General features: G+C 41.0%; 63 protein-coding genes and 3 pseudogenes (1 of these 66 only partly in view). 55 read left to right on the top strand and 11 right to left on the bottom strand.

The window, feature by feature from the left end:
* The 30 genes from ACWODM_RS08385 to ACWODM_RS08240 form a co-directional block, all read left to right on the top strand.
* On the top strand, positions 1–66 hold the end of the coding sequence (locus ACWODM_RS08385) for a phage portal protein (RefSeq protein ID WP_455320926.1). 1,299 nt of this gene lie to the left of the window's left edge; 66 of the gene's 1,365 nt are visible here — the last part of the coding sequence; its start codon lies off the left edge, out of view; it ends in the stop codon at positions 64–66.
* Positions 67–68: 2 nt separating this feature from the next.
* Entirely contained in the window at positions 69–2,069 is a 2,001-nt protein-coding gene (locus ACWODM_RS08380; protein WP_455320925.1) for a minor capsid protein, read from the top strand.
* Between the two features lie 12 nt (positions 2,070–2,081).
* Complete coding sequence (locus ACWODM_RS08375) at positions 2,082–2,360, top strand: hypothetical protein (protein ID WP_455320924.1); 279 nt, start codon at positions 2,082–2,084, stop codon at positions 2,358–2,360.
* 61 nt (positions 2,361–2,421) lie between these two features.
* Positions 2,422–2,601 carry a hypothetical protein gene (locus ACWODM_RS08370; RefSeq protein WP_455320923.1) on the top strand — a complete coding sequence of 60 codons (180 nt, stop codon included), beginning with the start codon at positions 2,422–2,424 and terminating at the stop codon, positions 2,599–2,601.
* Positions 2,602–2,702: 101 nt separating this feature from the next.
* On the top strand, positions 2,703–3,314 hold the full coding sequence (locus tag ACWODM_RS08365; RefSeq protein ID WP_455320922.1) for a phage scaffolding protein: 612 nt from the start codon (positions 2,703–2,705) through the stop codon (positions 3,312–3,314).
* A gap of 1 nt (position 3,315) precedes the next feature.
* On the top strand, positions 3,316–4,161 hold the full coding sequence (locus ACWODM_RS08360; RefSeq protein WP_455320921.1) for a N4-gp56 family major capsid protein: 846 nt from the start codon (positions 3,316–3,318) through the stop codon (positions 4,159–4,161).
* Positions 4,162–4,313: 152 nt separating this feature from the next.
* On the top strand, positions 4,314–4,706 hold the full coding sequence (locus ACWODM_RS08355; protein ID WP_455320920.1) for a hypothetical protein: 393 nt from the start codon (positions 4,314–4,316) through the stop codon (positions 4,704–4,706).
* Positions 4,703–5,053: a hypothetical protein gene (locus ACWODM_RS08350; RefSeq protein ID WP_455320919.1), complete on the top strand. Its 351-nt coding sequence runs from the start codon at positions 4,703–4,705 to the stop codon at positions 5,051–5,053. The genes ACWODM_RS08355 and ACWODM_RS08350 overlap by 4 nt, the downstream gene beginning before the upstream one ends.
* Entirely contained in the window at positions 5,053–5,571 is a 519-nt protein-coding gene (locus ACWODM_RS08345; protein WP_455320918.1) for an HK97 gp10 family phage protein, read from the top strand. Before ACWODM_RS08350 ends, ACWODM_RS08345 begins: the two co-directional genes overlap by 1 nt.
* A gap of 1 nt (position 5,572) precedes the next feature.
* Positions 5,573–5,995 (top strand): phage tail terminator family protein, encoded by a 423-nt coding sequence (locus tag ACWODM_RS08340; protein ID WP_455320917.1) that lies wholly within the window; start codon positions 5,573–5,575, stop codon positions 5,993–5,995.
* Positions 5,985–6,179 (top strand): hypothetical protein, encoded by a 195-nt coding sequence (locus ACWODM_RS08335; RefSeq protein WP_455320916.1) that lies wholly within the window; start codon positions 5,985–5,987, stop codon positions 6,177–6,179. Before ACWODM_RS08340 ends, ACWODM_RS08335 begins: the two co-directional genes overlap by 11 nt.
* The gene (locus ACWODM_RS08330) at positions 6,179–7,486 is read left to right on the top strand and encodes a phage tail sheath family protein (protein WP_455320915.1); all 1,308 of its coding nucleotides are present in this window, start codon (positions 6,179–6,181) and stop codon (positions 7,484–7,486) included. The genes ACWODM_RS08335 and ACWODM_RS08330 overlap by 1 nt, the downstream gene beginning before the upstream one ends.
* Positions 7,487–7,498: 12 nt before the next feature.
* The gene (locus tag ACWODM_RS08325; protein WP_455320914.1) at positions 7,499–7,960 is read left to right on the top strand and encodes a phage tail tube protein; all 462 of its coding nucleotides are present in this window, start codon (positions 7,499–7,501) and stop codon (positions 7,958–7,960) included.
* A 13-nt stretch (positions 7,961–7,973) separates the two neighbouring features.
* Positions 7,974–8,378, top strand: a complete 405-nt coding sequence (locus tag ACWODM_RS08320) for a phage tail assembly chaperone (protein ID WP_455320913.1) — start codon at positions 7,974–7,976, stop codon at positions 8,376–8,378.
* Positions 8,379–8,925: 547 nt separating this feature from the next.
* Positions 8,926–11,910 carry a tape measure protein gene (locus ACWODM_RS08315; protein ID WP_455320912.1) on the top strand — a complete coding sequence of 995 codons (2,985 nt, stop codon included), beginning with the start codon at positions 8,926–8,928 and terminating at the stop codon, positions 11,908–11,910.
* A 10-nt stretch (positions 11,911–11,920) separates the two neighbouring features.
* Positions 11,921–12,598, top strand: coding sequence for a hypothetical protein (locus ACWODM_RS08310; RefSeq protein ID WP_455320911.1), 678 nt, complete (start codon positions 11,921–11,923; stop codon positions 12,596–12,598).
* Positions 12,595–13,572, top strand: a complete 978-nt coding sequence (locus ACWODM_RS08305) for an XkdQ/YqbQ family protein (protein ID WP_455320910.1) — start codon at positions 12,595–12,597, stop codon at positions 13,570–13,572. The genes ACWODM_RS08310 and ACWODM_RS08305 overlap by 4 nt, the downstream gene beginning before the upstream one ends.
* Positions 13,572–13,874 carry a DUF2577 domain-containing protein gene (locus ACWODM_RS08300; protein WP_455320909.1) on the top strand — a complete coding sequence of 101 codons (303 nt, stop codon included), beginning with the start codon at positions 13,572–13,574 and terminating at the stop codon, positions 13,872–13,874. Before ACWODM_RS08305 ends, ACWODM_RS08300 begins: the two co-directional genes overlap by 1 nt.
* Before the next feature lie 3 nt (positions 13,875–13,877).
* On the top strand, positions 13,878–14,249 hold the full coding sequence (locus ACWODM_RS08295; RefSeq protein WP_455320908.1) for a DUF2634 domain-containing protein: 372 nt from the start codon (positions 13,878–13,880) through the stop codon (positions 14,247–14,249).
* On the top strand, positions 14,246–15,379 hold the full coding sequence (locus tag ACWODM_RS08290) for a baseplate J/gp47 family protein (protein WP_455320907.1): 1,134 nt from the start codon (positions 14,246–14,248) through the stop codon (positions 15,377–15,379). The genes ACWODM_RS08295 and ACWODM_RS08290 overlap by 4 nt, the downstream gene beginning before the upstream one ends.
* On the top strand, positions 15,376–16,143 hold the full coding sequence (locus tag ACWODM_RS08285) for a putative phage tail protein (RefSeq protein ID WP_455320906.1): 768 nt from the start codon (positions 15,376–15,378) through the stop codon (positions 16,141–16,143). The genes ACWODM_RS08290 and ACWODM_RS08285 overlap by 4 nt, the downstream gene beginning before the upstream one ends.
* 13 nt (positions 16,144–16,156) lie before the next feature.
* Entirely contained in the window at positions 16,157–17,926 is a 1,770-nt protein-coding gene (locus ACWODM_RS08280) for a phage tail-collar fiber domain-containing protein (RefSeq protein ID WP_455320905.1), read from the top strand.
* A 334-nt stretch (positions 17,927–18,260) separates the two neighbouring features.
* Entirely contained in the window at positions 18,261–19,283 is a 1,023-nt protein-coding gene (locus ACWODM_RS08275; RefSeq protein ID WP_455320904.1) for an RNA-directed DNA polymerase, read from the top strand.
* Positions 19,280–19,549: a hypothetical protein gene (locus ACWODM_RS08270; RefSeq protein WP_455320903.1), complete on the top strand. Its 270-nt coding sequence runs from the start codon at positions 19,280–19,282 to the stop codon at positions 19,547–19,549. The genes ACWODM_RS08275 and ACWODM_RS08270 overlap by 4 nt, the downstream gene beginning before the upstream one ends.
* A gap of 2 nt (positions 19,550–19,551) precedes the next feature.
* On the top strand, positions 19,552–19,665 hold the full coding sequence (locus ACWODM_RS08265) for a CD1375 family protein (RefSeq protein WP_455320902.1): 114 nt from the start codon (positions 19,552–19,554) through the stop codon (positions 19,663–19,665).
* A 159-nt stretch (positions 19,666–19,824) separates the two neighbouring features.
* Complete coding sequence (locus ACWODM_RS08260; protein WP_455320901.1) at positions 19,825–20,301, top strand: hypothetical protein; 477 nt, start codon at positions 19,825–19,827, stop codon at positions 20,299–20,301.
* Between the two features lie 4 nt (positions 20,302–20,305).
* Positions 20,306–20,515, top strand: coding sequence for a phage holin (locus tag ACWODM_RS08255; RefSeq protein ID WP_455320900.1), 210 nt, complete (start codon positions 20,306–20,308; stop codon positions 20,513–20,515).
* A 6-nt stretch (positions 20,516–20,521) separates the two neighbouring features.
* A complete protein-coding gene (locus ACWODM_RS08250) occupies positions 20,522–21,526 on the top strand; it encodes an N-acetylmuramoyl-L-alanine amidase (RefSeq protein WP_455320899.1) in 1,005 nt (334 codons plus the stop codon).
* Between the two features lie 475 nt (positions 21,527–22,001).
* Positions 22,002–22,583: a hypothetical protein gene (locus ACWODM_RS08245; protein WP_455320898.1), complete on the top strand. Its 582-nt coding sequence runs from the start codon at positions 22,002–22,004 to the stop codon at positions 22,581–22,583.
* A gap of 267 nt (positions 22,584–22,850) precedes the next feature.
* On the top strand, positions 22,851–24,344 hold the full coding sequence (locus ACWODM_RS08240; RefSeq protein ID WP_455320897.1) for an Lsa family ABC-F type ribosomal protection protein: 1,494 nt from the start codon (positions 22,851–22,853) through the stop codon (positions 24,342–24,344).
* Between the two features lie 32 nt (positions 24,345–24,376).
* On the opposite strand, the gene ACWODM_RS08235 is transcribed toward ACWODM_RS08240, so the two are convergent.
* From ACWODM_RS08235 to ACWODM_RS08225, 3 genes are read right to left on the bottom strand one after another with little or no spacing between them, the layout of a single operon-like run.
* Entirely contained in the window at positions 24,377–24,538 is a 162-nt protein-coding gene (locus tag ACWODM_RS08235; RefSeq protein WP_455320896.1) for a hypothetical protein, read from the bottom strand.
* Positions 24,539–24,555: 17 nt separating this feature from the next.
* Complete coding sequence (locus ACWODM_RS08230) at positions 24,556–24,918, bottom strand: hypothetical protein (RefSeq protein ID WP_455320895.1); 363 nt, start codon at positions 24,916–24,918, stop codon at positions 24,556–24,558.
* An 18-nt stretch (positions 24,919–24,936) separates the two neighbouring features.
* Complete coding sequence (locus ACWODM_RS08225) at positions 24,937–25,959, bottom strand: lactonase family protein (protein WP_455320894.1); 1,023 nt, start codon at positions 25,957–25,959, stop codon at positions 24,937–24,939.
* Between the two features lie 220 nt (positions 25,960–26,179).
* Here ACWODM_RS08225 and ACWODM_RS08220 point away from each other — a divergent pair, with 220 nt between their 5' ends.
* Positions 26,180–26,533, top strand: a complete 354-nt coding sequence (locus ACWODM_RS08220; protein ID WP_455320893.1) for a PTS glucitol/sorbitol transporter subunit IIA — start codon at positions 26,180–26,182, stop codon at positions 26,531–26,533.
* Positions 26,534–26,542: 9 nt separating this feature from the next.
* Entirely contained in the window at positions 26,543–27,751 is a 1,209-nt protein-coding gene (locus ACWODM_RS08215; protein ID WP_455320892.1) for an AI-2E family transporter, read from the top strand.
* 94 nt (positions 27,752–27,845) lie between these two features.
* On the opposite strand, the gene ACWODM_RS08210 is transcribed toward ACWODM_RS08215, so the two are convergent.
* Positions 27,846–28,466, bottom strand: a complete 621-nt coding sequence (locus tag ACWODM_RS08210) for an NAD(P)H-dependent oxidoreductase (RefSeq protein WP_455320891.1) — start codon at positions 28,464–28,466, stop codon at positions 27,846–27,848.
* A 178-nt stretch (positions 28,467–28,644) separates the two neighbouring features.
* Positions 28,645–28,938 (bottom strand): rhodanese-like domain-containing protein, encoded by a 294-nt coding sequence (locus ACWODM_RS08205; protein ID WP_455320890.1) that lies wholly within the window; start codon positions 28,936–28,938, stop codon positions 28,645–28,647.
* A 408-nt stretch (positions 28,939–29,346) separates the two neighbouring features.
* Here ACWODM_RS08205 and rpsO point away from each other — a divergent pair, with 408 nt between their 5' ends.
* The 5 genes from rpsO to ACWODM_RS08180 all read left to right on the top strand — a co-directional run bounded on the left by rpsO (position 29,347) and on the right by ACWODM_RS08180 (position 33,951).
* Positions 29,347–29,616: a 30S ribosomal protein S15 gene (rpsO, locus tag ACWODM_RS08200; RefSeq protein ID WP_455320889.1), complete on the top strand. Its 270-nt coding sequence runs from the start codon at positions 29,347–29,349 to the stop codon at positions 29,614–29,616.
* Positions 29,617–29,969: 353 nt separating this feature from the next.
* Positions 29,970–32,090 carry a polyribonucleotide nucleotidyltransferase gene (gene pnp / locus ACWODM_RS08195; protein ID WP_455320888.1) on the top strand — a complete coding sequence of 707 codons (2,121 nt, stop codon included), beginning with the start codon at positions 29,970–29,972 and terminating at the stop codon, positions 32,088–32,090.
* A gap of 72 nt (positions 32,091–32,162) precedes the next feature.
* Entirely contained in the window at positions 32,163–32,567 is a 405-nt protein-coding gene (locus ACWODM_RS08190; protein ID WP_455320887.1) for a hypothetical protein, read from the top strand.
* A 338-nt stretch (positions 32,568–32,905) separates the two neighbouring features.
* Positions 32,906–33,217, top strand: a complete 312-nt coding sequence (locus ACWODM_RS08185; protein ID WP_455320886.1) for a GNAT family N-acetyltransferase — start codon at positions 32,906–32,908, stop codon at positions 33,215–33,217.
* A 236-nt stretch (positions 33,218–33,453) separates the two neighbouring features.
* Positions 33,454–33,951 (top strand): HdeD family acid-resistance protein, encoded by a 498-nt coding sequence (locus ACWODM_RS08180; protein WP_455320885.1) that lies wholly within the window; start codon positions 33,454–33,456, stop codon positions 33,949–33,951.
* Positions 33,952–33,988: 37 nt separating this feature from the next.
* Here ACWODM_RS08180 and ACWODM_RS08175 read toward each other — a convergent pair whose 3' ends face one another.
* Positions 33,989–34,453 carry a GNAT family N-acetyltransferase gene (locus ACWODM_RS08175; protein ID WP_455320884.1) on the bottom strand — a complete coding sequence of 155 codons (465 nt, stop codon included), beginning with the start codon at positions 34,451–34,453 and terminating at the stop codon, positions 33,989–33,991.
* A gap of 164 nt (positions 34,454–34,617) precedes the next feature.
* Between ACWODM_RS08175 and sufC the strand changes: the two genes are divergently transcribed.
* From sufC to sufB, 5 genes are all read left to right on the top strand, one after another.
* The gene (gene sufC / locus ACWODM_RS08170) at positions 34,618–35,391 is read left to right on the top strand and encodes a Fe-S cluster assembly ATPase SufC (RefSeq protein ID WP_455320883.1); all 774 of its coding nucleotides are present in this window, start codon (positions 34,618–34,620) and stop codon (positions 35,389–35,391) included.
* A gap of 15 nt (positions 35,392–35,406) precedes the next feature.
* On the top strand, positions 35,407–36,702 hold the full coding sequence (sufD, locus tag ACWODM_RS08165; protein ID WP_455320882.1) for a Fe-S cluster assembly protein SufD: 1,296 nt from the start codon (positions 35,407–35,409) through the stop codon (positions 36,700–36,702).
* Positions 36,699–37,934, top strand: coding sequence for a cysteine desulfurase (locus tag ACWODM_RS08160; protein WP_455320881.1), 1,236 nt, complete (start codon positions 36,699–36,701; stop codon positions 37,932–37,934). Before sufD ends, ACWODM_RS08160 begins: the two co-directional genes overlap by 4 nt.
* Entirely contained in the window at positions 37,921–38,397 is a 477-nt protein-coding gene (sufU, locus tag ACWODM_RS08155; RefSeq protein WP_455320880.1) for a Fe-S cluster assembly sulfur transfer protein SufU, read from the top strand. Before ACWODM_RS08160 ends, sufU begins: the two co-directional genes overlap by 14 nt.
* Before the next feature lie 288 nt (positions 38,398–38,685).
* Complete coding sequence (gene sufB / locus ACWODM_RS08150) at positions 38,686–40,077, top strand: Fe-S cluster assembly protein SufB (protein ID WP_455320879.1); 1,392 nt, start codon at positions 38,686–38,688, stop codon at positions 40,075–40,077.
* Between the two features lie 97 nt (positions 40,078–40,174).
* Here the strand turns inward: sufB and ACWODM_RS08145 are convergent, their stop codons facing one another.
* Positions 40,175–41,365, bottom strand: coding sequence for a site-specific integrase (locus ACWODM_RS08145; protein WP_002367047.1), 1,191 nt, complete (start codon positions 41,363–41,365; stop codon positions 40,175–40,177).
* Positions 41,366–41,444: 79 nt separating this feature from the next.
* On the bottom strand, positions 41,445–41,651 hold the full coding sequence (locus ACWODM_RS08140; RefSeq protein WP_002367045.1) for a hypothetical protein: 207 nt from the start codon (positions 41,649–41,651) through the stop codon (positions 41,445–41,447).
* An 80-nt stretch (positions 41,652–41,731) separates the two neighbouring features.
* Here ACWODM_RS08140 and arsA (ACWODM_RS08135) point away from each other — a divergent pair.
* The 10 genes and pseudogenes from arsA (ACWODM_RS08135) to ACWODM_RS08090 form a co-directional block, all read left to right on the top strand.
* A pseudogene (gene arsA / locus ACWODM_RS08135) lies at positions 41,732–43,230 on the top strand (arsenical pump-driving ATPase); the annotation flags it as partial.
* Positions 43,231–43,325: 95 nt separating this feature from the next.
* On the top strand, positions 43,326–43,619 hold the full coding sequence (locus tag ACWODM_RS08130; RefSeq protein ID WP_119721957.1) for an ArsR/SmtB family transcription factor: 294 nt from the start codon (positions 43,326–43,328) through the stop codon (positions 43,617–43,619).
* Position 43,620: 1 nt separating this feature from the next.
* A complete protein-coding gene (gene arsD / locus ACWODM_RS08125; protein ID WP_119721958.1) occupies positions 43,621–43,992 on the top strand; it encodes an arsenite efflux transporter metallochaperone ArsD in 372 nt (123 codons plus the stop codon).
* A 133-nt stretch (positions 43,993–44,125) separates the two neighbouring features.
* Positions 44,126–44,491 carry an As(III)-sensing metalloregulatory transcriptional repressor ArsR gene (gene arsR / locus ACWODM_RS08120; protein WP_455320878.1) on the top strand — a complete coding sequence of 122 codons (366 nt, stop codon included), beginning with the start codon at positions 44,126–44,128 and terminating at the stop codon, positions 44,489–44,491.
* A 35-nt stretch (positions 44,492–44,526) separates the two neighbouring features.
* Positions 44,527–46,269, top strand: a complete 1,743-nt coding sequence (gene arsA / locus ACWODM_RS08115) for an arsenite efflux transporter ATPase subunit ArsA (RefSeq protein ID WP_455320877.1) — start codon at positions 44,527–44,529, stop codon at positions 46,267–46,269.
* Positions 46,270–46,349: 80 nt separating this feature from the next.
* Positions 46,350–47,429, top strand: coding sequence for an arsenite efflux transporter membrane subunit ArsB (arsB, locus tag ACWODM_RS08110; RefSeq protein WP_455320876.1), 1,080 nt, complete (start codon positions 46,350–46,352; stop codon positions 47,427–47,429).
* A gap of 29 nt (positions 47,430–47,458) precedes the next feature.
* Positions 47,459–48,538, top strand: a complete 1,080-nt coding sequence (gene arsB / locus ACWODM_RS08105) for an arsenite efflux transporter membrane subunit ArsB (protein ID WP_455320964.1) — start codon at positions 47,459–47,461, stop codon at positions 48,536–48,538.
* The gene (locus ACWODM_RS08100) at positions 48,535–50,208 is read left to right on the top strand and encodes an FAD-dependent oxidoreductase (RefSeq protein ID WP_455320875.1); all 1,674 of its coding nucleotides are present in this window, start codon (positions 48,535–48,537) and stop codon (positions 50,206–50,208) included. Before arsB (ACWODM_RS08105) ends, ACWODM_RS08100 begins: the two co-directional genes overlap by 4 nt.
* Before the next feature lie 24 nt (positions 50,209–50,232).
* The gene (locus ACWODM_RS08095; protein ID WP_455320874.1) at positions 50,233–50,412 is read left to right on the top strand and encodes a hypothetical protein; all 180 of its coding nucleotides are present in this window, start codon (positions 50,233–50,235) and stop codon (positions 50,410–50,412) included.
* A 77-nt stretch (positions 50,413–50,489) separates the two neighbouring features.
* Positions 50,490–50,786: pseudogene (locus ACWODM_RS08090) on the top strand (ATP-binding cassette domain-containing protein); the annotation flags it as partial.
* Here the strand turns inward: ACWODM_RS08090 and ACWODM_RS08085 are convergent.
* Positions 50,706–50,930 (bottom strand): helix-turn-helix domain-containing protein, encoded by a 225-nt coding sequence (locus ACWODM_RS08085; protein WP_455320873.1) that lies wholly within the window; start codon positions 50,928–50,930, stop codon positions 50,706–50,708. The pseudogene ACWODM_RS08090 and the gene ACWODM_RS08085 overlap by 81 nt on opposite strands.
* Positions 50,931–51,316: 386 nt before the next feature.
* Between ACWODM_RS08085 and ACWODM_RS08080 the strand changes: the two are divergent.
* Positions 51,317–51,568, top strand: a pseudogene (locus ACWODM_RS08080) (hypothetical protein); the annotation flags it as partial.
* Positions 51,569–51,639: 71 nt separating this feature from the next.
* Here the strand turns inward: ACWODM_RS08080 and ACWODM_RS08075 are convergent.
* Entirely contained in the window at positions 51,640–52,530 is an 891-nt protein-coding gene (locus ACWODM_RS08075; RefSeq protein WP_455320872.1) for a VOC family protein, read from the bottom strand.
* A 211-nt stretch (positions 52,531–52,741) separates the two neighbouring features.
* On the opposite strand from ACWODM_RS08075, the gene zwf reads away from it, so the two are divergent.
* Positions 52,742–54,205, top strand: a complete 1,464-nt coding sequence (gene zwf / locus ACWODM_RS08070) for a glucose-6-phosphate dehydrogenase (RefSeq protein WP_455320871.1) — start codon at positions 52,742–52,744, stop codon at positions 54,203–54,205.
* A 30-nt stretch (positions 54,206–54,235) separates the two neighbouring features.
* A complete protein-coding gene (locus tag ACWODM_RS08065) occupies positions 54,236–54,868 on the top strand; it encodes a YczE/YyaS/YitT family protein (protein ID WP_455320870.1) in 633 nt (210 codons plus the stop codon).
* A 120-nt stretch (positions 54,869–54,988) separates the two neighbouring features.
* Here the strand turns inward: ACWODM_RS08065 and ACWODM_RS08060 are convergent, their stop codons facing one another.
* On the bottom strand, positions 54,989–55,753 hold the full coding sequence (locus ACWODM_RS08060; RefSeq protein WP_455320869.1) for a YdcF family protein: 765 nt from the start codon (positions 55,751–55,753) through the stop codon (positions 54,989–54,991).
* Positions 55,754–55,902: the final 149 nt, after the last annotated feature.

Here is a 55,902-nt window from a genome sequence, read left to right as displayed (position 1 = left end):
GACTGGCAGCACGAACTAGAACTGATTGAATTAGGAGACAGCTACAACGCCGGCGAGGGTGAATAACTATGGCCAAGAACACGCAATACTGGAATAACCGCTATTTAGATATCAAAAAAGCGCAGTTATCAAAAGCCAAGAAGTACGAACAGGCCTATGCGAAAAACATGGCCAGCACCTTCAAAGCGATTGAAGCCGAAATAGATGCCTGGTGTAAACGATATGCCGAAGAAGACGGCACCATTGATCCGCTGCAAGCGAAAAAGCTTTTGCGAGGATCAGACCTGCAAAACTGGAAGTACACACTTTCAGAGTGGGAACAAATGGCCAAAGATGGCAACTACGAGCATGAACTCGATTTAGAGTATTACAAGAGCCGTGTCAGTCGTTTGCAAGAACTCGAAGGACAAATATCCAAGATGATGGCAAAAGCCACCACGGACGAAATACCGGCCTTAGAATCGCTTTTAAAAGACGGTTACAAAGATACCTACTACCGCACCATCTACACGCGACAAATGCAAACCGGCGCTATCACTGGCAACTTTGCATATATCAGTGAGAACAAGCTGAATGCGATCGTAAGAGCCGGCTGGAAAGGTTCAAACTTTAGTGAAAGGATTTGGGGCAACGCAACAAGCAAACTGCCGCGAACCTTAACAGAAAGCCTGTATCGTGGTATCGCATTAGGTTATAAGCAAGACGATTTAATGCGACTAGCAAAAGGTAAGCTGAAAGATTTTAAAGACGACGACATTCATCGTCTCGTTGTCACTGAATCGGCGTATATCACTGAACAAGCTACTTACAGCGCGTATGAAGCTTCCGGCATTGAAAAATATGAATGGATTGCAGCACTGGAAAGCAGCACTTGTAAAGTTGACTACGTGATCAACGGTAAAACCTATCACGGTTGTGCCGGCTTAGATGGCGAAGTGTTTGAGGTAGGCCCTAAAAATTTTCTGCCGCCGCTTCATCCTTATTGTCGCTGCACGACAGCACCGTGGGACGAAATTCTTGATCAGATGAACTTCACGCGCTGGTCACGTGATCCGGTTACTGGTCGCAGCGTAGACACCGAAGCTGCTACTTATGACGAGTGGCAAGAGATGGTAGGCTTGAAGCGAGAAGACAAGAAACCTGCAGCAAAAGCAAAAGAACCGTGGCTAAGAGCAGCAGAAGCAATCGTCAAAGATGCACAACTTAACAAGCGAAGCCAAGAACTGCAGCAAGCGAAACAGGCTTCAAGCGATCATTATGCAAAGTTGATTGAATTGAATAAGCAGCGCACCGAGTTGCGATATAAAATCGAAAGTGCTGAAAGCAGGTACAGGCTGGACGGAGATCCGAAAGACCTGGAAGAAGCCGAACGGATGAAAAAGGAACGTACACAAGCTGCGCACGATTATGATAAGCTGTACTTTCAATACATGCGGCTGAAAAAAGAAGTAGATGAAATCAGTCTAAACTACGTGAAGGACAACGCGGATCGCGTAAAAGAGATTTTAAGCGAATACCGACAGTTTGGAGTAGGTTCGGTAGACCTTAAAGGCCATATCGCAAACCCGCGCGCACAAATGTCTAAAGTCTTAGCGGAAGCCTATGAATATTTTCCAACGGACTGGGTGAAACGGTCTGCAGACTACGCACCTATCCGAACGAAGAAAGTGAAACGTGGGTATTACATCCACAATCAATTTGAATCGGAGCTTGCTTTATCCGGTCGTGACGGTGAACACAATACACTAAGAACGGCCATTCATGAACTCGGTCATAGACAAGAACATATAAGCGCTGATATACTTAAAGCAGAGAAAGACTTTTACGATCGCCGGACAAAAGGCGAAAGCCTGGAAAGACTGAAAGATATCGAAAAGAATAGCGGATATGGCCCAGCAGAAAGGACGCGAAAAGACGACTTCCTGGACGCTTACATGGGGAAAGATTATGGCGAAACAGCCTACGAGCTGCTTTCGATGGGAACTGATACGCTTTTCGGTGATCCTTTGGAAATGGCAAAAGATGCAGATATGATGAACTGGTTGCTAGAAACGATCTTAACGAAATAGGGGGTGGGAAAATTGAGTTTTAAAATAAAGGTGTACGATGCCGAGTTTTACTGGGAAAACGGCGCGCTGCACTGCACAGACAAAACACTATTTAAGAACTTCAAAGAGTTGTTAGCAGCTCACATCCCTGCCGTCGTTGTTATGCCGGATATGATCGATTATGACGACGATCTGACAGACGAAAGAAATGCGTTTCTTGCGATCAACGGCATTTTCCCAGTTACCGAAATATCAGAAATGCCTGCGGATGAAATCATGTTCGCGGATATGGAAGAAAATAGAATATATTAAATAGCACTCACTGACGAAAGTTGGTAAGTGCTATTTTTATGCACAAAAAGGGGGATTCATCATGGAAAACCGTACAGAAAACCGCAATGATGTCCTGGAATTTTTTGAAAAGATGCCTAGTGAATTACAGCAAGTCGCTATACGCAAATTGATGAAACAGAAGAAGCCGCCGGACTTTCCGAAACTAGACGCTGCAAGGCAGACAGTGCCGGAAAGTGAAGGTGATCCGGCTATCTCGTAGCTATGCGATAAATAGCAAACTCGGCCGGAATGCCGTTAAACTACCAAAAATAAGCCTATCGATGTCGTTGCATCGTAAAAAAATCGTAAGGAGAATGAACCATGAATAGAGAAGAACTAAAAGGCCACGGTCTGACAGATGAACAAATTGAAAAGGTGATGGCTGCACACGGCAAAGCTGTGAAAGCTGGTCAAACCGCAATCAATCAAGTTGAAGCCCTGGAAACAGAAAGAGACGACTTGAAAAAACAACTTTCAGAACGTGACAAGGATTTGAAGAAGTTGCAAAAAGACGTAAAAGACAACGAGGAACTAACACAGCAGGTAAAAGATTTACAAGCCAAGTACGATGACGACACAAAAGCGCTACAGACAAAACTTGATCAAACTCGTTTTGATACTGCGATCAGTGAAGCGTTATCGAAAACAAAAGCACGGGATCCGAAAGATATCAAAGCTTTGTTGAACATGGACGAAATCAAGCTGGACGGTGACAAGTTGACAGGTCTTGACAGTCAAATTGAAACGTTGCAAAAGGAAAAAGCTTATCTATTCGATGGCGGAAAACAAGAAGGATATAATCCAAGCGGCGGCGGATCAGATGCCGGCGCAGCGATAACACCAGAACAATTTAAAAAAATGGCTTCCTGGGAACGTGCCGAACTGGCAGAACAAAGCCCAGAAATCTTTAGCCAACTAACAGGAGGAATGTAAAATGCCAGCACCAACAGATGCTACAACTTTAGCAAAATTAGTAAATCCGGAGGTCTTAGCACCTATCGTATCTTATGAATTAGAAGCAGCACTACGCTTTACACCAATCGCCCAAGTGGATACTACCTTAGTAGGTCGCCCAGGTGATACATTGACAATGCCGGCTTATGGCTACATCGGAGACGCGGAAGACGTTGCAGAGGGTGAAGCGATCCCTTACGGAATGCTAAGTACAACTACGCGAGATGTAAAAGTGAAAAAAGCAGGTCGCGGGGTTAAAATTACTGATGAAGCAGCTTTATCCGGTTACGGTGATCCAATCGGCGAAGGTACAACGCAATTAGCAAAATCTATCGCGAACAAAGTAGATAATGACATGTTAGAATGCGCACGCGAGGCCGTTCAAACAAAAACAGCTACACCAACCGTAGAAGGCTTGAACGAAGCAGTAGACATGTACGATGATGAAGACGCAACAGCTTATGTTTTGTTCTGCTCACCTTTAGTAGCTTCAAAATTGAGAGCTGACGCGAATTCTAAAAAAATCGGTTCAGACGTTGGCGCGAATGCGTTGATCACTGGTACTTATGCCGATATTTTAGGCGTTCAGATCGTTCGTTCTAAGAAATTAGAAGACAACGAAGGTATTTTAGTGAAGATCGTTGACGATAAATCACCAGCTTTCAAATTGATCATGAAACGCGGCGTACAAGTGGAATCTGAACGTGATATCGACTTGAAATTATACAAAGTAAATGCTGACGAACACTATGCACCTTACTTGTATAATGAATCAAAAGTTATCAACGTGACATTTGAAGAGCCGGAGCCGGAAGTGGGAAACTAGTAGCGCCTCTATCCGTTGAAACGGAAGAAACAGAGGCGAAACCGGACGCAAGCTGGACCGTTGCCAAAATTAAAGCGTGGCTAGATGTAAAAGGAATTGAATACACGTCTAGCATGGTCAAGGCGGAACTTTTAGAACTGGTGGTGTAGACGATGATTGAAACAGATTTGAAAGAACTCGTCATGTTGCTGCAGCCGCCTAAAAGCGACGATACGGAATATAAGGAAACCTATGACAAGATGATCGATTTTGCAATTAACAAAGTGAGAAAAGACGTCGCGTCATATACAAATATACCGATCGACGAACTACCGGACAGCCTAACCGAAACTATGGCCATGATGTGTTTTGGATTGCTGGAAGCTTTCGGACTTGTAAACGATGAAGACGCAAATGCCGACGATCTAATTAAACAAACTACCGAAGGAGATACCACCGTTGCTTACGTGGATAGGCGTACACGTCTAGCGCAAGCGATGGCCGTCAATTCGATCACTAGCGATTTTACAGCCGCTTTGAACCGAGTTAGGCGGGTGGTCTTTTGAACACAGCTAGAAGAGCGATAGAACGTTTGTACCGTGACCGCTGCACAATCAAAGGCGCAGTGAAGACAAAACGCAACGGCGCAACAGAAACGTCTTACGAAACGATTGTAGAGGATCAGAAGTGCAAAGTATCTTTGCAGACCCAACGGCCAGCCGTACAAGGCGTTTACGCCGAAATAAACTTCGATGCAAAGCTTTTCATTCGGCCGGAAGTGGACGTGCCGGAAAATGCAGAAATCGTTGTGACAGACATGCACGGACGCGTGACAAAGTACACAGGCAGTAAGGCTTTTGGCTATCCTAATCACCAAGAAATTTACTTGCATTACAGCGAGAAGGTGAAGTAATGGCCGGAAGTTTTGGGAAATTTGATGATTCTGACTTTCAAGAATTTGTTTCGATGTTTAATGATTCGGTGGAAGGCGAGCAATTTCTGCGAGACATCGAAGCCGGGTTTACAAAAGTTACCGGTCTAGCCTTAAACATCGTCAAGAAGAAGACGCCCGTCGGTAAAACACAGGCGTACACAATGCCCGTTTTAAGCGGGTACACGATTGTTGACAAACAATTCAAGACAAAAGGTCATGGCGCACTTAGAAGAGCCTGGGAGGCTTCTGACATCCAACGCAGCGGCAACAATTTGATGGTTGAGATTTTTAACAACGAAGAATATGCCATATACGTGGAAAACGGCCACCGGCAAAAGCCTGGGCGCTATGTACCTGTTTTGGGTAAACAGTTGAAAGCGAACTGGGTACCAGGTCAGCACATGCTAGAAAAGTCATTAGACGAGATCCAAAAAGTTTTAGATAAAGTAATCGGCGAAGCCTTTGAAAAGGCGATGAAACGATTGTTGGAGGGATAGAATGCGAGATATAACAAGTTTGATCATACAGCAGCTTGAAAAGGCTCACGATGGAAAAATAGAAGTATATCGCGAAGAACAGGAGGGCGGATTTTCCGAGCCTTCTTTTTTTGTGCAGCGCCTAAGCTTAGGAATCACGCCGCGGCCATTCGATCAACAAGACCGCCTCTATCGTTTTCATATCGTCTATTTTCCGGAGCCGGAAAGACCGAAAGAAGACATGGACTTGATGGCCGAGTGGTTAGCCGAAAACATGCAGGTTTTGGATACCGTGGGAGCATTAACTGAAAGAGAGCTGCAGGTTTTGGAAGGTGAGAAAGAACTTCACTATTCTTTCGTGGTGAACTTTGTCGCAAGAGCCGAAGAAACCGAGGTATTTCTTGAAAACCTAACAGCAGAAGGGGGCTTGAAACGTGAAAGCTAAACAAGAACCAAAAAAGGCAGTGAAAAAACAGCCTAGCTTTTCAAAAGCGGATATTTTAAGATCCGATCAGCTCACAGGCGTGGAACGTGATTTCATGTTGGCATTATTGCCGCATAAGTCTTACACGTCAGTAGCCGAAGCAAAAGAAATCTTACAAGAGAAATTAAAAGGAGTGGTTAAATAATGGCAGGTGGAACATTTACAGCACAAAATAAAATTCGCCCAGGCGCTTATATCAACGTCACAGCGAACGGCACACCAAGAACAGCCGAAACGTTGGCCGGCGTTGCAGCGTTGCCGTTGGCGCTTGATTTTGGGCCAGAAAATACGGTGGTAGAAGTAGACGCAACGTCAGATCTGACTATGTTTGGGTATGATTTGGGAAATCCTAAAATGTTGCTATTGCGTGAAGCTTTGAAAAGAGCGTCTAGCGTCCTATTGTACCGTGTCGGTACTGGTACGAAAGCAAAAGTGACGGAAGAAGATATCACTATCACGGCTGCTTACGCTGGATCACGTGGGAACAAAATTTCAGTCGTATCAAAAGCGGACATCAACGAAACTGGCAGCTTTGAAGTAGAAACTTACTTGGAAGGTCGTCGCGTGGATGTACAAAAAGCGAAAACGATTGGCGAGTTACAAGCAAATGCAATCGTAACTTTTAGTGGTAGCGGAGATTTGACAGCCTTCACGGCTACTTTGTCAGACGGTACCGACAACGAGCCAACAGCTCAAGACTACATGGAATTTTTCAACGCAATCCAAGTGTTTGACTTTAACACTTTAGCTTTGCCGGTTGAAGAAGAAGCAACTAAAACGGCAGGAGCGGCGTTTATTAAGCGCCTACGAGACGAAGAAGGCAAGAAATGCCAATTAGTCGTTGCTGGTCTAGCGGCAGACAGTGAAGCTGTTATCAACGTTAAAAACGGCGTTATCTTAGCAGACGGCACAGAAATCACACCGGCACAGGCTACGGCTTGGGTGGCAGGAGCTTCCGCTGCTGCAGGTATGGACGTTTCACTTACTCACACACCTTACGACAACGCGATCGATGTGAAACCGCGCTTTTTAAGCACAGAGATCGAAGACGCGTTACGAAAAGGCGAGTTTGTCTTCACGGAAGATCAAGGCCGTGCGATTGTAGAACAAGACATCAACAGTTATACATCCTTCACGGATCAAAAACCGTATGACTTTTCTAAGAACGCAATTTTGCGTATTTTAGACGGAATTTGTAATAACACTAAACAAACGTTTAACGAATTTTACATCGGCAGCGTGAGAAATACCGAAGCGGGTCGCGACAAATTCAAAGCGGATCGTGTGAACTATGCGCTAGGTTTGGAACGTGCCGGACTGATTGAAGGGTTTAACCCGGAAACAGACGTCACAATCAACAGAGCCATTGAACGCGACAGCGTAGAAATGTATTTGGCCGTACAGCCTACTGACGCGATGGAAAAATTATATCTAACGTTAGAAATGAAATAGGAGGGAAAATAGATGCCTTTATACGATTTTCAAGATTCTATCAAACTGAACGCTGGTACTGTATCCGCGAACGTTGATGGACGAAATATTGACTTACTAGAAGTTGAAGAAGTAGATGCAAGAGTAACGATCAACAAAGAAGAACAGGGCGCGTTAGGTCGTGCCTTCCGTGGTCATAAGATCACTTCTTTAGCAGGCGCAGGCACGTTGAACGTGAAAAAAGTATCTTCTATGTGGTCTGTGATGGTGGAAACCTACAAGAAAACAGGCGTTTTCCCAACGTTGACGATCACAGGAACAACAGAAGACAAATCGTCTTCAACAGGGAAAGAAGTTGTATCTTTATCCGGCGTTATCCCGGATGAAATTACTTTGTTCACTCTTAGCGCAAGCGACGGAATTGCAATGAACGAAATGAGTTACACGTTCGATGATTTTGCAATTTTAGAAACACTAAAAGACATCAAACGATAAGGAGAATGTAAACATGGCAAGTGTAAAAGATTTTATGTTGCAAGACTTATCTGTTTTAGAGGAAACGCAAGAAATTGCGTTCCCTCAATTTCAATCGCCTTTTGTGGTACGTGCCTTAACGGCGGTTGAATTTGAACAGATTCAACGCGAATCAATGATTAAAAAACGTAGTAAAAAAACAGGTCAAACGACGACAGAAACGGATAACTTTAAGTTGCACGACTTGGTTATCGCTAACGGCGTGGTCACACCTGATCTGCAGTCTAGTGAGTTGCAGGCACACTACAAAACAGCAGGCGCGGCCAAGACAGCGCGTAAAATGTTAAAAGCTGGACAATATCAAGATTTAGCAGAAGCGATCTTAGAATTATCCGGCTTTGATGTTGACGACATGGTGGAAGAAGTAAAAAACGAGTAAACGCTGGCGATTCTGATTTTGTTTATTATTTCTACGCTTTAAATCACTATCACTGGACGCCGAAGCAGTGGGCCGATCTTTCCATGTACGAACGGGCTATCGTGATCGCTGGTATCGACATCCGGCTGGAAGAAGAAGAGAAGCAACGGAAAGAACAAGAAATGGAGATCAAAGCAAGTAAAAGGAGATAAGCGAAATGGCAAAATTAAGCACAACGCTTTCCCTTTACGATAACTTTTCCAACAAGCTGAACAAGGTAAACAATACCTTGCAGAAATCCGGCAGTTTGATGGGAAAATTTAGCCAGCAGATCGGACAAAAAGCAAGTACAAAGTTTTTCGGTTCCGTGCAAAGCGGAGCCGCTTCAACTTCGGAAAGTATCAGCAACTTTTCTAGTGGTTTTGCGGCGAAAATGGGGATCGTGTCGGGTGTCGCGCAACAAGTCACATCAAGCGTGATTGGCAGTATTCGCAGTTTATCAAGCGAGATGATGAACGAACTAGCCGCCGCAAGTGCTACCTGGCAAACGTTTGAAGGCAATATGGCCATGACCGGCCAAAGCAAGAAACAGATCGCAGAAGTAAAAGCGGAGTTGCAAGACTTTGCCACGAAAACGATCTATTCTGCCTCCGATATGGCCAGCACATACAGCCAGTTAGCCGCTGTAGGTATCAAAGACACCACAAGACTAGTAAAAGGTTTTGGGGGACTTGCAGCAGCCGCAGAAGATCCACAACAGGCGATGAAAACTTTAAGCCAGCAGGCCACGCAAATGGCTGCTAAACCAGAGGCGCAGTGGCAGGACTTTAAACTGATCCTGGAACAAACACCGGCGGGGGTTGCAGCGATTGCGAAAACGATGGGTAAAAGTACAAGCCAGTTAGTAAAAGACGTGCAAGAAGGAAAAATCAAAACACAAGATTTTTTCAACGCAATCGCAGAAACAGGAACAAACGAAGCCTTCACAGAAATGGCAACAAAATTTAAAACCGTTGATCAAGCGATGGACGGTTTAACGGAAGGTTTAACAAACAAGCTACAGCCCGCTTTCGACAAGGCGAGTGAGTACGGCATTAGTTTTGTTTCAACGCTTGCAGATAAAATCGACGGCATGAATTTTAATAAACTAACCGAGTGGGTAGAACAGTTTGCGCCGAAAATTGAAGAAGGACTTTTAAAAGGCTTTGACTGGATAATGGACTTTATACCGAAGGCGGCCGGGTTTATTTCTTCCGGCTTCTCGATCGCGAAAAGGTCCGCGCTGGAATTTTGGGAAAGCTTGAAAGAAACCGGAGCAATAGACGCAGTGAAAGACGCTTTCAGTGCAATCGGTGACGCAATCGGAACAGTCACAGACGCCCTGCCTAAAGACGTGCCTATCTTTGAAATGCTAGGCAATTTTACAGGTAACGGCATCAAAGCAGTAGCAACTATGATCGAAGATTTTGCGACGTCAATCAGCAAGTTATCACCGGACCAATTAAAGTCCATCGGTGATAGTATTCGCACGCTCGTCGAAGTGTTTGCCTTGTTTAAATACGGCAAAGCGGCACTTTTAGGGTCAGCACTTGCCTTAATCGCAAAAGGCATTTCTAAATTGTCACCAAGCCAAATGGAATGGGCGGCAAAAGGGATTGTAGCACTTGTTGGCGCGTTTGCATCCTTTAAGATTGCCAATGGTGCCTTTAAGGCAATTGATGGTATAAAGGGCTTATTTGGCTCAAAAGGGGGCTTGCCTGGCAGCCCTGGCGGAGGTGGACCAACCGAACAAGTCAAAGGCTTGACGGAAGGCCTAAACTCACTAGCTAAAAGCGCAGGTATTGCGTTAGTGATTGGATCACTGGCTGGGTTAGCACTAGCCTTAAAACCATTGGCCGAACTTGGACCATCTGCCGTAGCGCCAATGATTACATTTGGCTTAGTGGTAGGCGTTTTAGGTAAAGTTTTAGCAAGTGCAGGCATGCAGTTGCAAGCAAGCGCAGTAGGTATTTTAGCCTTTTCTGCTGCCGTTGGTATTATGGCCGTTTCTATGTCATTGATCGCCAACGCCGGCGCATATGGCGCGCAGAACATGATTGCTTTTGGTATCGCCGTCGGAGCTATGGCCGCTATCTTTTCGATATTCGGTGCAGGTCTGAACGTTGCAATCCCTGGCATGTTAGCGTTCGGCGCTACCATGTTGATGGTTGGCGCGGCTTTACTGATCGCGACACCAGGACTGCAGGCACTACCGCCATTAGTCACCGCAATCGCGAACGCGTTTGTGATGGCCGTCGCAGTGGTGGCCGGTTCGGTTATTGGCATTGTAGGCAGTGTGACGGATCTTGTAACGCAGATTGGTGATTCTATCAGCCAAGTAGTAGAAACGATTTCTACCGGCTTTGTAGACGCTGTGACAGCCGTTTCTGACGGTATCAGCGGAGTTGTTGAGACAATCGGCGGAGCTATATCCGGCGTATTAGATTCGATCGCGGGTATTTTTGATTCAATCGGCGAGGCGGCACTTAACGCCGGAACTGGTATGGAAAGAATGGCCAGCGGGTTTGAACGAATCAGCGACTTAGGTGCCTGGGATCTTGGGAAAACACTCGGAGCGGTGGCAATCGCTTTAGGCGAGTTGGCTTCTCACGGTGAAGGTTTAACCGTCACAAGTACGGCAGTTATGGGAATCGCGACTAGTGTAACTTCACTAGCCGGATCGTCCGCAGCAGCGGCTTCCGGAATGTCACTTTTAGCGGAGTATATTATTTCTGCTTCTGCTTCAAGCGTGATCGCTAACGGTAATTTGGTAAGCTTTGCGTCAGTCATGGCGGCACTTGCCACAATCACCGCAGACGCAGCGGCACCTATGTCTTTACTGGCGACTAGTTTGCTAGTCATTGTTACGGCGATGACACAAGTGCAAACGTCAGTAGAAACAGGTATGGACGCCGTTGTAACAGCTTTTGAAACTGGAATGGCTCAAAGTCAATCAACAGCAGAAACCGGATCAGCTAGTATCGTCGCAGCGTTTAACGGTCTGAATGGCCAGTTGTATTCTGCCGGTTCTTTCGCGATGCAAGGTTTAACATCTGGAATCCAAAGGGGTGCAGGTTCGGCAATCGCTGCCGCGCAGTCCGTTGCAAACCGGGTATCTGCAACGATCAAAAAGGCTTTAGACATTCACAGCCCTTCCCGTGTCACATTTGAGATCGGGGCGTTTGTATCAAAAGGGTTGGCAAAAGGGATTGAGAAAGCAAGAAACTTAGTAGAAAGAGCCAGTCAAGGTTTAGCTATTGCAGCTACACCGTCATTAGATCAAACGGGATTTGATGAAAACGGCGGTTTTGATACTAGTGTACATTTGGACGACGACGAGCTGAACAGGTTGAAAATGGCCTCTACACAGACCGTCACGATCCAAAACAAACAAGTGACACCACAAGTCACTGTGCATGTAGAAAACAACAGTAACGAGCCTGTAGACGTAGATGCGCTAGCTGACAAAGTAGCGGATAAAATCGAAGAGGCTATCGATTCGGACTTAGGATAGGAGGGATTTTGTGGCTATACAATTTTACTTAGACGTGGAAGGAAAGCGGCACATCCTTCCCGTCAATCCGGAAGAAATTTTCATCTCAACAGATTCAAAAAATACAGTGACGGAAGTTGTGAAGCTGGGCGATATTAACCAATTCGGTGATAAAGCTTTGGCCACAACTTCTTTTGCTTCTTACTTCCCGGCATCGATGAAAGACAGCCTGGCCAATCCAAAAGCAACGAAAAAGACACCGCAGCAGTGGGTGACGACGATCCAAGACGCCATGAACACGAAAAAGCGCGTGCGGTTGATCGTGACAGACTGCGGCATAAACGTCTTAATGGCCGTTGAAAGTTTTGAGTGGGGCTACACAGGAATGGCCGGCGATGTACGATATACGATCTCACTGAAAGAGTACCGAGACCACGCTGCGAAGTTTGTCAAAACAGTAGCGAAAAAAGTATCGCTAACACCAGCAAGGCCGACACCAACTTCTAAGCCGATCACGGTCGGTTGTGAGGTGATTTGTAACGGTCGCTTACATCGTGACAGTTACGGAACGGGACCAGGGCAGACCGAAAAAAACGCGAGAAGAAAAGTAAACATTATCGCAAAAGGCCGTAAATGTCCTTATCACGTTACGAACTTACAAGGCGGATGGCGTGGCTGGGTAACTGCAGAAAGTGTGAAGCGCGTATGAATATACAAATGTTTGTTACATCCGTTAGAAACAATCAAATGTACGATATTTCTGAAATTTCATCGGGCTTGCAGTGGGGAACGAACCTGCTGTATCAGCCGGGGAAAATGGAGTTTAAAATGCTGGACGATCCAAAAGTTTTTATCCGGTCCGGCGATATCATTGAACTAAAAATCAACGGCAAAAACATTTTTAAAGGCAAAGTTTTCGGGCGGGGCAAACAGAAAGGCCCAGCCTGGGAATTTACCGCCTACGATAATTTAAAATTCTTAGGCAACGAGGACACGCTTGTCTTTCCGGCTTCTACGGCGTCAAGTCGTTTCAAGAAGATTTGTCAGACGCAGGGCTTGCCTTACAAGGTTTTAGACAACTCAACGTATAACTGCGCGGCAGTTGTTGAAGACAAGCACACCTATTTTTCTATGCTAGAAGACGCAATCGCCAGCACTCGAAAAAATCAAAAAGTGAGGTACGGCGTTTGGGACAACTACGGCACCTTAGAATTTTTTAACTTAAATCGTGGTATCACAAAACTGGTGATCGGCGATGAATCGCTTATGACGGACTACGATTTTTCCGGATCGATTGAAGACGCTGCAAACAGTGTGAAGGTCATGCGGGAAAACAAGGACAAAGGAAAGCGAGAAATTTACACCGCAAAACACGACGGAAACATTGCGCTGTGGGGCAAACTGCAGATCGTTGAAACGGTCACAGATGCAGATTTGAACAGCTCACAGTTGCAGAACCAAGCGAACGTTTTGCTAGGTGAACGCAACAAAGAAACGAAAAAAATCAGTCTTGAAGCGGTCGGCGATTTATCCATAAGAGCCGGCAACAGCTTCACTTTGAGAATCAAAGACCTGCAACGCGAAAGCATTGCACAAGACAGTTTAGCCCTCGTTACGAAATGCGTAAACCGCATTGAAAAGGACATACATTCAATGAGTTTAGAAGTGGAGGTAGTCGCATAATGCCAGTAGAAAATTTAGCCCGTCGGATCAAGTCAACGGCCAGGAAAGACAGCGAATTATCTGATCTTGTCTACGGCACTGTGACGAGTACCGCACCGCTAAAAATCTTAGTAGAAAATCGCTTTGAGGTTTGGGGTAATTTTATTGAATTGTCAACAATGGTCAAAGATTTAACGGTATCAATAACCATCGATGGCCAGACCGGTTCCGCGCGGATATTTAGAAACTTGCAGACAGGCGATAGGGTTCGTATGCTGCGAGCGCAGAAATCACAAAAATTTTACGTTTTAGAAAGGGTGTAGTTGATGGATGAAGAACTAATCGAAGAGACGCCCACCAAAACGTACCGCGTTGAAAATGGTCGGGTAAGCGGCTTTATTGATGAACAAGAAGCGATGAAGCAAGCCATACAAAAGGCTTTAGCAACGCGTCGCTTTGCGCATGCTATTTACTCGGAAAACTACGGTTCTGACCTGGAAGATCTTGTAGGCGAATCGCTAGACCTGGTAAAAGCAGAACTAGAAAGAATTGTCAGTGAAGCGCTTCTGATTGATGACCGCGTGTTATTGATCGAAAACTTTAGTTTTACTGTTTTAGATAAATCATCAATCGCAATTCATTGCGAAGTGGCCACGATTTTCGGCCAAGTCGCTTTAGAAAGTGAGGTGCAGTTATGAATCCGGAAGAAATCGGACAATACCTGGAACCTTTTGATTATGAGTATTTTTTGAACATGGCACTGGAAAACGTGCCGGCCGGAGTAGATACACGCGAAGGTTCGATCATTTATGACGCAATCGCACCGCTTTGTTATCAGTCGGCAGAAATCATCATGCAACTAAAAAATGTTGACTTAGAGACGTTTACGCAAACAGCCACCGGCAACAATTTAGATTTAAGGGCTGCGGAACATGGTATCAGTCGGATCGCTGCAACGCCTGCAATCGCCATCGGAAGTTTTACGGCAGAAGATGGCCAAGCGCTGCGATTGCGTGAGGGTGATCGCTTTTCAACGACTGGCGAAGATCCTGTGTATTTTTCAATCGTTCAAGACCTGGGCGGCGGCAACTTTTCACTGATTTGTGAAACGTTGGGAACGCGCGGGAATGAATACTTAGGGCAGCTTTTGCCGATCGATCACATCAACGGCCTAGCTACTGCTATCCTGGAATCGATTGAAATACCAGCGCGAGACGTTGAAACGGACGACGAACTGCGCGAACGTGTACTTAAAACGTATCAGCTCAACGATTTTGGCGGAAACATTGAAGACTATATCAACTTCACCGGTCAGCTTGACGGCGTCGGAGCCGTGCAGGTTTATCCGATTTGGCAAGGTGGCGGAACGGTTCGAGTAGTCATTTTAAACAATGCTTACGAAATGCCGTCAACAACCTTGATCGCAAACGTGCAGGAACAAATTGACCCAACGGGAAACATGCGCGGGTATGGTATCGCACCGATTGGCCACAAAGTAACCGTCGCGGCACCGACACGGAAAAATGTCAATGTATCGCTGCACATTGATCCGCTTGTGGGTTATACGCTAGATAGTTTGAAGCCGGCCATTGAAGCAGCACTGGCGGAGCTTTTCGCGTCTTATCGTCGCGTGTGGTCTGCGCATGATGATCTTTACAACTACGCACAAACGATCTATCGAAGTCAGGCAATCGCTGAACTGCTAAAAGTTGAAGGGGTGGCCAACGTCTCAAACGTGCGCTTAAACAGTGCTGACAGTGACTTGGAGCTTGTTTTTAACAACAGCTTGCAAGAATGCGCGTTTCTAGGGACGGTGACTTATACATGATCTTAAAAGAGTTATTGCCGGATTGGTATGCGGATGTTGCGGATTTTAACATTTTGATGGATAGCGAACAGAGAATCGCGGACGTATTGCTGGCACAGCTAAACCGAGTGAAAAATAATCAGTTTATCGCGACAGCCGATTCGCAGACTTTGACGCTTTACGAAAATCTGTTAAAAATCACGCCTACCGCGGACGACACGCTGGCTTCTCGTCGCTTTCGTATTATTTCAAGGCTATCGACGCAAAAGCCGTACACGTTGCGTTATTTGGTTGAATTGCTAGACACGTATCAAGGTTCTTACGCTTACGTGATGGACTACGATCAGTACAAGCTTTTGCTTAATTTAGTTTTTGAAGAACACGGCGAAATGGCTGCGATTGAATACGCGATTAAAACGACGGTACCAGCAAACATCGAATTTACGATTAACAATGCTTTCGGCATGGAAAGCACAAACTATCCTTATCTTGCTAGTGGCCTGATCGTTTCTGAATTGGTCGTCATTACAATGGACTTTAACGAAACCGCAAAAGCGACAGCAACAGACTTCCAAGCGGTCGGCGGAGTGGTCAGCGAAAACGTTCAGATTACAATGGACTTCCAAGAAACCGTCTCAGCGCGCGCTACAGACTATCAAGCTGTTGCGGGTGTAATTAGTCAAGAAGTACGCGTAACGATGGACTACAACGAAACCAGTACCGCAAAAGCAACAGCAAATCAAGGAACAGGAAACGTTTATACAGAAACAATAGAAATCCATTAAGGAGTGACGAAACTTGGAATTTAAAAAATCAGTAATTACAAATAAAGGCCGCGAACTGATGGCAAAATTGCTATCGGGTAGAACGGTTGCGACATTTACGCGTCTAGTCGTCAGCTCACGCGTCTATACAGATGCAGAGCTTCCAGGTCTGACATCAATCGCAGACATTAAACAAACGGCTACCGTACAAGCAAAGCCGAACACAGGAAGCACCGTTTCGGTGGAAGGGTCTATCAATAACACCGGCTTAACTGCAGGTTATTTTATTAACACGGTAGGGCTTTACGCTTCCGATCCGGAAGGCGGCGAAATCTTGTATGCAGTCGCAGCAGCACAAGTGAACGGCTACATGCCGGCAGATACAGGCGTATCGAAATCCGGCGTTACACTGCAGATTTACACAGAAGTTTCAAACGCTTCGCAGGTAAACATGGAGGTAGATCCTGCAGCGGTTGCATCAAAAGCGGATGTAAACGAAGTGAGAAACATCGTCACAGACCTGCAGGCGTTTGTTGGCTACAACGATGCGGATATTTACGGCGTTGAAGTAGACATGCGAACAAGCAGCTTCAAGCGCTTGGCCGGTGCGGTCAACAGAACAATCGGCGCAGGCTTTGACGCTATCCGGGCTTTTGGGGGACGTCGTCGCTGTATTCTGACGGATGAAGGCGAAGTTTTGGCCTACCACGGTGAAACTGGCTACAGTGAAACAGGAGTGCTTACACAATCGATCACGATTGATGAAACGGTCTACGCTGCAGGAACACGCGTGCAGGTCATGGTTGAACAGCCAAAATTCTATTACAAAGTTGTACCTTTGGAAATGGATCCGATCACTGACGGCAAAGGTTTCCACCTAAGAAAAGCACGCTATTATGTTTCAGACAAGCCGAAAGCCGGCTTCAAGTTACATCCGGCCTTTGAAAAAGCAGATGGCGGCGAAAAAGAATTTGTTTACCTTGCAGCGTATGAAGGTTCATTGTATGACACTTCTGCAGAAGCTTATATCCGAGACGATGCGCAAGTCGCAAGTTTCAGTGAAGATAAAATGTCTTCCGTTGCAGGTTCAAAACCAATGTCGGGACTAACTCAAAACCTATCAAGAGCCAATGCGCGACTGTTAGCGCAGAACAACGGCGAGGGGTGGCAACAGTCGCACGTCGGAACTATCTCGGCTAGTCAAATGCTGTTTTTAATTGAGTACGCAGGGTTTAACATTCAAACGGCTATCGGGAACGGTGCGACAGGTAAAGCGGACGGAACCGGCAACGAATCGGATCCAACAGGGGCAACTACAACGCTAGGCAATAAGTCCGGGCAGGTTGCTGATACCAACGGAATTAACCACGTTTCTTTCCGCGGTGAAGAAAATCTGTTTGGTAACATTTGGGGATTTGTGGACGGCCTAAACACGATGGCCAACGGCATTCATGATGCTTACGTTGCAACGCACGACTTCGCAGATCAGACAGGCGAGGGAGCTTATAAAAACGTAGGCTTTACACTTGCGAAAAGCACAGGCTATATCAGTGCATTTGGCTATTCGCAAGTGTTTGATTGGCTATTCTTGGCCAGCGAAACTTCCGGAAACAGTGCTTTGCCGGTTGGAGACCAGCACAGCCAAAACCATGCCGCAACAGACGGGGGCGGTTGGAGAACGGCCTTAATCGGTGGTAGGTGGAATATTGGTTCGCAGGCTGGGCTGTTCCATTGGCATGTGACTCATGTTTTTAGTACTCGGAGTCGTCGTTACGGCGGGCGCCTGGTGTATGCGCCGCAATAATTTTTAAGAAATATAGGCAAAATTGCGCTGTTTTCGGCATTCTGTACCCCTACTGGCCTTAATCGGTGGTAGATGGAATAATGGTTCGCAAGCTGGGCTGTTCCATTGGAATGTGAATAATGTTTTTAGTAATCGGAATCGTAATTACAGCGGGCACCTAGTACATGCAAAATTTAAGATTTACCTGTGAAACAATTTTGCCTTGCCTCTTGGCAAAACATAAAAATAAAATAATCGCTGGGCTAGTAGGTCTTTTCTCGAACGTCCGGTTTTTATATTGCATACAGGAGAAACAATGAAAAGAACTGGGAATTTATTCAAGCAGATTTATGACATGGAAAATTTAAAACTGGCGCACAAAAATGCACGAAAGGGTAAAGGCTGGTACAGAGAAGTGCAGATGGTAAACGCCGAGCCTGAAAAGTATTTAAGCATGATTCAAGAAATGCTGATCAATCACACGTACAAAACATCGGAATATGTAACGTTCAAGCGCTACAATTCGGGCAAGGTGCGAGATATTTACAAGCTGCCATACTTTCCGGATCGGATTTGTCAGTGGGCGATCATTCAAGTGATCGAGCCGTATCTTTTAAGGTACTTTACAAAAGACACCTATTCGGCCATACCTGGCAAAGGAATTCACGCTTGCCTAAAGGCTTTAGACAAGGCTATTCAAACCGACGAAGAAAACACGAAATACTGTTTAAAGATCGATGCTAAAAAGTTTTATCAGTCTATCAATCACGACATTTTAAAACAAAAGTATCGCAATCTGTTTAAAGATCCGGAACTGCTTTGGTTGCTGGATGAAATCATCGAATCGACAGAAGGCGATACCGGCATACCGATCGGCAACTATATTTCACAGTACAGCGGAAATTTTTACCTGGCCGGGTTTGATCACTGGATCAAAGAAGAAAAGCGGGTGAAGCACTATTTTCGCTATATGGACGACATCGTTATTTTAGGCAGTGACAAGCAAGCGCTGCACCGCCTAAGAAAAGAAATCGCCGTCTATTTTAAAGGTTTGAAGCTGACGATTAAAGAGAATTGGCAAGTCTTTCCAACGAATGTCCGCGGGATTGATTTTGTCGGCTATCGTGTTTTTAGGGGCTATAAGCTTCTAAGAAAATCCACCTGCAAAGCGATGAAAAAGAAAATGCTGCGATTGAAACGCAAAGAGCTGCAGGGGCGGCCATTGAATTTTTCTGAATATTGCGCTATTAACTCTTATCAAGGTTGGTTGGTGCATTGCGACAGTTTTAGATTAGCTGAGAAGTATGTCCGGCCATTGGATAACTACCAACAGAAATACTACATTGAGAACATAAAGAAAGGCGGTCAAGCTATATGATTGATCACGGAATTGTTTACAGTACAGAAAAACCGGATCCAAAAGTAATCGACACAGAAAGCGTTTGGATCAATACTGACATCAAACCACACTCAACGCCTGCAACGGAAGACGAACCGGGTTTTGAAGGCTTTAGCTATCGCATGAAACAATATGACAAAGACGAGTATTTACTTCAAATCAGCGAAAAAAATGCGAACCTTGAAGGCCAGCTAATTGAAACACAGATGGCACTCGTTGAAATCTATGAAAGCGCGGTGGAATAAGAATGGCAAAAATTTACGCGAATTTAATTAGACACGGAATGAAAACGATCGAAGAAGCACCGGAACACTTACGCGCAGAGGTACAAGCGATTTTAGACGCTGACAATGCAGAGTAGGTGAAACAATGAACAGAAGATTTAACACGCGGCTGCTGGTCCTTTTAGGACTGGCGGCCTTTTGGTTGTGTCTCATTTGGGCAGTTTTCACTTTTGGGTAACGAGTAACTTTCGAGTAGCTTTCGAGTAAGTAACGAGTAGCCGGAAAGGGGGTGTCACATGCAAAAGGTTATTGAATTTGATGCCCTGGTCGCTTCCATCTTTGGCAGCGGTATTTTTTTATCGCTTTGGCGGCTGGGGACTTGGATCAATAAACTTGTCAAAGCAAAAAGAGATGAAAACGAGTTACGAGAAAGAGAAATCAGAGAACTAAAAAAAGTCAACGCTGAACAAGATCAACGCTTAACGAAAGTTGAAGAATATCAAATGATGGCAGAGGATCGCAGTCAAGACATCATGAAGGCAGAAAAAGCGTCCCTGCACAATCAGATATGGAACAAAGCGGATGAATATATCAAACGCGGCTACATCACCGTAGGCGAGTTGAACAACTTTGATTATCTCTTTCAAGCGTATAAAAGTTTAGGCGGTAACGGAACCGGCGACACGTTGCATAGAAAAATTTGTAATTTAGATGTTCGCGATGAAGGTATTTTGCAAAAAGACGAGATTGATCGAAGACAGAAAGAGGGGTAAAACTATGATTTTGAAAGATAAACATTATCAGTTTATTAAGTGGTTTGTGTTGTTGTTTATGCCGGCTTTAAGCACGCTAATCGGCTTGTTAGGTAAGGCCTATGGGTTTGAAAATACGGAGCTTGTCGTTTTAACGATCAACGGCGTAACAGTGTTTCTCGGCGCTATTACTGGCGTCAGTCAAATCAACTATAACAAGAAAGACGGGGAGTGAGTAGGTATGTTACCGATCAATAAAAAAATCAGTAAATACAATTTTTACAAAGGTAATGATATTAAGTATATTATTATCCACGACGTCGGATCAAAGTCTACGGCGAAAAATAACGTAGACTATTTTGCCGGAGGTAATCGCAACGCGTCAGCTCATTATTTTGTTGACGATACAAGTATTTGGCAAAGCGTAGAGGACCACAACGGCGCGTGGTCTGTGGGTGATGGTGGTAATAAGTACGGCATCAATAACACTAATAGCATTGGTATTGAAATGTGTTTACCTAGCGGCACTGTGACTGCTAAAACGGAGCAAAACACGCTAGAGCTAGTCAAATATCTAATGGCAAAATACAACGTGCCAGCGGATAGAGTAGTACGTCATTATGATGCATCACGTAAAAACTGTCCTGCTCAATTTAATTTAGATGGCAAATGGACACGTTGGTATGCGTTTAAAGCGAAGTTAGAAGGTAAGACTGTTACACCGCCAACAGTTGAAGTGAAGCCAACAGCTCCTGCAGTTAAGCCAGCTCCACAGGCTAAGTATAAGGAAGAGTCTTTCTCTGTCAGACAGGTAACTGACGTTGCTTTAAACGTTAGAAAACAGCCCAATACTTCTAGTGCTGTGATTAAGACTCTGCCAAAAGGTAAGCAGTTTACGCCTACTAAAATTGTCCGCAATGGAGAATCAGTAGAAGGCTTCACGACATGGTGTAACACAGAAGCCGGTTGGGTCAGCATGGCTTACACTACACCAGTTAAAACTGTGGCTAAGCCAGCTCCTAAACCTGTTCAAAAGTTGAAAGGTGAGAATCTGCCTAACAGGGGCTATTACAAAGTAACTGCTAATACTAATATCCGCAGTGGTGCAGGTACAAATCATAGAATTGTCGGAACGTATGCTAAAGGTCAAGGGTTTAATTATGACCGCAAAGTGATTGCTGGTGGATATGTTTGGTTAAGTTATATCAGCTACTCTGGTCAACGCAGATATGTCGCAGTAGTTTAATCGGTACCCGTGTTTTGTTTATGAAAATAGCCCACGTCTCGGAAAAGGCGTGGGGTACATAGTTATGCGATGGTGGATTTAAATTTGAGTCTGTGCAAAGGTCTGTGCATCTAGTTAAAACTAAGTTAATCTAACGGAACATTAAATTGTTTCAAATGCCGTTGTAGCAAGTTAATATCGCCTAATTGAAGTTAAAAGAAGTTGGGTTCTAGAAACCTTTTTATTTTTCATTTTACTCCTTAGTAGAGTAATTACTCCTTTTTCCGTCAGACCTAACCAATCTGGCGGTTTTTTTTGTGCCAAATTTTGCTCGTCTAATGATAAAAAGCATTGGATTTCATAGCAAGCTGTGTTATGCTAAATGCCCATGGAGGTATTCCGGGAAATTGTTATTTTATCCCTGTTTTTGAAACGGCTTACGATAAAAATAGGGATTCGAAATTTTTATAAATACAACAAGGAAAATGGTGAAGAGATGAGCTTAGTGGTTTTAATCGGTGCTCAAGCAGTGGGTAAGATGACTGTGGGAAAAGAACTGGAAAAAATCATGGATGGTAAATTATTATATAACCATCAAACGATTGATATTTTTGCTGATTTTTTAGGTTATCAAAAAGCAACGTTTCAGTTGTCTGATATGGTTCGAAAAGAATTATTTAAAGCCTTTGTAGAGAACAAAGAGACAAATCAGACGGAGACGATTATTTTTACTGTGATGATCGGGTTTAGTGAGGCTGAAGACAAGCGCTTTTTACGAGAGATTTCCGATATTTTCCTTTCAAAGGGAGAAGAAGTATATTTTGTTGAGCTAGTGGCTGATTTAGAAACGAGAATCAAGCGTAATGCGGGAGAAGATCGTTTGGCAGCGAAACCTTCCAAGCGAGATATTCAATTTTCTCATGATGAATTAGTGACTTCTAATGAAAAATACCGACTTGTTTCCTTACCGGGCGAGCTGGCAAAAATTGAACCGCGAGCAAAAACTAGAGTAATCAATAATACGCATCTATCACCTAGTGTTACTGCCAAAATCATTAAGGAACATTTTGAGCTGTAATTTTTGATTGCCAAGATTTTTTAATCATGTTATTCTTAAATCAATAAAAAACGAAGTGAGGGATCCTATATTGAAAAACTAAGCCAATTTGTTGAAGCTGCATCAAGACTATCTTCTTTGAATAGCAAGGGAGTAGTGTGCAGATTTTCAGGATTGGTGGAAGTTTTTTGAGTGGGGTCCTTTTTGTGTACCTTTCTTTGAAAAATTCTCCTCCTGAAAATGGTCGAGGATTTTTTCTTGCCGTCAAGGCGAGTCGAGGTGAATGATATGCCAACAATTGAAATAAAAAATTTAACCTTTGGATTTGATGTCCAAACAACCAACTTATTTGAACAGACCAATTTAACGATTCAATCTGAATGGAAACTAGGCTTGATCGGACGTAATGGTCGGGGAAAGACAACGCTATTAAAATTATTGATGGGAGAACATACCTACAGTGGAAAGATCGAACATCAACTGAACTTTACGTATTTCCCACAGAAGGTAAGCGATAAAGAGCAATTGACCTATTATGTACTACAGGAATTATCTGATTTTGAGCAATGGAAAATCGAGCGAGAATTGAACCTTTTACAAGTCGAGGCGGATATTTTGTGGCGCCCGTTTTCCAGTCTTTCGGGTGGAGAACAAACCAAAGTGCTATTGGCCTTATTGTTTGTGGACGATATTAATTATCCATTGATTGATGAGCCAACCAATCATTTGGATGTAACGGCTAGAGAACAAGTTGCCAATTATTTACGAGGAAAAAAACAGGGCTTTATTGTCGTCAGTCATGATCGCAGCTTCGTGGATGAAGTCGTTGATCACGTCTTGTCGATCGAAAAAAGTCAATTAATCTTGTACCAAGGAAATTTTTCTGTCTACGAAGAACAAAAAGGACGACGAGATCAGTTTGAACAAGAACAAAATGTGAAGTTGAAAAAAGAGATCGGCCGATTGAAACAAACAGCTGCTGAAAAAGCTGAATGGTCAAGAGGGCGTGAACGAGACAAGCTGGGATCAGCCAACAAGCCAGGAAGTGGCGCGATTTTTGATACAGGAGCAATCGGAGCACGAGCTGCCCGCACGATGAAGCGCTCGAAAGCGATCGTTAAACGTATGGACGACCAGGCAGCAGAAAAAGAAAAGTTGCTCAAAGACATTGAATACATCGATCCGCTGAGTATGAATTATCATCCTAGCCATCGAAAAAAACTATTGACGGTCGAGCAACTACAGCTAAGTTACGGGGAACGTCAGCTTTTCGATCCAATGTCCTTTGAAATCGAGCAAGGGGACCGAGTGGCGATCCAAGGACCTAATGGCTCAGGAAAGTCATCGATCCTTCACTATTTACTAGGCACTTTTCAGGGCGAAGCTACCGGAACAGTCCTTCAACCTCAAGGGGTAACGATCAGTTACGTTCGTCAAAACTACGAAGACAATCGAGGAACGTTGCCCGAATTTGCTGAAGAGCAAGGCTTGTCTTATCAAGATCTGTTAAATAATCTTTTCAAGTTAGGTGTGGAACGTAAAGTTTTTCAAAATCGGATCGAAGACATGAGCATGGGACAGCGAAAGCGTGTGGAGCTGGCAAAATCACTGGCTACTCCCGCAGAATTATTCATTTGGGATGAACCCTTGAATTATCTAGATGTATTTAATCACAAACAATTGGAAGAAGTCATCCAGATGATCCAGCCGACAATGTTAGTGGTGGAACACGACAAAACCTTTTTGAAAAAGATAGCGACCAAGATCATTGCTTTGGGCTAATAAAAAATGCGACCGCATGCGGCCGCATTTTTTTAATTTTCTACATTTCGTACATAGTCATCAAAGTATTGGATCAATTCTGTTTTTAATTGTTGATACTCTTCTTCCGTGTATGTTTTTTCCTGAAGTTTGATTTGCAGGAAAGGAAGCTCCAATTCTTCTTTAAGACGATCAAGTACATCTAATTTGTCCATTTTATATCACCTGTCTCCTAAAAGAGATTAAAGGAAGCATTGACTTTTTCGTATACTTCACTCATCGTTGTCAAACGTTGTTTCAAAGATTCCAAGGCGGCATTTTCATCTTCGGTGTCATGGAAAAGGTATTGTTTTAATTCAAAATAGAAAATATCGAAGGCGTCCACGAAATTTTCCACCTCGATTGTCTGTAATTCTTTGAAGACATCACAACGAACATAGGCTTTTTCGGCAATCGCGTAAGTCTCAGCCGTTGTCAGAAGGACTAGCGATTCGTTGTAGCGGCGATGAGAGACTAATTCAAAGACAGACTGGCACTTATTGTAGATATTTGAAAAATCTTTTGCTAATAATTCAGCGGGTGCTTTCGAAAACATAGGGATTCCTCCTAGAATTTACTTTTGAAACAAGACACAAACACATTCCGGTACAGGAATATCTTTTTTGATCAACGTCAATGTACCGACTTCTGGGTCACGACGATAAAGTGTCAGGTTGTCCGTGTTTTGATTGGCACAAATGACAAAATTCTCCGTTGGATCGAGGTTGAAGTCACGAGGATGATCGCCCTCTGATGATACATGCTCAACAAAAGCAAGACTTGCGCCTTCTTCATTGACAGCGAAGACAGCAATTGAGTTGTGCCCACGGTTGGACAGGTAGATAAATCGACCGTCACTAGTCATGCGAATAGCAGCACCAGCATTGAATTCTTCAAAGTCTTCAGGCAATGTAGAAAGTTTTTGCTGCTCTTCAAATGTCCCATTGGTACCATCATAAGCCAAAACAGTCACAGAACTGTCTAGTTCACCGAACAAATAGGCATAGTTGGTGTTTGGATGGAAAACCAGATGGCGAGGACCAGTTCCAGCCGGCGCAACATAGGTCGCTACTTCTGTCAATTTGCCTTCTTCTGAAACGTCATAGGTGTACACACGATCAGTTCCTAGATCACAGACAGCCAAACGTTTGTCAGGTGTCAGATCACTGTAGTGTGCATGTGGACGATCCTGATTTTCATGAGGGCCGAGGGGTTCATCATGGTAAACGGCATCGGTAGCTTCCAATGACCCGTCTTCCAAAATTTTGTAGACATTGACTTCCCCTTTATGATAATTGGCGCCATAAACGAGTTGGCGTTCTTCGTCGACAGCTACATAACACAAAGGTGCACCCTCTTCGGTGATAGCATTCAGGAAAGTCAAGCTGGAGTCGTATGCTCCGATTCCACCTTGACTATCGACAGAAGTAACAGTGTATAGATTTCCTTTTGCACTGCGAGCAAGATAGGTGGGACTGTTTTCTTCTGTTTCCAATTTCAAATCAACCAGTTCTTCTTTTTCCGTGTCGAGGACAAAAGAATAAATTCCCTTGCTTTCACGACGCGTATAGGTACCTAATAGCATTTTTTCTAACATAAACGATGACCTCCTAAAAATACGCTCTTTTTTAGTCTATCATTTTCTGAACTAAAATGATGATATAAACCCTTATCAAATATTTTAACCTATCGGATACATGAAAGCTAGAATATAACCAAAAAGAACTTTTTTGTTTGAAATCTCCAACTTAAGTCTCAGGTATTCTGAATAGAATGTGTTATAATTTAGAAAAGCAATCATGAAGGGAGCTTCATTCATGCAACAAGGAAAAATATTAGCAATTGGCGAACAAGCCATTGATAAAAAAGAGAATATGTTGATTTTTTTCGGTCAAAAAGTAACAGAGGGACTACGTCCGTATTCGATCATTCAAGAAATTGAAGATGCTCAGGCTATTGAATTAAAGGTTGGCGCCACGATTTTATTTGGAGATCAAGAGTACCGTACGACTTATGTAGGGCACTTGGCCAATCAGAACTTACAGACGATTCAACATGTATCGTTTGTTTTTTCAGCTGTTCCAACGGATAAATTATCTGGAAGTGTCTATTTGACACCTGCGAAATTGCCGGAAATTGCTGAAGGAATGACGATTACGTATAAAGGTTAGGTGGCTAAAATGGAAAAAAAGACAAAAGGACAACGCTCTTGGTTTTGGAAATGGTTCTTAAATAATCAAGTCGTGTCCTCATTATTAATAGTGCTTTTGATTTTATTGATCATTAATGCGTTTACCAAGGTTTCTTATTTATTTACACCTGTATGGGAATTTTTAAGTGTCGTGGGATTGCCGATGATTCTTTCAGGCATTTTGTTTTATTTGATGAATCCGCTTGTGGATTATCTTGAAAAAAAAGGTGTGAAACGAATTTTTGGTATTTTGGGCTTATTCGTTTTGGTTGTCGGTCTGATTGTTTGGGGAGTCGTGGTCATTGTTCCTAAAATCCAAGAACAAACCTTAAGTTTTGTGGATAATTTTCCTTCCTACGTCGCAGCTGTTGATAAGACAGTCAATGACGTGTTTTCTGACCCTATGTTTAGTCAGGTCCAAGAGCAGTTTTCCGCTTCTGGAGAAAGAATTATGAACTGGTTAACTGAGATTATTCAAAATGTTTCAAGATCAACCTTCCAAAATATCGGTAATTTCTTTGGTGCTGTCGCATCTGTCACTGTTGCGGTTGTGACAATGCCAGTCATTCTCTTTTATTTATTAAAAGACGGAAGAAAATTAGGCCCATTTGCTGTTCAAGTATTACCAACTAAAATGCGCAAACCTACGCTAAAAGTCTTGGGAGAAATGAATGATCAAGTCTCTTCTTACATTCGTGGTCAATTGACCGTCGCTTTTGCTGTAGCGATCATGTTTATGGTTGGTTTCTCAATCATTAAGTTAGACTACGCTATTACATTGGGGATTGTCGCAGGCTTCATGAATTTAATTCCTTTCTTAGGTTCTTTCTTAGCGATGATACCTGTCGTTTTCTTAGGAATTGTGGGTGGTCCAGCACTGTTGATCAAAATCGCCATCGTCTTTACCATTGAACAAACTATTGAAGGACGAGTAATCTCTCCTCTAGTTTTAGGAAATCAATTAAAAGTACATCCTGTGACTATTTTGATTATTCTATTAACTGCGGGTCAATTATTTGGTTTGACCGGAGTAGTACTAGGGGTTCCTGCTTATGCAGCGATCAAAGTCGTTCTTGAAAATATCTTTAATTGGTATAAAGAACGTTCTAAATTATATGAAGAAGAGCAACCAGAACCTCCCGTTGTAACAGAAGTGGTGGAAATTGAAGTCATTGAACCATCGGATGAGGAAGAATAAAAAATGGTAGCTATTTGATACGAGCTTGTTGTAAAAGAAAATTTAGATCAAAAAAGAATCGACTCTCATTTTTGTGAGAGTCGATTCTTTTTGTTTAAAAGTTCAAACTAATTTCTTCTGCTTTTTTTACGCCAGCAGCGATAATTTCATCGGTTCTTTCTGGATGATGATCAGCACCTTCGATGAATACTTGTTCCACTTCATTGACACCAACAAAGTTTAAAATCCCTTTGACATATTGTGACGCGAAGTCTTGTCCGGCATAGGCACCACCGCTTGCTTGAATGTGTAGTGCTTTTTTGCCTTCTGTTAGAGGAGCTGGACCTGTTTCTGTATATTTGAAGGTTTTGCCAGCAACGTTGATAGTGTCGAACCAGGCTTTCAAACGAGTAGGGATGTTTAGGTTCCATAGACCGTTAGCAATTACCACTTTGTCGGCAGCTAAGAATTGTTCGGTTGATTCATTGAATCGAACGATCTTGTGTTGTTGTTCAGCTGTTAATGATGAAAAATCTTTTCCAGCTTTCAAATCGTTCCAACCAGTCATGATATCATAGTCAATCTCTGGAAAATCTTCTTTATATAGATCCAAAGTGATAATCTCATCTTCTGGATGACTTTTCTTGTAGCTATCTAAAAAAGCATATAAAACTTTCATAGATTTAGATGCCTCGTCTGTTAGTGGGTGTGCCTTTACTGCTAATAATGTTGCCATGAAATCTCTCCTTATTCATCTATTCTCTATTTTACAAAAAATCACACACTTTAATTAGAAAAAAGAGCTCCTCTTTGTAAAAGTAAGTAAAATTTTGTACAAAACTTAGTATACAAGAATAAAAAAAGATTTCAAACAAAAATGTTTGAAATCTTAGTTCAATAGGATTCAAATTCTTTTAGGCAGCGTCCTTTTTCAAGGCTTTCATGCCACCAATCACGTGTAGTGCTTTGTAGCCGTGATTATTTAAGAATTGAGCAATGATATCTGAACGACGACCAGAGTGACTGACCACAAAATAAGTTGTATCTTTATCTAATTCATTTAAGCGATTTGGTAAACTTGTAGTAGGCATAGAAATAGCGTCAGGAAAATGTCTTTCAGCAAATGCGCCTTTATCACGGATATCCAAAATAGTAACAGGTTGATTGGCTAGCAGCATTTGAAAATCTTGAGCAGTAATTGATTTCATAAAAAATTTCCTCTTTTCTTGTTGGATGAGCTTGATTTTAGGGTGTTTTCAGAAAACTTGCAAATTTTTTGCGTTAAAATGAAAAAACAATGAAAGATTTTTTAATCTGTAGCTTTTTCTCTTAGCTGTGAGAAGCTAAAAGAAAAATGGGATCTGCGTGGTGTGAATAGTATTCATTTGTTATTAATAGGAAAAAATCTTTTTTATTGAGTGAAGGATTATTGTGTAAAAGTGTCTGCAAATCATAAGGTTTTTCTGCAAAGGAATAAATTGTTAAAGAAAGAAACTTGCTTTTTCCTAGAGAATCAAGTAAAGTATATCTGTGTGTAAAACACGTCCTGTCACTTGGTTTGACGAATCACCAACGTTTTACTCAGTTGCAGGGAATAATCGAAAGAGGTGGAAAACATGGCAATTTCTAAAGAACGTAAAAACGAAATCATCAACCAATTTGCTCGTCATGAAGGAGATACTGGTTCTCCAGAAGTACAGATCGCTGTATTAACTGAAGATATCAACACTTTGAATGCTCACATCCGTGAACACAAAAAAGATCACCATTCATACCGTGGTTTGATGAAAAAAGTTGGTCACCGTCGTAACTTGTTAGCTTACCTACGTAACAAAGACGTAGCACGTTACCGCGAATTGATCCAAGCATTAGGATTACGTCGTTAATCATTCATGAGAAAAGTGAGGTTCGACCGAATCTCACTTTTTTGCTGTGAAACACAGTTTTAGCTGTCTTTTAGGCAGCTAAAACTGATGTTGAACAGTACTAGGCGACCGCAGGGAGCGTAGTGTCATTCGTACCGAAACACAGTGATTCGTTGTCTGAAAAACGGTTCAAACTGATCTTGAATATCATGATTTAGGAAAAGCAGATCATGGATTTCAAATAAAAAAACAAAAAATAAACATGCTGTGATGGTTGGCTTGGCTTTACTACTAACCAAATGAAAGCACTGAAGTGTTCAATGCTTTCATTTGTTTAGTAGCAGCCTTGACTCACAGTAGCAAAGGAGAACTTTATGACAAAACAAGTATTTAAGACAACTTGGGGCGGACGTCCACTAGAAGTTGAAGTGGGACAACTTGCCAAACAAGCAAACGGTGCGGTTTTAGTCCGTTATGGCGATACAGTTGTATTGACAGCGGCAGTTGCATCAAAAGAAGCAAAAGATACAGATTTCTTCCCATTGACAATCAACTATGAAGAAAAAATGTATGCCGTAGGGAAAATTCCTGGAGGTTTTATCAAACGTGAAGGTCGTCCAAGTACTGATGCGACATTGACTGCTCGTTTGATCGACCGTCCGATTCGTCCAATGTTTGCGGAAGGCTTCCGTAATGAAGTCCAAGTAACCAACGTTGTGATGAGTGTGGAACAAGATTGTTCTCCATCAATGGCAGCCATGTTAGGTTCTTCATTGGCACTATCTATTTCAGATATTCCATTCGATGGACCAATTGCAGGGGTAGACGTTGGTCGTGTGGACGGTGAATATGTATTGAACCCCACAGTGGAACAACATGCAGCCACTGATATCGAATTGACGGTTGCTGGAACAAAAGCAGCAATCAACATGGTTGAATCTGGTGCCAAAGAAGTTTCCGAGGCAGATATGCTAGGAGCTTTACTATTTGGTCACGAAGCAATCAAAGAAATCGTCGCTTTCCAAGAAGAAATCGTGGCGGCAGTCGGTAAAGAAAAAATGGAAATCAAATTGTTGCAAGTAGCTGAAGATTTGAAGAAAGAAATCTTTGATGCTTACTACCAAACAATGAAAACAGCCGTTTTGACCGAAGAAAAATTAGCTCGTGAAGATGAAATCGACAAAGTAAAAGCCACTGTGAAAGAAGTGTACGCAGAAAAAGCAGCAGCATTAGAAGCTGACGAAGCGGCACAATTAACGAAAGAAGTAAAACAAATCGCTGAAGATCTTGAAAAAGATGTGGTCCGCGAATTGATCACGATCGATAAAATCCGTCCTGATGGTCGTAAATTGGATGAAATCCGTGCACTAGCTTCAGAAGTTGGTTTGTTGCCACGTGTACATGGTTCTGGTTTATTCACTCGTGGACAAACCCAAGCGTTATCAGCGTGTACCTTAGCACCACTTGGCGAACATCAAATTATTGACGGTTTAGGTGTGGAAGATTCAAAACGTTTCATCCATCACTATAACTTCCCACAATTCTCTGTTGGTTCAACAGGACGTGCTGGATCTCCAGGTCGTCGTGAAATTGGACACGGAGCTTTAGGTGAACGTGCTTTAGCACAAGTGATTCCAAATGAAGAAACCTTCCCTTACACTATTCGTTTAGTCGCAGAAGTATTGGAATCTAACGGTTCTTCTTCTCAAGCAAGTATCTGTGCCGGAACATTGGCCTTAATGGATGCCGGTGTACCGATCAAAGCACCAGTTGCAGGTATCGCAATGGGACTTGTTTCTGATGGTGAAAACTATACAATCTTGACAGATATTCAAGGCTTGGAAGATCACTTGGGAGACATGGACTTTAAGGTTGCCGGAACAAAAGACGGAATTACCGCTCTACAAATGGATATCAAGATCCAAGGTATTACTGAACAAATTTTGCGTGAAGCATTAGCTCAAGCGAAACAAGCGCGTATGGAAATTCTTGAAGAATTGACCTCTACACTAGCTGCTCCTCGTGAAGAACTAAGCCAATATGCACCGAAGATCGAAATGATCAAGATCGATCCTGCGAAGATCAAAGATGTTATCGGTAAAGGCGGCGACACGATCAATGGTATCATTGATGAAACCGGCGTGAAAATCGATATCGATCAAGACGGGAATGTATCGATCGCATCTGCTGATGCAGAAATGATTCAAAAAGCGATCAAGATCATTGAAGACTTGACCAAAGAAATCAAAGCTGGCGAAGTTTACTTAGGTAAAGTTGTCCGCATTGAAAAATTTGGCTGCTTCGTCAACTTGATCAAAGGGAAAGACGGCTTAGTCCACATTTCTCAACTAGCAAACGAACGTGTGAACAAAGTTGAAGACGTTGTAAAACTAGGTGATGAGATTCTTGTCAAAGTAACAGAAATTGACAAACAAGGTCGAGTGAACCTTTCAAGAAAAGCATTACTGAAAGACGAGAAACAAGAAGAGAAATAAATAAATGACTAAAATCTGCGGGGAGATTCTTTTTTCTCGCGGATTTTTTTTGTTGAGAATAGGAGAGAGAACATGAAACAAACACAAAACTGGCGTTTAAAATTAGCAAAGTTCATGAAAGGCAGATACGGATTTTTTGATTCCCTGAATAAACTATTAATGATCCTGGCGATCATCAGTTTGTTGTTACCGGTCAGATTTTTGACGTGGATCGCTTATGGGTTGATCATTCTTGCCTACTATCGTTTCTTTTCAAAACGTATTTACGTACGCTCTAATGAAAATCAAAAGTATCTAGTGCAGCAAAATAAAGTGATCCGTCGCTTCAAGAATACAAAAGCAGCCTTCCAAGACCGAAAAAGCTATGTCTATTTCCGCTGTCCAGAGTGCAAGCAAACGATCCGGGCACCGAAAGGAAAAGGCAAGATCAAAGTCACTTGCAGCAAATGTAAACATCAATTTGTGAAGAAGGTCTAAGTTTGTTACACTGAATCCAAAAAGCAAGTGAGTCAAGATGGAAATGAGAAATCATGCCACAGATGATCATAGGCAGTTCACTGACAAGGAATGGACTTGCTGCTAACTGGAGGAGTTATGACAAAACTAACGATTTGCACAATCAAAGAGAATGATTTACAGGAATGGTGGGAAATTGCTTACGGACCCAAAGCTGATTTAGAGTGAAAAAAATGGGACGGTCCTTATTTCAAAGACCCTGTGTTAGACTAGGAGACTTTTTCAACAGGCTGGGGGAAATCCAGTGTCAATCACATCCGCAATGCAGAGTTATATGTTATGAGGGGTGCATTGTCGGTATGCTGACAGCCTATTGGGAAGATGGAGAATTGCAACAATGGTTAGAATTTGGGATCATCATTTATGAGGCAAAGCTATGGAACAAGGGCATTGGTAGCTTCGCAGTAAAAGCTTGGATCACAGAGTTGTTTGCAATGTATCCCCATATTCAAAGAGTCGGTTACACGACCTGGTCAGGCAATCATGGTATGCAAAAGCTGGGTGAAAAGATCGGTATGACCAAAGAAGCACAGCTTCGTAGCGTTCGTTATTGGCAGGGAGAGTACTACGATTCCGTTAAATATGGTGTATTAAGAAAAGAATGGTTGTAGAAAAGGGCATCGACAAAACTGTCGATGCTTTTTTCTGTAGTCAGACCTTTGAGGCTGGAGACTACCTACTAAGAAAATGAAAAATCTATGAAAGAGTGACTAGAATTTTGTCTGTTTTTTGTTATTTTTAGTTTATTGTTTGACGAAAATTTTATTGGAGGAGTACACTATTCAATGTAAAAAATCTTATTAAGGGATGAAGAAAAATGTTTGAAGAAAAAAGAAAATTTAATTGAATGAGTTTTCTAGTGGGTATTTTGTTTTTATTGGTCTCACTTGTAGCCTTCCAAAATCCAGAAACTAGTCTGGTAGCTATTGTTATTTATTTTGCAGTGACGGCAATCATTAACGGAATTTACAGCCTGTTTATTCGTACACGCATCAAAGAGTTCACAGGATACCGTTCCACTGGTTTTCTTGTGTTAGCCATTGCGGAAATTTTGATCGGGCTTGTTTTATTGTTCCGTTTGGATACGGGGATCATCGCTTTGGCGTATGTCTTTGCTCTTTGGTTCATTATGGACTCTGTTCGTAATTTATTCCTATTAGGTCCGACTCGTTTAGTCAGTGTTCCTTTGTATTGGTTCTCGATGATCGTCAATATTTTGGGGATTTTCGTTGGTTTTTCACTAATTGTGGATCCAATCGTCTCATTATTGACCATTTCTTTCCTTGTCGGTTTCTATTTCTTGATGAATGGGCTCATTTACATCGTGGGTGCTTTCTCCAACTAACACCAAAAGAAGGTGCGACAACTGTCGCATCTTCTTTTTATTCTCTGTCAATCGTTAAATACATGATGTGTTCATTGTTTTCCGGATCTTTTTCATTGGTATGGACGAAACCAAATGACTCATAGAAAGGAAAGGCCTTTTCATTTTCTTCGTGAACGCTTAAGTAAATCTTATCGACTTGTTTGTAGTGTTCTTTCAAATAAGTCAGCACCGAACGGAACAAGGCGTGACCATAACCCTGACGCTGATGGTGGTGATCGATCATGAAGCGATCGAACCAAATGGAACGGTCAGAAGGAGCTTCAGCACCGATCATCGCAAAACCAACCATCTTGTTGTCCACATATAATCCAACAGACGTCCATTTTAATTTGGTGTCATAAGCAGCTTCCAGTAAAGACAAGGTATTCTCTTCGATCAGCCCTTTTTGATTCGGAGCAACTTCTAGTGATGCAGCGGTCCGCCAGTTTTCCTGGCTAATAGGTTTTAGTTGATATCTCATAGTCAATATCCTCCTTCAAACTCTAGTATAAGCAAACTTGAAATAATTCTAAACTAAAACGCATTCATTTTTAAGGAAGCGTTTTTTTCAGTTTCTATATTTGAACTTCATTCTCAATTAGTCTACAATAGTTAAGAATAAATAATGAATTTGGAGGGAATAAAATGTCTGTTTTAGAAATCAAAAACTTACATGTCTCAATTGAAGATAAAAAAATCCTAAAAGGTGTCGATCTAACTTTGAAAACGGGAGAGATCCATGCCATCATGGGACCAAACGGAACTGGGAAATCAACTTTATCTGCGGCAATCATGGGAAATCCTAACTTTGAAGTAACTGAAGGTGAAATCCTACTTGACGGGGAAAATGTTTTGGAAATGGAAGTTGACGAGCGCGCGCGCTTAGGTCTTTTCTTAGCGATGCAATACCCAAGTGAGATTCCTGGAATCACGAATGCAGAATTCATGCGTGCAGCGATCAATGCCAAACGCGACGAAGACGATAAAATCTCTGTCATGGACTTCATCAAAAAATTAGATGAAAAAATGGATCTGTTGAATATGCCGGAAGAAATGGCTGAACGTTACTTAAACGAAGGCTTCTCTGGTGGAGAAAAGAAACGGAATGAAATCTTACAATTATTGATGCTTGAACCAACTTTTGCTATCTTAGACGAAATTGATTCTGGTTTAGATATCGATGCACTGAAGGTTGTAGCCAAAGGGGTCAATGAAATGCGTGGAGAAGGTTTTGGTTCTTTGATCATTACTCACTATCAACGCCTATTAAACTACATCACACCTGATGTTGTGCATATCATGATGGAAGGCCGCGTGGTCTTGACTGGTGATGCAGACTTGGCAAAACGTCTGGAAGCAGAAGGCTATGCTGGAATCAGTAAAGAATTAGGAATTGATTACAAAGAAGAAGAAGCGTAAGGAGGGTCAAGGTACATGAAAAACAACTTGAAAGACTATCTTGACGCAGTCAACGTTTTTTCAGCACTACAGGAAGAGCCTGCTTGGATGCTTGAATTGCGTCAAGCTGCGTTAGAAAAAGTAGAAGATTTACCATTTCCAGTGATCGAACGCGTTAAGTACGAGCGTTGGCCATTGTTCAATATTGATGAAGAAGCTTTGCAGGGAAATCAACCATTCAGTGGAACTATTTTACCAGCTTTTGATGAGATGCAGGACAACCCTGTTCTTGTTCAATATGACAGTGCGACTGTTTTTGAACAATTGCCACAAGAGCTGATTGATCAAGGGGTAATCTTCACTGATTTATTTACAGCAATGAAGGAATATCCGGAATTGGTCAAAGAATACTATATGACGAAAGCCGTACCAATGAACGAAGACAAGATGACAGCGGCACACGCTGCTTTCATGAATAGTGGAATGTTCTTGTATGTACCTAAAAATGTCGTCATTGAAGCACCGATCGAAGCTATTTTTTATCACAATGGCAATTTGTCCACACATTTCTTCAAACACGTGTTGATCGTTGCGGACGAGCACAGTGAATTCAGTTATTTGGAACGCTTTATCACTGAAGGTGCTGAAGCAGAAAAAATTTCTGGAAATATCGTGGTCGAAGTCATCGCTAAAGCCGGTTCAAAAGTTAAATATTCAGCGATCGATCAATTAGGTGTGAATTTATCCACTTACATGAATCGTCGTGGTTATATCATGCGTGATGCTTCTGTTGATTGGGCATTGGGAGTCATGAATGATGGAAATATCGTCGCTGACTTTGATTCTGATTTAGTCGGTGAAGGTTCTCATTCAGAGGTGAAGGCTGTCGCAATCAGTGCGGGACGCCAAATCCAAGCGATTGATACACGAGTAACCAATAAAGCACCGCATTCGATTGGTCATATTTTGCAACACGGGGTGATCCGTGAGCGTGGGACGTTGACCTTCAACGGGATCGGGCATATCCTCAAAGGAGCCAAGGGTGCCGATGCCCAGCAAGAAAGTCGTGTCTTGATGCTTTCTGACAAAGCTCGTGGCGATGCCAACCCAATTTTATTGATCGACGAAAATGAAGTCACTGCTGGACATGCAGCCAGTGTAGGGCGTGTGGATCCGGAAGAAATGTACTACTTGATGAGTCGCGGTCTTCGTAAAGAAGATGCCGAACGTTTGGTTATCCGCGGATTCTTGGGTTCTGTACTGACTGCGATCCCTGTTAAAGAAGTTCAAAAAGAATTAGTCGATGTAATTGAAGGGAAGTTGAACGCATGATCAATGCCCAAAATCTTCGCGAAGAATTTCCCATTTTGAATCAAATTGTCAATGATGAACCTCTTGTTTATTTAGACAATGCTGCAACGACACAAAAACCGGAAGCTGTCTTGCAAGCCTTGACGGATTATTACCATTGCAACAATGCGAATGTCCATCGTGGCGTGCATACCCTGGCTGAACGGGCAACACATGACTATGAAGCCTCACGAGAAAAAGTGCGCCAATTTATTCATGCGAAAGAAACTGCAGAAGTCCTGTTCACTCGCGGGACAACTACTGGATTAAATTGGGTATCAAGAAGTTTTGGTGATGCATTTGTTCAAGAAGGCGATGAAATCGTCATTTCCTACATGGAACATCATTCAAATATTATTCCGTGGCAACAATTAGCCGCCCGTAAAAAGGCGAAGTTAAAATATATTGCATTGACACCAGAAGGCTTTTTAGATATGGAGGATGCGAAACGTCAGATCACTGATAAAACGGCGATCGTTTCGATCGCCCATGCTTCCAATGTTCTGGGTGTGATCAATCCGATCAAGGAATTGGCTGAGATCGCTCATGCACAGGAAGCAGTTCTTGTTGTGGACGGTGCGCAAGCTGTTCCTCACATGCCTGTCGATGTCCAAGCATTGGATGCTGATTTTTATGCGTTCAGTGCACATAAAATGTGTGGACCGACCGGTATGGGTATTTTATACGGCAAACGCAAATGGCTAGAACAAATGGAGCCTGTTGAATTCGGCGGTGAAATGATCGATTTTGTCCATTTGTATGAAAGTACGTGGAAAGAACTACCGTGGAAATTTGAGGCTGGAACACCGAATATTGCTGATGCGATTGGCTTAGGTGCAGCTGTTGATTACTTAGAAGCGTTAGGCATGCAAGAAATCCATGATTATGAAGCGAGTTTGGTCGCTTACGTTTTACCGAAGCTGCAAGCAATCGAGGGTTTGACCGTTTATGGTCCACAAGATCCAGCAGATCATACCGGTGTGATCGCCTTCAACTTAGAGGGAATCCATCCTCATGATGTGGCGACAGCACTTGATATGGAAGGCGTGGCTGTACGTGCCGGACATCATTGTGCGCAACCACTATTGAATTATTTAGACGTTCCAGCGACAGCACGTGCAAGTTTTTATTTTTACAATACCAAAGAAGATGCCGACCGTTTAGTAGAAGCGATCAAAGCGACAAAGGAGTTTTTCAAACATGGCACTATCTAAATTAGATAATTTGTATCGTCAAGTGATTTTGGATCACTCCAGTCATCCACATCATCATGGAAGTCTGGAGAATTCAAGTCAGCGAATCGAATTGAATAATCCGACCTGTGGCGATGTGATCCATTTGGAGCTAGACACAGAGAAGGGTGTAATCAAAGACATCGCCTTTTCTGGGCATGGTTGTTCGATCAGTACAGCCAGTGCTTCAATGATGACAGACGCTGTTCTTGGTAAAACATTAGAAGAAGCAATCGCCTTGTCGGAAGACTTTTCCCAGCTTGTGCAAGGCAAGGATATCTCCGAGCTTGAAAAGCTAGGGGATGCAGCGATGCTTGGTGGCGTTGCGAAATTTCCAGCTCGTATCAAATGCGCGACCTTGGCCTGGAAGGCTTTGGAAAAAGCGTTAGAGGATCCTGAAACAGGGATCGGAGAAAGCGGCTTGTTGAAACACGAAGAGGACTAAGCGAATCAAATGACCGTAGTTTGAATTTTAATAGATTAATATGAACGAGAATATGAACGAGGATGTCAGTTCCACTTTGCCAGTCACACTTACGAGGAACTTTAATTTAGTGAGATGGTATGCGTGGTGAGAATAAAACTTAAATTTCGTTTTTTCAGAAATTTAAATACTCTCAAACGAAGTAGCACTAGGAACATAGACTAGTGGAATGATATACGTAGAGAAAATCAAACTAAAGTTTTGTTTTTCAAAACTTTAATAGATTAATATGAACGAGGAGTGAGAAACATGGGAGTACCTGAATTAGAAGAATATAGATATGGTTTCCATGATGACGTGGAACCAGTCTACAGTACCGGAGAAGGCTTGACAGAAGAAATCGTCCGTGAAATCTCACGCGTAAAAGAAGAACCAGAATGGATGCTTGATTTCCGTTTGAAATCATTGGAAGCTTTCCACAAGATGCCTATGCAGGAATGGGGACCAGATCTATCAGACTTGGACTTCGATGCAATCAAATACTATCAAAAACCAAGTGACAAACCAGCCCGCGACTGGGACGATGTACCAGAAAAAATCAAAGAAACCTTTGAACGCATCGGGATTCCTGAAGCAGAACGTGCCTACTTAGCAGGAGCATCTGCCCAGTATGAATCAGAAGTTGTTTATCACAACATGAAAGAAGAATTTGAAAAACTGGGGATCGTATTTACCGATACCGATACAGCCTTAAAAGAGTACCCAGAAATCTTCAAACAATATTTTGCTAAATTAGTCCCACCGACTGATAATAAATTAGCAGCCTTGAACTCAGCCGTTTGGTCAGGTGGAACCTTCATCTATGTACCAAAAGGTGTGCGTGTCGATGTTCCATTGCAAACGTATTTCCGAATCAATGCAGAAAATACCGGACAATTTGAACGTACATTGATCGTAGTTGACGAAGGCGCAAGCGTCCACTATGTAGAGGGTTGTACCGCACCAACGTATTCAAGTAACAGCCTGCATGCGGCGATCGTTGAGATCTTCACACTGAAGGATGCTTACTGCCGTTACACGACGATCCAAAACTGGTCGGATAATGTGTACAACTTGGTAACAAAACGTGCCCGTGCATTAGAAGGTGCCACTGTGGAATGGATCGACGGTAACTTGGGAGCTAAAAGAACAATGAAATACCCAAGTGTGTTTCTTGATGGACAAGGTGCTCGCGGAACGATGCTTTCAATCGCTTTTGCTGGAGCTAAACAAATCCAGGATACTGGAGCGAAAATGATCCACAACGCACCAAATACTTCAAGTTCGATTACTTCTAAATCGATTGCCAAAGATGGCGGCGAAGTAAACTATCGTGGACAAGTAACATTCGGCAAGAAGAGCCAAGGCTCAATCTCGCATATCGAATGTGACACGATTATTATGGATGATCAGTCTAAATCAGACACCATCCCATTCAATGAGATCCACAACAGCCAAGTTGCCTTAGAGCACGAAGCCAAAGTATCAAAAATCTCAGAAGAACAATTGTATTATCTAATGAGTCGTGGACTATCAGAAGTCGAAGCGACCGAGATGATCGTTATGGGATTTGTAGAACCATTTACGAAAGAACTTCCAATGGAATATGCGGTTGAGCTGAATCGCTTGATCAGTTATGAAATGGAAGGCAGTGTTGGCTAAAGCCTTTTTTAGCACTAGAAACGTTGATTTATCAATGTTTCTAGTGCTTCTTTTTTTCGTAAAAGCAAACTAACTACAAAACTAACTACAACAGCGATTAAAATAAATATTTCTCTTTTTCAATGAATTGTGCGAATTGATCTGCACTGCGTTCTTCACGTTCAGGATAGAAGTAGTTATAGACCTGACGAGTCATTTTAGAATCTTTATGACCAACTCGGTACATAATATCCTCTAAGTTCATATCAGCCATTGCGCAAAGAGAGACATGTGTTTTTCTAAATTCATGAAGTGTAATTCGTTTTAAGTTGTACTTAGTCGCTATGACATCATACCAGTCATTTGGCTGACCGGGGCGACAAAAAAGATTATCTTTATTAGGGAAGACTAGCTGATGCTTATTCGTTGCTCTAATTCCCAAAACCTTAAACTCAAACTGCTGTCTAGTTCGCCATTCCTGTAACATAGCCATCGTTTCTAAATCAATTGAAATAGTCCTTTTACCGGCATTTGTTTTGGCGCTTTGACTGGCTACTTTAGTTTTTTTAGATTTTGGATCGTACTCAACTTCTGCCAATGTTTTACTGATTGTTAATTTGTTGTTATCAAAATTAATATCGTTCCATTCTAAGGCAAGTATTTCAGATTTTCTTGCACCAGTGTAGGCTAAAATACGAAAATAGGTTTCGATTTTCATATTGCCATGTTTTTTACAAGACTCCAAGAAAATAGCTAATTCTTTTGGTGTATAAACAGTCATTGTTTCTGTAGCGACTAAATGTTCATCAATTTCTTGACGTTTGATTGGTTCAGTTTTACGCATGGGATTTTCAAGAATCAATTCCTGTTGAACACCATATTGTAAAATTTGAGCAACAGCCCTGCGGAAATAATAAGCTTGCTTATAACCATCTCTTATCCAGCGACGATTGACTTGAGTACAAAATCGGACTGAAATGTCTTTAAGCATTTTATTTCCGAAGTATTCAAGTGCATGATCTTCAATCGCTCTTCTTGTTATCATGATAGTAGATGGTTTTACTTTTAAACGATATTGTTCAATAAATTCTTCATAAAGCTCTTTAAACGTAATATTACCATTCATCTTTAACTTATTTTTATCAAAATCAAGTTGTAACTGTCGATAAGTTTGCTGGGCTTCTTTTTTTGTTTGGAAACCACTTCTAGTAGTGCGTACTTCTTCACCAAATTCAGTTTTTCCAAGGTAACATTGGAATTTCCAAAGCTTTTGATTATACTTAGTGTATTGTTTAAAAGATACTGACATATAAAATCTTCCTTCCTAATTCATTATTTGGATTAGGATATTTTGTTGTTTGTAAGATTTTAATATTCGTTTTTATTCCCTATTGATGTTCAGCACTTTTTAATTGATTTAAAACGTTCTTTAAGTCTTCTAGGTCATATAAATGTTGTCTCCCGATAATAACCGCTTCTAAACCGTTTAGATGAAGCATTTTTAACGTGTCGAAACCAATATGCAGCTCTTTCATTAAGGTTTGTTGGTTCACATATCTACCAAGAATCAAAGGTACTTTATCAGGAGTATTCATAGGCAATTTCCTTTCTGAGACTAATAGAATATTCAAAATTAATCAATAAAATTTTATTCAACCTTTCTTTCAGATATAGAGCCAATAAAGGGACTAAAATTCCTAATGTAGAAGGTTTAGTTTTCGCCAACTTTGATCCTGTGGAGGCGGCTAATGACTATAAAGAAAGTATTGTAGGACCTTATCGTGGTAAATTGCCAGATTCAGTTTTGGAAAATATGGAAGAACAATTATCAGGCTCTTGTACTGTAGAGATAGCCTCATTTAATGAATTTGCCAATTTTTTAACGGATAAAGAAGCCTCTACAAAATTTGATCATATTATTTTTGATACTGCCCCAACAGGTCATACTCTGAGAATGCTTCAATTACCTTCTGCTTGGAATAATTATTTAGATGAGAATGAGACCGCAACTGCTCCTTTAGGACAATTATCAGGTGCTGTAGACAAAAAAGAAATGTATGATCTAGCTGTTAAAACCTTAATTGACGGTCAGAAAACGACGTTGATGTTGGTAACGAGACCGCAAAAAACGTCTTTATTAGAAGCAGATAGAGCGTCAAAAGAATTGGAAGAAATGGGGATTAAAAATCAAGCATTAATTATTAATGGGGTACTGGAAGAAGCAACAGATAAAGTCTCTGAGGAATTTTATGCTATTCAACAGGAAGCATTAAAACAGATGCCAGCAAGTTTAGCTAAGTATCCAGAATATTTTGTACCATTACGTCCATATAATTTAACTGGAATTGAAAATATTAGAAAATTATTGAATGAACATCAAGAAGAACTATTGACGGGATCAATTAAACCAAAAGAATTTCCCCACTTACAAGCCATTGTGGATAATTTATATAAAACGGATAAAAAAGTTATTTTTACAATGGGTAAAGGTGGCGTAGGGAAGACGACGATAGCCGCAGCAATTGCAATGGCATTAGCGGATAAAGGGAAAAAAGTTCATTTAGCAACGACTGATCCAGCAGCACATCTTCAATTTGTTATTTCAGAAACTGACAAAATTAGCGTGAGTCATATTGATGAAGAAAAAGAACTAGCAGATTATCAGTCTGAGATATTAACAAAAGCTCGTGAAACAATGTCAGAAGAAGATGTGGCATATGTTGAAGAAGACTTACGTTCCCCTTGCACACAAGAGATTGCTGTTTTTAGAAAGTTTGCGGAAATAGTTGAAGGAGCAGATAGTGATGTTGTTGTGATTGATACCGCACCAACAGGTCATACACTATTGCTATTAGATTCAACACAAAGCTACTGCCTAAGTTACAAAATGGAGATGAAACAGAAGTAGTAATGGTCACATTACCCGAAGCAACACCTGTTTATGAATCAATTCGGTTAAAAGAAGACTTGGAGAGAGCGGGAATTGCTCGTACTTGGTGGGTAGTGAACAATAGCATGCTTTCTAGCGGAACAACGAACCCAATGCTTTTAGCAAGAGCACAAAATGAAGAAGTTTGGATAGATAAGGTAGCAGAGCTGTCTAACAATCATTACGCAGTGATTGAATGGAAAGCTGAGGATATTTCAGGAGATGCTTTAAGAGATATTTTATAATTTACGATAGGATATAACTCATATTTTACTCATTGACAAAACATAGATAAAGTTCTATATTAAATATAGATGAATATCTATGTGGAGGTGAGAATATGGATTATTTAGGATTATCAAAAATTATGAAGGCAATTGCAGAGCCTAATAGACTTCAAATATTAGATATGATTTCAACTGGTGAAAAGTGTGCATGTGATATTTTGGATAATTTTGATTTTACTCAGCCGACACTATCACATCATATGAAGGTTTTAATTGAGGCGGGAGTAGTAACCGCACGTAAAGAAGGCAAATGGCAATATTATTCTCTGGTGACAGAGAATATTGAAGGATTTCAAGAATTAATACATCAAATATTGAATACAAAACAAAAAGAAGGAGTTATGTAAAATGAGTAAAGTATCGTTGTACGAACCAGCAATGTGTTGTGACACAGGAGTTTGTGGTCCCGGAGTAGATACAGAATTGCTTCGAGTTTCCTCTATTATTCAAACATTGGAAAAAGCCGAAGGTGTAGAAGTAGAGCGTTTTAATTTAACAGGTAATCCTGCGGCATTCGTAGAAAATGAAAAAATTGGTGAGTTGTTACAGTCTAAAGGAGCCGACATACTACCAGTTGTTTTATTAGATGGTGAAATTGTAAAAATGGCTGGTTATCCGTCAAATGAGGAGTTTAGTGTCTATACTGGTGTTAATTTCTCAGAGGATAAGAAAGAAGAACAATCAAATAGTTGCTGCTCTCCATCATCTGGATGTTGCTAAAACGAAGAAACTAATGCCTATGAGAAGAGATTCTCATAGGCTTTTTTATTAAGTGAGACAGAATCTATTGACAATAGATAGATGAACATCTATATTATATATAGAAGAACTTCTATGTATGGAGGGATGAAAGATGGATTATGAATTAACAGCAAAAGTTTTTAAAGCATTAGGAGACCCAAAAAGGGTTCAAATTGTGGATATGCTTTCTTGTGGTGAGCGTTGTGCATGTGATTTATTAGAGCATTTTGAATTTACACAACCAACGCTTTCCCATCACATGAAAGTGTTAATGAATGCAGGGATTGTTCAAGCCAGAAAATCAGGGACATGGCACAATTATTCATTGAATGCGGAGAATATGAAAGTATTATCTGGTGTCATTCAAACAATCATTCAAAACACAGATGACTGTATTTGTCATACGATTGATAATGCTGCATGTTCTTGTGAGGTTAAAGGGAGAGTAACAGCTACAAAGAAAGTAACAATTGCTTAGAATGATGATGTTAAATTTAAAGGAGGAAACCAAACATGAAATTGTACCAACCAGATCAGCTACCATTAACAAAGTATCTATTTTTTACAGGAAAGGGAGGTGTTGGTAAAACAACGACCGCTTGTGGCACTGCTACTTATTTAGCAGATAGTGGGAAAAAAGTTATGTTAGTCAGTACCGATCCAGCAAGTAATTTACAAGATGTTTTTCAAACAGAATTAACAAATAAAGGGAAAGAAATTCCAGAAGTTCCGGGATTAACTGTAGCAAATTTTGATCCTGTAACAGCAGCTGATGACTATAAAGAAAGTGTTGTAGGACCATTTAGAGGGAAACTACCTGATTCTGCTTTAGCGAATATGGAGGAACAATTATCTGGTTCTTGTACAGTAGAGATTGCTGCATTTAATGAATTTTCTGGTTTTTTAACTGATCCAGAAGCAGAGAAAAAGTATGATTATATTATTTTTGATACTGCACCAACAGGTCACACGTTAAGAATGTTACAGTTACCATCTGCATGGAGTAATTTTATGGATGAAAATACAACAGGAGCTTCTTGCTTAGGTCAATTATCTGGTTTAGGTGATAAAAAGGAAATTTATGAGCATGCTGTAGCCACATTAGCTGATGGAGCAAAAACAACTTTAATGCTTGTAACAAGACCGCAAAAGGCACCACTTTTAGAAGCAGATCGAGCTTCTAAAGAATTACAAGAGATAGGCATTGAAAATCAAGTTTTATTAGTGAATGGCGTCTTAGAGGAAGCAACAGATAAAGTATCTCAATTGATTTATGATGGACAACAAGAAGCATTGGCACAAATGCCAGAGAGTTTGAAAGCTTTTCCTGAGTACAGTATTCCTTTACGTTCTTACAATGTGACTGGTGTTGAAAATCTACGCCAATTATTGAAATCCAATCAAGGTGAATTTTTAACTGAAATAGTCACACCAAGAGCATTTCCTAGATTGAAAGACATCGTGAATGAGTTGCATCAATCTGGTAAAAAAGTGATTTTTACAATGGGTAAAGGTGGCGTTGGGAAAACGACTATTGCTGCGGCAATTGCCACTGGTTTAGCAGATAAAGGCAAGAAAGTTCATTTGGCTACAACCGATCCAGCTGCTCATTTACAATTTGTGATTTCTGAATCCGATCAAATCAAGGTGAGTCATATCGATGAAGACAAGGAATTAGCAGATTATACAGAAGAAGTATTAAGTAAGGCTCGTGAAACGATGTCACCAGATGATGTTGCTTATGTAGAAGAAGATTTACGTTCGCCTTGTACACAAGAAATCGCTGTATTCAGAGCTTTTGCAGAGATTGTGGATGATGCCGATTGTGATGTGGTAGTTATTGATACCGCACCAACAGGACATACATTACTATTACTTGATTCTACCCAAAGCTACCATAAAGAAGTAGAGCGGACATCTGGTGAAGTACCAGAATCAGTGAAACGTCTCTTACCTCGTTTGCAAGATGGAAAAGAAACCGAAGTGGTCATGGTCACTTTATCTGAAACAACACCTGTTTATGAATCTATGCGACTACAGGAAGACTTGGATCGAGCAGGCATTGCTCATACATGGTGGGTCGTGAATAACAGTATGTTAACAAGTGGTACAACAAATCCAATGTTACTAGCCCGAGCACAAAATGAAAATACATGGATTGATAAAGTAGCAGAATTATCTAATAATCATTATGGGGTTGTAGAATGGCATGCAGAAGAAATCTCTGGAGAAGCACTACACAATATATTGAATTAGGAGCATTTTATTTTTTTTAAATGATAGATAGAAATTTTTCTATCTATCATGCACTTATTTGAATTTTATGATGGAGGAAGATGATGATGGAAAAAGAAGAACAAAAAGGATTGGGAATATTTGAAAAATATTTAACGCTTTGGGTGGCTTTGTGTATGGTTACGGGTGTTTTAATTGGAAAATATTTGCCAGCTGTTCCAGCAACTTTAGGGAAATTCGAGTATTATCAAGTATCTATTCCAACAGCAATCTTAATTTGGTTGATGATCTATCCGATGATGTTGAAAATAGATTTTACTAGTATTGTCAATGCAGCTAAGAAACCTAAAGGTTTGATTGTAACCTGTACAGTGAATTGGTTCATTAAACCATTTACGATGTACGCTATTTCGGCATTTTTCTTTTTCGTTGTATTTAAAGGGATTATCCCCAATGATTTAGCCAAAGAATATGTCTCAGGAGCAGTATTGTTAGGTGCGGCACCCTGTACTGCAATGGTCTTTGTTTGGAGTTACTTAACCAAAGGAGATCCAGCTTATACATTGGTTCAAGTTGCGATTAATGATTTAATTATTTTAGTGGTGTATGCGCCAATCGTTGCTATTTTATTAGGTGTTGGAAATGTAGCTGTTCCAATTAATACGTTGATTTTGTCGACTGTTTTATTCGTAGTGATTCCACTTCTTTTAGGTGTTGTCACTCGAACAGTCATTATAAAAAATAAAGGACTTCATTATTTTGAAACAGTCTTTCTAAAGAAATTTGATAAGGTTACAATTATTGGGTTGCTTTTAACGCTAGTGATTATTTTTTCTTTCCAAGGTGAAAGAATCTTGAATAATCCACTGCACATTCTTTTAATTGCAATTCCGCTAACCATTCAAACACTATTGATTTTTGCTATTGCTTATACATGGGCTCGTTTTTGGAAGTTGCCTCATTCGATTGCTGCACCGGCAGGCATGGTTGGAGCTAGTAATTTCTTTGAATTATCAGTAGCAGTAGCCATCTCACTATTTGGCTTACAGTCAGGGGCAACATTAGCAACAGTAGTAGGCGTATTGGTTGAAGTACCAGTCATGTTGCTATTAGTTAAAGTTGCGAATAGTACAGTTGGATGGTTTCAAAAAAATGAGTTACCTCAATCGTTAAGAAACTAGTTTAAGAAGACTAAATTTATTGCTTGGAGATGTTGATTGTGGCAGGTGTAACAAAAAAATTATCATTATTAGATCGTTATTTAACCCTCTGGATTTTTCTTGCAATGGGCTTTGGTATTGGATTAGGTTATTTTGTACCAGAGGTTGTAACAGGAATAAATAAACTGGAAGTTGGAACAACTTCTATACCTATTGCGATAGGCTTGATATTAATGATGTATCCACCGTTAGCTAAGGTGAAATATGAAGAGATGTGGCGTGTCTTTAAAGATTGGAAGGTTTTATTATTGTCACTTTTCCAAAACTGGATTGCCGGTCCCATTTTAATGTTTATTTTAGCGGTTGTCTTTTTACATGATTATCCTGAGTATATGGTGGGGTTAATTATGATTGGTCTGGCTCGTTGTATTGCAATGGTGATTGTGTGGAGTAACTTAGCTCAAGCGGACAATGAGTATACGGCAGGATTAGTGGCGTTCAATTCCATTTTTCAAATTATCTTTTATTCAGTGTTTGCCTATATTTTTGTGACAGTTATTCCGGGATGGTTAGGCTTAGAAACGCATGCTGTTTCAATTGGAATGGGTGAGATTGCAACAAGTGTTTTCATTTATTTAGGTATTCCTTTCATTGCAGGCTTTTTATCTCGTTGGATTCTAATAAAGAAAAAAGGAAAGAAATGGTATGAAGAAAAATTCATTCCTAAAATTAGTCCAATTACATTGGTTGCCTTATTATTTACAATTGTTGTGATGTTCTCCGTTAAAGGAGAAAAAGTCATTGAACTTCCAATGGATGTAGTAAGGATTGCCATTCCATTACTCATTTATTTTGTCCTTATGTTCTTTGTTTCATTCTTTATTTCTAAACGTATGGGAACCAGTTATCCAATTGCAGCTTCATTATCGTTTACCGCAGCGAGCAATAATTTTGAATTAGCAATTGCGGTAGCTGTTGGCGTATTTGGTATTAATTCAGGGGAAGCCTTTACAGCAGTAATTGGTCCACTAGTGGAAGTTCCGGTTTTGATTGGTTTAGTAAATGTAGCATTGAAATTTAAGCAAAAATATTTTAAGCAAACTAAAAAAAGGAATGAGGCATCTTTATGAAAATTGTGATTATTGGTTCAGTAGCAGCTGGGACAAGTGTGGCCGCAAAGGCTAGACGAAATACAGAGGAAGCAGAGATTGTTGTCTACGACCAAGACAAGGATATTTCCTATTCAATTTGCGGGATTCCTTATTATATAGGAGAAGAAGTTGAAGAGTTAGATAAGTTGACCCCTAGAAATGCTGCATGGTTTAAAAAGCGTTATAATGTAGATATTTTTACAGAGCATCGAGTGACAGCTATTCATCCTGAAACTCAAACGCTTGAGGTTGAGAATCTTCAAACAAAGGAGAAGAAAACCGAATCCTATGATGAATTGGTTTTAGCAACAGGAGCAAAACCGATTGTGCCAGAGATTTTTAAAGCACAGCAAGCTAATAGAAATCTTTTTCATGTTCGTACTATTCAAGATGCTGCTGCCATTCACTCATTTATTGAAAAAGAAAAGCCACAACAAGCTACTATTATTGGTGCAGGCTTTATTGGATTAGAAATGGCAGAGCAATTGGTTCATAAAGGAATAGAGGTAACTATTATTCAACGTGGCAATCAAGTAATGAAACAAATGGATGCTGATATGGCATATCGTGTCCAAAAGGAGCTTGAAAAGAATCATGTTAAGCTTCAACTGAATACAACGATCACAAAAGTAACTGAGAAGGCTGGCTATATTACTGAATTAGCAACCAATCAAGAGCAAACAATCAAAACGGATTTAGTCATTCTTGCAGCTGGTGTTACTCCGAATAATTCACTTATTCAATCGACAACTATTCAATTGGGAAAATCTGGTGCGATTAAAGTGAATAAGAAAATGCAGACAACGGTACCACATATTTATGCGGTAGGAGATGTTGCTGAAAGCTATTCTGTCATTACAGATAAACCAATATATCGTCCACTTGGATCAACTGCTAATAAGATGGGTAGAATTGCTGGTGATATCATCACAGGAGGAACACTGGAACATCGTGGTATTTTAGGAACTGGTATTGTTCGAGTTTTTGATTTAGCGGTTGCATATACTGGTTTAACAGAAAAAGAAGCTAAATTAGAAGGATTAGAGACAGCTATTCTTTATAATATTAAGCCAGATCATGCGGACTACTTAGGTGGAAAAGAGCTGACAATCAAAGCTTTAGCAGATAAAAGTAGTGGGAGAATTCTTGGAGCTCAGATTATTGGAGAGCAAGGTGTAGATAAACGAATTGACGTAATTGCCACTGCAATTTCATTTGGTGCAGTAGCAGAAGATTTGTTCCATTTAGACCTTGCTTATGCACCACCATTTGCGACAACAAAAGACCCCGTTCTTTATACTGGAATGGCGTTAGATAATGCAATAAGCAATGGAACACCTTTAATGACACCAGCTGAATTGATTGAGCGACAAGCAAGTGGAGAACAACTGCAAATTATTGATACTCGTTCCAAAAAACAATATGAAATTTCTTGTGTTAAAGGGGCTATCCATATTCCATTAGCAGAAATACGTGATAGAGTGGCGGAGCTAGATAAAAATGTAACAACAATCACGTATTGCAATAAGGGCGTAACTGGAAATGCTGCTCAAAATATCCTGTTAAACGAAGGATTTAAAGAAGTCTATAATTTATCTGGAGGAAATAAAAATTACCAGATAATTGCCCAAATGCTTGCCTCTAACTGATTTAATGATGAAGGGATTAAATAGATGACAGAAGAAAAAAGAGTGCTGGCAAGACTTGCCGGTATCTTGGGAGCTTTCCTTGCTGCCAAACTATTAAACTATCAAATAAATGTTGGTATATTTGTAAATTTTGTTATAATTGTTGTGGTTCTATATGTTTTAGCTAAAAAAAGAGAATCTAAAGCTAAAGAAGACAGAAAATAGTTTGTCGCAAATGCAGTTGTACCTTGACTGCATTTGTTTTTTGACAAAAGAAATATGAGTAAGGAGGTAATGAGTAAATGAGCTATGCACTAGATTTAAAAGGCTTAAAAAAAGTATATGCGACCGGTGTTGAGGCGCTGCGTGGTATTGATTTAACTGTAGAAGAAGGAGATTTTTATGCACTGCTAGGTCCAAACGGTGCTGGAAAATCAACAACAATTGGAATTATTACCTCACTTGTTAATAAGACTGCTGGTCAAGTAAAGGTTTTTGATTATGATATTGATAATGATTTAGAGCGAGCAAAGCAACAGATTGGTCTTGTGCCGCAGGAATTTAATTTTAATCCGTTTGAAACGGTTCAACAAATTGTGGATAGTTTGCGGTGCAACACCAATTTTCTTAGCAACCTGCCGATTTGACATTCCTTCAGAATGCCAAGCAGCAATTTTTCCTCGTTCAATTTCAGTTAGGTGCTGACCTTTGTGACGTTGTGTGATAGAATTTGTGCAAGTCATAGTGAAAATCTCCTTATTGGTTTGGTGTTGGAACCCCAATAATACACGATATTTCACTATGATGTTTTTTTATTTTCTTAGGTGGCTAACTTGATTATAAAATTTGCGAAATAGTTTAATTTATATACATTGAATACTTAAAGTTTGAATATTGAGAATCAACTGTTACTCAAAAAAATTGTTACAGCTCCATTTATCGGGCATCTTTTTTCACGAAAATGCAGTGATTCGTTCTCTTGTATCCCATCTTGTAATTTAAGCTGTGTCTCCAAAAAGCATGTGAATAGCTAACTACATCAAAAAGAACTAAACTTCATAAAAGATGAATATTCTAATAAATTTGAAGTTAACTTCAAATCGTGGTGAAATTTCATTGAAAATGAAGTTTAGGAAGAGTCTATAGAATTGACATCGGCAAAATAGATCAAAAAGAAATCGACTTTGTTGCTCGCAAGCTAGATGATACCCTCTATGTTCAGGTTACCTATCAATTGCCTGACAATACGTATGAAACAGATAATTTGTTAAATATTAAAGATAACTATAAAAAAATTGTTGTCACTGGGCGTTACTATGAGCGAGAGCAAATGGATGGTATTCCCATCATTTATATTGCAGATTGGCTATTAGATCAATGAAAAAGGCATTGAGGAATATACATTCCCTGATGCCTTTTTCATTCTCAATGCCTATCCAATTTCCCGAAATATTACTCTGGCTTATCTTTTTCAGCTTGCTTGATTTGCGCAATGTTGAGTTTTTTCATGGTTTGAATCACTTGGTTGACTCTTTGTAAGGTCTCCCAATCATAATGAAACATCTTTTCATTTAAATCGGTAGGAACAATCTGCCAAGAAATACCAAAGGAATCGCAAACCCAGCCGCATTGCTCAGCCTCAGGAACATAGGAAAGCTTTTCCCAATAATCATCTATTTGTTCTTGATCCTCACAATAGACCATCAAAGAAACACCTGGAGAGAAAGCAAAGGCATGCGGTTGAGAACTATCCATGAATAAAAAAGATTGTCCTGACAATGTCGCTGCTCCTTGCATCACTTGTCTTTCCACTTCGGGATCCATCCCTTGCGGATAATAAGTCAGCTGCTTTATTTCAGAATCAGGAAAGACTCTAACGAATTCATTCATTGCTTCCTCGGCTCGGCCAGCGTTCTCTTTTGTAAATAGAAGCATGGTAGATATTTGAGGTTCTTTTAAGGCTGAATTCAGCGAAAGCTGCCAGCTTACGCCAAATTTATCTTGTACCCATCCAAATAGTGGACTGAAAGCATAGTCATTTAGTGGCATCAATGCGGTTCCTTCTTCTTCTAGCGCATGCCACAATTGAGAGAGCATGCCTTCTTCTGAACATTCAATAAAAAAGGAGATCGACGGATTAATAGACTGGTAAGGTCCTGCACTGATTGCGGCGATTTCTAAATCGAAGACTTTAAAAGACACCATATCGACTTCACCTGAAGGAGTCTTTGCCAGTTTTGCCTGACCTAACTTTTCTGATTGTGGAAAAACATTTAAATAAAAGTTCATTGCTTCGACTGCCTGAGTATCAAACCATAAATGTGGAACTATTTTTTGTCCCATGATCTTCACCTATCCTTTTTTGATCCAATGTATTTCTTCTTCATTATACTCTATTTACAGGAAACTACTGTCGCAATTGAGCTTAATGTCCCAGCTATTTCTAATAGAACATCCATCATTGCTCCATAACCATATCACACACTCAATTTTAACAAGTATGCTATATTGGAAGAGGAGAGTAAATAAACGTTAAGATGAGAGGACGATACAAATGGTAAAGGAAAACATTGGTGGTTTAGTCGTTTTATTTGGCGGAACAGGTGATTTAGCTAATCGCATGTTGCTTCCAGCACTGCATCAATTGTATCAAAGAAAGCTGTTATCTGAGAATTTTGCTATTTTAGGAGTAGCGCCTGAAAGTTTAACAGATGACGAATTTCAAGATCATGTACGTGAAGCCGTTGAAAATGGCATCAATTTTGAGAAAGCTGAAGAAGGCTTTTTTAATCACTGTCGCTATCAATCCGCAGATGTTTCAGATCTTGTGGAGATGCGAGAGCTCGCGAAAAAAATGGGGTCATTGACGAAAGAATTTGAGATACCAGAGGAGTATATGTACTATTATTCGATTTCTCCTAGTTTGTATGATGAGACAACGACAAATATTAAAGATGGCAAGTTCTTTGATTTAGGTGGCAATCACCGAGTGATTATTGAAAAACCTGTCGGAGATTCTTTAGAAATCGCAAAAGAATATGCGGAAATATTTGCAAAAGTGTTCGACAGAGAAAATATTTACTTCATGGATCATTTTGTCGGGATGGACTTCATCCAAAATATTTTAGCCACACGATTCTATAATCCGATGATTGAAGGAATTTGGAACAAGAATTTTATCGATAATATTCAGATATCGATCCCGGAAAACTTATCCATCGAGGAGCGTGGGCAGTTTTACGATGAGACGGGCGCATTGCTAGATATGTTTCAAAATCATTTGCTACAAATTTTATCTATCGTGGCTACAGAACTGCCGGATGAGCTTTCAAATGATGCGATCCATCAGAGTAAGTTAGCACTTTTAAAGAATATTCCTACGTTTGACAAAGAGGCAGTTGAACAAAAAGTCGTTCGTGGTCAATACAAAGCAGACAGTGCGGGACATTTTAAAAGCTATCGAAATGAAAATGATATTCCTGGTAACAGCACAACGGAGACTTATGTTGCAGTCGAGATTGACATTGATACGCCTCGCTGGGAAGGGGTTCCTTTTTATTTGCGAACCGGAAAATCATTGATTGAAGACTATACAGCCGTGGATGTGATCTTGAAACAGTCAGAAGGGATGAATGCTGATGTTCCGACACGTATTACCTTTATGGCTGCACCCACACAGGGAATGGCGATGGTTCTTAATCAAAAAGAACCAAATAATGAATACGAACCAGTCATTACATTTTTAGGTCCAGACAAAAAGACCTTTGCAGATCACTATGTCGCCGATCCTTATGAAAATATGATCTATGATGCCTTAGCAGGAGATAGGAAGTATTTCCCATCGTATGAACAAGTTCTGGAGCAATGGCGTATTACCGATAGTATTGTGGAAGCCTGGAAAGAACTGCCAGCACCTGAGTTTCCGAATTACCGCGCCCATACATTTGGTCCAATTGAAGCGGAGACGTTGCTTAATAAAAATAATCATGAATGGATCAAACGAACAGAAGATTTGTAAGTTGTTCATAAAAATGAAGGGAGAGATACGATGTCATCTAATCGGAAAGAGTTTTTTATTGGTTCATTCATTTCCTTATTTGGGATTGTTCTCATTGGATTTGGTGCCGCATTAAGTGAAAAAATGAGTATGGGGCTTGATCCCTTTACAGCTTTGAACAGAGGGGCTTCCTCGCTGCTGGGCTTCGATTTAGGAAGTTACCAGTTGGGTGTCAATCTCCTCGTGTTGGTTATTATATTTCTAATGAAACGTTCCTTGATTGGCTGGGGAACGATTTACAATATGGTGTTAGTAGGCTATCTCATTGATTTCTTCCAATGGTTATTTGATCTAGTCATTGATGTAGATCAAATGAGTTTGATGCTTCGAGTGCTTGTTGCGGTGCTTGCTATAGGTTTCTTTACTTTAGGAGTAGCCACTTATACGGAAACAGATTTAGGAGTAGCCCCTTATGATGCTATTGCGCCTTTGATCGTCGATCGTACGGGCTGGAGCTATACGCCTGTCCGGGTAACTCAAGATATTCTGGTAGTGATCGGGGCCTATCTACTAGGTGGTCCAGTGGGGATCTCCACAGTGATCACAGGATTTTTCTGTGGTCCGTTGATTTCCTTTTTCTCTAAAAAAGTTTCCAAACCCGTAGTAGACAAACTAATGGGTTGATGAAGATTTTAGACAATTCAACAGAAGAGAGTAGCTAGAAATTTTGTAACATCATCATAGGTAAAACAGCAAAAAAATCCCGACCTGCTATAACAGGTTGGGATTTTTTTGCTGTTTTGTTTATGAAAAAGCTGGGTTCGCCTTTCGTTCACTATCTGGAAAATCAGCCTGCAAGGCATGATAAGCGGCGAGAACAGGTGCCGGCATGTCAACATGCGCAATAAATTGTTTTCCTTTCGGACCATAGCCCTCAGGAGTATCATGTAGACGTGGAATCTCTCCCATCAGCAGGGTGAGATAGTGTTCGATGTCCCACATCCCACGAGGTTCTTGGTCAAATGTCAAACGTTCATTTTCTACAATGACAGAAACATGATAAGCTGCATAGTTTAACATAAACAGATTGTCAGGTGCATATTTTTTCAAAGTGGCAGCCATCCGGCGCTGCATCGTTGCATCTTGGATCATCAAAATACTTTCTGTCTTGATCTCGTGCTCTTTAAGTAGCTCAAGTAAGTAGGTGATATTGTTTCCGCAATTCGTCGATCGCGTTTCCAAATAATCCGGTGTCAAATCGTATTTGAGCTTTAAATACTTGGCAAACAATTCTGCTTCTGAGTGGATCTTTTGTTGGGAGAGCTCAGGAGTTTCTTTAGCCATTTCCTGAAAGAGCCGTTCAGAAGTATGTCCATAGCCTCCAACAATGACGTAGTGGCGAGCGATATTTTCACGCATCGCCTGAGCAAAAAGATCGCCACCTTCGATGATACTTCCGCCAAATAACACCAACACATCGACCTTGTCTAAATCATAATGGTCAGACAAGTCCTTTGTAGTCAGGCGACGAAGATCCCGTTGACCACAAAAATTTCCTAAAACATTCATATGCTGAGCAATCGTTTTTAACCGCGAATTTTATAATCAAGTTAGCCACCTGAAAAATAAAAAAACATCATAGTGAAAAATCATGTATTATTAGGGTTCCGATACCAACTAATAAGGAGATTTTCACTATGACGTATTCAAATTCTACC

It is taken from the genome of Enterococcus olivae, from assembly GCF_053760925.1.
The sequence above is the reverse complement of the archived record's forward strand: the minus strand, read 5'-3'. Positions and strand labels throughout refer to the sequence as shown.

What these genes read in the sequence shown, in the direction of transcription:
- ACWODM_RS08380 (WP_455320925.1), top strand. Translation starts at nt 69, where the DNA reads ATGGCCAAGAACACGCAATACTGGAATAACCGCTATTTAGATATCAAA.
- ACWODM_RS08370 (WP_455320923.1), top strand. Translation starts at nt 2,422, where the DNA reads ATGGAAAACCGTACAGAAAACCGCAATGATGTCCTGGAATTTTTTGAA.
- ACWODM_RS08365 (WP_455320922.1), top strand. Translation starts at nt 2,703, where the DNA reads ATGAATAGAGAAGAACTAAAAGGCCACGGTCTGACAGATGAACAAATT.
- ACWODM_RS08360 (WP_455320921.1), top strand. Translation starts at nt 3,316, where the DNA reads ATGCCAGCACCAACAGATGCTACAACTTTAGCAAAATTAGTAAATCCG.
- ACWODM_RS08355 (WP_455320920.1), top strand. Translation starts at nt 4,314, where the DNA reads ATGATTGAAACAGATTTGAAAGAACTCGTCATGTTGCTGCAGCCGCCT.
- ACWODM_RS08345 (WP_455320918.1), top strand. Translation starts at nt 5,053, where the DNA reads ATGGCCGGAAGTTTTGGGAAATTTGATGATTCTGACTTTCAAGAATTT.
- ACWODM_RS08340 (WP_455320917.1), top strand. Translation starts at nt 5,573, where the DNA reads ATGCGAGATATAACAAGTTTGATCATACAGCAGCTTGAAAAGGCTCAC.
- ACWODM_RS08330 (WP_455320915.1), top strand. Translation starts at nt 6,179, where the DNA reads ATGGCAGGTGGAACATTTACAGCACAAAATAAAATTCGCCCAGGCGCT.
- ACWODM_RS08325 (WP_455320914.1), top strand. Translation starts at nt 7,499, where the DNA reads ATGCCTTTATACGATTTTCAAGATTCTATCAAACTGAACGCTGGTACT.
- ACWODM_RS08320 (WP_455320913.1), top strand. Translation starts at nt 7,974, where the DNA reads ATGGCAAGTGTAAAAGATTTTATGTTGCAAGACTTATCTGTTTTAGAG.
- ACWODM_RS08315 (WP_455320912.1), top strand. Translation starts at nt 8,926, where the DNA reads ATGACCGGCCAAAGCAAGAAACAGATCGCAGAAGTAAAAGCGGAGTTG.
- ACWODM_RS08305 (WP_455320910.1), top strand. Translation starts at nt 12,595, where the DNA reads ATGAATATACAAATGTTTGTTACATCCGTTAGAAACAATCAAATGTAC.
- ACWODM_RS08300 (WP_455320909.1), top strand. Translation starts at nt 13,572, where the DNA reads ATGCCAGTAGAAAATTTAGCCCGTCGGATCAAGTCAACGGCCAGGAAA.
- ACWODM_RS08295 (WP_455320908.1), top strand. Translation starts at nt 13,878, where the DNA reads ATGGATGAAGAACTAATCGAAGAGACGCCCACCAAAACGTACCGCGTT.
- ACWODM_RS08290 (WP_455320907.1), top strand. Translation starts at nt 14,246, where the DNA reads ATGAATCCGGAAGAAATCGGACAATACCTGGAACCTTTTGATTATGAG.
- ACWODM_RS08285 (WP_455320906.1), top strand. Translation starts at nt 15,376, where the DNA reads ATGATCTTAAAAGAGTTATTGCCGGATTGGTATGCGGATGTTGCGGAT.
- ACWODM_RS08275 (WP_455320904.1), top strand. Translation starts at nt 18,261, where the DNA reads ATGGAAAATTTAAAACTGGCGCACAAAAATGCACGAAAGGGTAAAGGC.
- ACWODM_RS08270 (WP_455320903.1), top strand. Translation starts at nt 19,280, where the DNA reads ATGATTGATCACGGAATTGTTTACAGTACAGAAAAACCGGATCCAAAA.
- ACWODM_RS08265 (WP_455320902.1), top strand. Translation starts at nt 19,552, where the DNA reads ATGGCAAAAATTTACGCGAATTTAATTAGACACGGAATGAAAACGATC.
- ACWODM_RS08260 (WP_455320901.1), top strand. Translation starts at nt 19,825, where the DNA reads ATGCAAAAGGTTATTGAATTTGATGCCCTGGTCGCTTCCATCTTTGGC.
- ACWODM_RS08255 (WP_455320900.1), top strand. Translation starts at nt 20,306, where the DNA reads ATGATTTTGAAAGATAAACATTATCAGTTTATTAAGTGGTTTGTGTTG.
- ACWODM_RS08250 (WP_455320899.1), top strand. Translation starts at nt 20,522, where the DNA reads ATGTTACCGATCAATAAAAAAATCAGTAAATACAATTTTTACAAAGGT.
- ACWODM_RS08245 (WP_455320898.1), top strand. Translation starts at nt 22,002, where the DNA reads ATGAGCTTAGTGGTTTTAATCGGTGCTCAAGCAGTGGGTAAGATGACT.
- ACWODM_RS08240 (WP_455320897.1), top strand. Translation starts at nt 22,851, where the DNA reads ATGCCAACAATTGAAATAAAAAATTTAACCTTTGGATTTGATGTCCAA.
- ACWODM_RS08235 (WP_455320896.1), bottom strand. Translation starts at nt 24,538, where the DNA reads ATGGACAAATTAGATGTACTTGATCGTCTTAAAGAAGAATTGGAGCTT.
- ACWODM_RS08230 (WP_455320895.1), bottom strand. Translation starts at nt 24,918, where the DNA reads ATGTTTTCGAAAGCACCCGCTGAATTATTAGCAAAAGATTTTTCAAAT.
- ACWODM_RS08225 (WP_455320894.1), bottom strand. Translation starts at nt 25,959, where the DNA reads ATGTTAGAAAAAATGCTATTAGGTACCTATACGCGTCGTGAAAGCAAG.
- ACWODM_RS08220 (WP_455320893.1), top strand. Translation starts at nt 26,180, where the DNA reads ATGCAACAAGGAAAAATATTAGCAATTGGCGAACAAGCCATTGATAAA.
- ACWODM_RS08215 (WP_455320892.1), top strand. Translation starts at nt 26,543, where the DNA reads ATGGAAAAAAAGACAAAAGGACAACGCTCTTGGTTTTGGAAATGGTTC.
- ACWODM_RS08210 (WP_455320891.1), bottom strand. Translation starts at nt 28,466, where the DNA reads ATGGCAACATTATTAGCAGTAAAGGCACACCCACTAACAGACGAGGCA.
- ACWODM_RS08205 (WP_455320890.1), bottom strand. Translation starts at nt 28,938, where the DNA reads ATGAAATCAATTACTGCTCAAGATTTTCAAATGCTGCTAGCCAATCAA.
- rpsO (WP_455320889.1), top strand. Translation starts at nt 29,347, where the DNA reads ATGGCAATTTCTAAAGAACGTAAAAACGAAATCATCAACCAATTTGCT.
- pnp (WP_455320888.1), top strand. Translation starts at nt 29,970, where the DNA reads ATGACAAAACAAGTATTTAAGACAACTTGGGGCGGACGTCCACTAGAA.
- ACWODM_RS08190 (WP_455320887.1), top strand. Translation starts at nt 32,163, where the DNA reads ATGAAACAAACACAAAACTGGCGTTTAAAATTAGCAAAGTTCATGAAA.
- ACWODM_RS08185 (WP_455320886.1), top strand. Translation starts at nt 32,906, where the DNA reads ATGCTGACAGCCTATTGGGAAGATGGAGAATTGCAACAATGGTTAGAA.
- ACWODM_RS08180 (WP_455320885.1), top strand. Translation starts at nt 33,454, where the DNA reads ATGAGTTTTCTAGTGGGTATTTTGTTTTTATTGGTCTCACTTGTAGCC.
- ACWODM_RS08175 (WP_455320884.1), bottom strand. Translation starts at nt 34,453, where the DNA reads ATGAGATATCAACTAAAACCTATTAGCCAGGAAAACTGGCGGACCGCT.
- sufC (WP_455320883.1), top strand. Translation starts at nt 34,618, where the DNA reads ATGTCTGTTTTAGAAATCAAAAACTTACATGTCTCAATTGAAGATAAA.
- sufD (WP_455320882.1), top strand. Translation starts at nt 35,407, where the DNA reads ATGAAAAACAACTTGAAAGACTATCTTGACGCAGTCAACGTTTTTTCA.
- ACWODM_RS08160 (WP_455320881.1), top strand. Translation starts at nt 36,699, where the DNA reads ATGATCAATGCCCAAAATCTTCGCGAAGAATTTCCCATTTTGAATCAA.
- sufU (WP_455320880.1), top strand. Translation starts at nt 37,921, where the DNA reads ATGGCACTATCTAAATTAGATAATTTGTATCGTCAAGTGATTTTGGAT.
- sufB (WP_455320879.1), top strand. Translation starts at nt 38,686, where the DNA reads ATGGGAGTACCTGAATTAGAAGAATATAGATATGGTTTCCATGATGAC.
- ACWODM_RS08145 (WP_002367047.1), bottom strand. Translation starts at nt 41,365, where the DNA reads ATGTCAGTATCTTTTAAACAATACACTAAGTATAATCAAAAGCTTTGG.
- ACWODM_RS08140 (WP_002367045.1), bottom strand. Translation starts at nt 41,651, where the DNA reads ATGAATACTCCTGATAAAGTACCTTTGATTCTTGGTAGATATGTGAAC.
- ACWODM_RS08130 (WP_119721957.1), top strand. Translation starts at nt 43,326, where the DNA reads ATGGATTATTTAGGATTATCAAAAATTATGAAGGCAATTGCAGAGCCT.
- arsD (WP_119721958.1), top strand. Translation starts at nt 43,621, where the DNA reads ATGAGTAAAGTATCGTTGTACGAACCAGCAATGTGTTGTGACACAGGA.
- arsR (WP_455320878.1), top strand. Translation starts at nt 44,126, where the DNA reads ATGGATTATGAATTAACAGCAAAAGTTTTTAAAGCATTAGGAGACCCA.
- arsA (WP_455320877.1), top strand. Translation starts at nt 44,527, where the DNA reads ATGAAATTGTACCAACCAGATCAGCTACCATTAACAAAGTATCTATTT.
- arsB (WP_455320876.1), top strand. Translation starts at nt 46,350, where the DNA reads ATGATGATGGAAAAAGAAGAACAAAAAGGATTGGGAATATTTGAAAAA.
- arsB (WP_455320964.1), top strand. Translation starts at nt 47,459, where the DNA reads ATGTTGATTGTGGCAGGTGTAACAAAAAAATTATCATTATTAGATCGT.
- ACWODM_RS08100 (WP_455320875.1), top strand. Translation starts at nt 48,535, where the DNA reads ATGAAAATTGTGATTATTGGTTCAGTAGCAGCTGGGACAAGTGTGGCC.
- ACWODM_RS08095 (WP_455320874.1), top strand. Translation starts at nt 50,233, where the DNA reads ATGACAGAAGAAAAAAGAGTGCTGGCAAGACTTGCCGGTATCTTGGGA.
- ACWODM_RS08085 (WP_455320873.1), bottom strand. Translation starts at nt 50,930, where the DNA reads ATGACTTGCACAAATTCTATCACACAACGTCACAAAGGTCAGCACCTA.
- ACWODM_RS08075 (WP_455320872.1), bottom strand. Translation starts at nt 52,530, where the DNA reads ATGGGACAAAAAATAGTTCCACATTTATGGTTTGATACTCAGGCAGTC.
- zwf (WP_455320871.1), top strand. Translation starts at nt 52,742, where the DNA reads ATGGTAAAGGAAAACATTGGTGGTTTAGTCGTTTTATTTGGCGGAACA.
- ACWODM_RS08065 (WP_455320870.1), top strand. Translation starts at nt 54,236, where the DNA reads ATGTCATCTAATCGGAAAGAGTTTTTTATTGGTTCATTCATTTCCTTA.
- ACWODM_RS08060 (WP_455320869.1), bottom strand. Translation starts at nt 55,753, where the DNA reads ATGAATGTTTTAGGAAATTTTTGTGGTCAACGGGATCTTCGTCGCCTG.